This is a genomic window from Rouxiella sp. S1S-2, from assembly GCF_009208105.1.
Taxonomy (GTDB): Bacteria; Pseudomonadota; Gammaproteobacteria; order Enterobacterales; family Enterobacteriaceae; genus Rouxiella.
In genome coordinates this window covers 4,948,745-5,006,415 of record NZ_WFKL01000001.1, presented here as the reverse complement: position 1 = coordinate 5,006,415, position 57,671 = coordinate 4,948,745, and the positions used below count along the sequence as shown (strand labels likewise).

The following is a 57,671-nucleotide window of genomic DNA, read 5'->3' as shown; positions in this document are numbered from 1 at the left end:
ACTCGGGTAGCCTACATTGACGGCGGGATCCTGCAAGAGATCCACATCGAGCGGGAGGCTAAGCGCGGGATTGCAGGCAATATTTACAAAGGTCGCGTGAGCCGTGTTCTGCCCGGTATGCAGGCGGCTTTTGTTGATATTGGTCTCGAAAAAGCGGCCTTTCTTCATGCTTCCGACATCATGCCTCACACTGAGTGTGTGGCGCGCGATGAGCAAAAAAAATTCAACGTCCGCGATATCGTCGAGTTGGTTCATCAGGGGCAAGATTTGATGGTTCAGGTGGTGAAAGATCCGCTGGGCACCAAAGGCGCGCGCCTGACTACCGACATCACTTTGCCTTCTCGCTATCTGGTTTTCATGCCGGGTGCTGCCCATGTTGGCGTGTCGCAGCGTATTGAAAGCGAAGCCGAGCGTGACCGTCTTAAGCGTATCGTTTCTGCCTATTGCGATGAGCAGGGGGGCTACATTATCCGCACCGCCGCTGAGGGCGTGGGTGAAGAAGAGTTGTCTCAGGACGCCGCCTACCTCAAGCGCCTGTGGACCAAGGTAATGGAGCGCAAGCGCCGTAATATCACCAAGTGCAAACTTTATGGCGAACTGGCCTTGGCACACCGAGTACTGCGCGACTTTACCGGCCAAGAGTTGAACCGTATCCGCGTCGATTCACGTCTGACCTATGAGCTGCTAACCGAGTTTACCGGTGAATACATGCCGGAGCTGACCGACAAGCTCGAGCACTACAGCGGCAAGCAGCCGATTTTTGACCTCTATGACGTTGAAAATGAAATCCAGCGCGCGCTGGAGCGTAAAGTCGAGCTTAAGTCCGGTGGGTATCTGATTATCGATCAGACCGAAGCCATGACCACTATCGACATCAACACCGGTGCGTTCGTGGGGCATCGCAATCTTGAAGAAACCATCTTCAATACCAATACCGAAGCTACTCAGGCCATTGCACGCCAGCTTCGACTGCGTAATTTGGGCGGTATCATCATCATCGACTTTATCGATATGTCGAATGACGAGCACCGTCGCCGCGTTCTGCACTCTTTGGAGCAGGCGTTGTCGAAGGATCGCGTTAAAACCGGGATCCACGGATTTTCGGCACTGGGTTTGGTCGAAATGACCCGTAAACGAACCCGTGAAAGCGTGGAGCATGTGCTGTGCAGCGATTGTCCAACCTGCCACGCGCGCGGTACGGTGAAAACCGTCGAGACAGTGTGCTATGAAATTTTGCGTGAAATCGTTCGCGTGCATCACGCCTATGACGCCGACAGATTCCTGGTTTATGCCTCCGTCGCGGTGGGAGAGGCCCTGAAAGGCGAAGAGTCTCACGCACTGGCAGAAGTCGAAATCTTCGTCGGCAAACAAGTCAAAGTTCAAATCGAGCCCCTGTACAGTCAGGAGCAGTTTGACGTGGTGATGATGTAAATTACATTTTTTTGGCCGAAAATTTGCGGCCATTTTCATTGAAATCGAAGGTATTGAAAGCCAGGGTACGCAATGCAAGACAAGGAGATAAGTGTGAGGCGACTGCCCGGGATACTGCTAACCAGCTTCGCGACGATTGTTGTTATCGTCGCGTTGGCGATCAGTGGATTACGCCTGGCACTGCCTCAGCTTAATCGTTTCCAGCAGCCAATTGTCGATAAAATTTCGTCCATGACCGGTGTGCCCGTGAGCCTTTCTCAGGTCGAGGGCAGTTGGAAAACCTTTGGCCCGACGCTGGAGGTCAAAAATCTGGCAATTACCCTGCCGGACTCTTCGTGGAAGGTTGAACGCATCACGCTGGCGCTGGACGTATGGCAGTCGCTGCTGCATCTGCGCTGGCAGTTCCGCGATCTGACTTTCTACAATCTACAGCTTGATTTGAATTCAACCTTAGGCGGTGGCGACAATCACGGTAGCTCTATTGGTGCGAATCGTATCAGCGATATTTTCCTCAAGCAGGTCGACCATTTTGACTTGCGCAATAGCCGCATCACCTTCCTTACCCCTTCGGGCCCGCGCGCCGAGTTTGATATTCAGCAAATGACCTGGCTGAACTCGACTAACCGGCACCGCGCCGAAGGGCAGCTGGGATTATCGAGCTTCAACGGCCAGCACGGCGTGGTTCAACTGCGCATGGACTTGAACGACAACGACGGCCTGCTTAATGAAGGTAAAATCTACCTGCAGGCTGACGACATTGACATGAAGCCGTGGTTTAGCCGCTGGCTGCGCAGCAATACCGGCCTTGAAAGTGCTAATTTCAGCCTGGCGGCCTGGCTTACCGTGCGCGATGGGCAGGTTTTTGCCGGCGATATTCAGGTCAAGAAAGGCGAGGCGGTTTGGCATACTGACGAGCAATCGCACCGGCTTGATGTCGATAATCTTAGCCTGTACGGCAATCGTCAGGGCAACGGTTGGCAGGTTGGCACACCTCAGCTAAATTTGAAAACTGACGGTCAGGTGTGGCCAAAAGGGGCACTCAGCGCGCTTTATCTGCCTGAAAACGGCATTACCACTAATACCCAATTCCTGGGTCCTAACCAGCTTGAAGAGCTGCGCCTGCGCGGCACGAATATTCAGCTGGAAAGAATTGGGCCGCTTATTCCCACCATCTCATTCCTGACGCCTGCGCTACTTGAGCGCTGGAAAGACCTCAAGCCGACCGGCATGATTGACCAACTGGCGCTGGATATCCCACTTAAGCAGCCGGACCAGACCCGCTTTAACATGAAGTGGCACGACGTGGGCTGGCAGCGCTGGGAGCTGCTGCCGGGCGTGAATCATTTCAGCGGCAGTCTGCAAGGCAGCGTGCCTCGCGGACAGCTCAGCGTCCACTTGCAAGACAGCCTGCTGCCCTACGGTGAAATGTTCCGTGCCCCGTTCGAAATCAGCCAGGCCAGCGGCGTCTTCGACTGGACCAACAATGACACAGGCTGGTCGCTGTGGTCTAAAAACGTCAACGTTAAAGCCAAGGGCCTGTGGGCCACCGGCGGCTTTAGCTATGTTCAACCTGCTGCAAAAAACGGTCAGCCGTGGCTGAAAATCTTGTCCGGTATTCGGGTATATGACGGGGGACAGGCCTGGCGCTACTTCCCTGAAACGCTGATGGGCAAACATTTGGTTGATTACCTCAGTTCGGCAATTCAGGCCGGTCAGGTTGATAACGCCACATTGAGCTTTAATGGTAACCCGCACGACTTCCCTTTCAAGCACAATGAAGGGCAGTTTGAGGTTTGGGTTCCGCTGCGCCATTCTACCTTCCAGTTCCAGCCTGAATGGCCTGCGTTGACCAATCTCGATATCGATCTCGATTTTCTCAATGACGGCCTGTTTATGAAAGCAGCCCATACTCAGCTTGGCAACGCCTCAGGTAACAATGTCGTGGCCAATATTCCCGATTACCTGAAAGAAAAACTGTTTATTGATGCTGACATTGTTGGGCAGGGCAGCGACATTGGCAGCTATTTCATGCAGACACCGCTGGATGATTCTCTGGGTGCGGCATTGCAGCAACTGCAAATTGGCGGGAGTGTTAGTGGGCGCTTACATCTTGATATCCCATTGAATGGACAGCTGGTTCGCGCCACCGGGGGCGTGAATTTAAAAAATAACAGCCTGTTCATCAAGCCGCTTGAAAGCAAGATTCAGAACCTTAACGGCCAGTTTAGCTTTGATAACGGCAATCTTGAAAGCAATGCGTTGACCGCCAACTGGTTTGGTCAGCCGGTTAATATTAACTTTAAAACGTTCGAACAGCCTGATAACTATGAGATTAGTGTCGGATTGAACGGTAACTGGCAGCCTGCAAAACTGCCTGGCCTACCCAAAGAGATTGCGGCAAGAATTGGCGGCAGCGCCAATTGGAAAAGTGCAGTAGATATTCTGCTACCGCATAAAGGTACGCCGACCTACAAGGCAGTCACCGAGGCGGATCTGAAGAATGTAAGCAGTCACTTACCTAATCCGTTGAATAAAACCGCAGGCCGCTCGCTGCCGTTGGTGGTCAACGTGCAGGGCGATTTACGAAGCTTTAACCTCAATGGCGTGTTGGCAGGGAAAGACCGTTTCAACAGCCGCTGGCTGCTGGGTAAACAGCTCACTCTTGACCGCGCGTCGTGGGAAGCCAATGCATCTAAAATGCCCGCACTCCCCGACAGCAGCAGCCTCACGCTGCATCTGCCTGCGCTGGATGGTGAAAGCTGGCTGGGCCTGCTTTCACCGGACAAGGCGACGCAGACTGAAAATAGCAAAATGGTTGGCTTCGGGTTCCCGCATCAAATTACCGTTACCACGCCGCGTCTTACCTTAGCGGGACAGGGGTGGAACGATTTAATGCTGACCTCGACTCAAAACGACGACGGCATGCATATTAAAGCCAAGGGCAAAGAGATTGACGGCTCGTTGGACATGAACAACCGCGGTCCGTGGCTGGCGAATCTGCGCTATCTTTACTTTAATCCGCAGTGGTCGACGGCGGGCGCAACCGCAAGCGGCGACACGGGCAGCCAAAATCCGTTCGGCAGCCACGTTTCATTTGCTAACTGGCCTGCCCTGAATGTGCGCTGTGACGCCTGCTGGTTCATGGGGCAAAGCCTGCGCAAGGTTAACGCCGACCTGGCGCCGCAGGGCAATACGTTGACCCTGCGCAATGGCCTGATTGATACCGGAGAAGGTCGCCTTGATGTGCAGGGCGACTGGAAGCAGGATGCACAAAACAATGACAGCACCGCCCTGAAAGGCACGCTCAGTGGCAAAAACATTGACCGCGCAACGTCGTTCCTTGGGGTAACTACGCCGCTGAAAGAAGCCCCTTTCAAAGTCGATTTCGATTTACACTGGAAAGATGCACCCTGGAAGCCAGACGTGAAAACCTTGAATGGCACCCTGAAAACCGACTTCGGCAAGGGTGAAATCATGGATATGGGCGGCGGTCGTGCGGGACAACTGCTGCGTCTGGTGAGCTTCGACGCACTATTGCGCAAGCTTCAACTCGATTTCAGAGATACGTTTGGGCAGGGCTTCTACTTTGATTCAATTAAGTCGACGGCCTGGATTAAAGACGGCGTAGTCCATACCAACGATTTGCTGGTGGATGGCCTGGCGGCGGACATCGCCATTAACGGTAACGTTGATCTGGTGACTCAGCGGTTGAATCTTGAGGCCGTCGTCGCCCCAGAAATTTCAGCCACCGTAGGTGTTGCTACCGCCTTCGTTATCAACCCGATCGTGGGCGCGGCGGTGTTTGCCGCCAGTAAGGCATTGGCGCCTCTGTGGAATAAAATCTCTCTGATCCGTTATCAGATTGATGGCACCATCGAACAACCCAAGATCCACGAGATTTTGCGGCAGTCCAAAGCCGCTAAAGATGCTCAGGCCGCTGCGGCTAAATAAGCGCGGCTCCGCTTCACGGTGTTGGCCGGGTCCACACTGTGGTAGGCTGTACATTGACTTTACATGACCAAAGAGAGTGAAGAAATTATGAGTCTGGCCCTAGTCAGTGAGCGGTTACTAACCGCTAATAACCTGAGTCAACAAGACCTGTTTTCGGTATTAGGCCAGTTGGCTGAGCGCCGTCTCGATTATGCCGATCTCTTTTTCCAGTCCAGTTTTCACGAAGCCTGGGTCATTGAAGACAGCATTATTAAAGACGGCTCGTACAATATCGACCAAGGCGTTGGCGTTCGCGCAGTAAGCGGTGAAAAAACCGGTTTTGCCTACGCCGACCAAATTACCCTTAATGCCTTGAATCAAAGCGCATTGGCCGCCCGCAGCATCGTGCGCGATCAGGGCAATGGCAAGGTCCATACTTTGGGCGCAATCCATCATGCTGCGCTCTATACGCTGGCTGACCCACTGCAAAGTATGCCGCGTGAAGAGAAAATTGCCCTGCTGCATCGCGTAGACAAAGTCGCTCGCTCTGCCGACAGCCGCGTGCAGGAAGTGTCTGCCAGCATCAGCGGCGTTTATGAAAGCGTGCTGGTTGCGGCAACCGACGGTACTCTGGCGGCCGATATTCGCCCGCTGGTGCGCCTGTCTGTGAGCGTACTGGTTGAGCAGGACGGTCGTCGTGAGCGCGGCGCAAGCGGTGGCGGCGGTCGTTTTGGCTATGAATACTTCCTTGAAACCGCCGACGGTGAGGTTATTGCCGATAACTATGCCCGTGAAGCGGTGCGTATGGCGTTGGTTAATCTGACAGCGGTTGCCGCACCGGCTGGCACCATGCCGGTTGTTCTGGGTGCAGGTTGGCCAGGTGTACTGTTGCATGAGGCCGTGGGTCACGGACTTGAAGGTGATTTTAACCGCCGTGGCACCTCGGTCTTTAGCGGTCAGATGGGCAAGCTGGTGGCCTCCGAGCTGTGCACTGTGGTTGACGATGGCACGATGCAGGGCCGTCGTGGTTCTATTTCGGTCGATGATGAAGGCGTGCCAGGACAGTACAACGTACTGATAGAAAACGGTATATTGAAGGGGTACATGCAGGATAAGCTCAACGCGCGCCTGATGGGCGTCGCGCCAACGGGTAACGGTCGCCGTGAGTCTTATGCACACCTGCCGATGCCGCGCATGACCAACACCTACATGCTCGGTGGCAAGTCTACGCCGGAAGATATTATCAGCAGCGTGGAATACGGCCTGTATGCGCCCAATTTTGGCGGCGGTCAGGTCGATATCACCTCGGGTAAATTTGTGTTCTCAACCTCTGAAGCCTATCTCATTGAGAAAGGCCGCATCACCAAGGCGGTGAAGGGCGCAACGCTAATAGGCTCCGGGATTGAAGCCATGCAGCAGATTTCAATGGTCGGTAACGATCTGGCACTCGACAAGGGCGTAGGGGTCTGTGGTAAAGAAGGCCAAAGCGTGCCGGTTGGCGTAGGTCAGCCAACGTTGAAGCTGGACAACCTGACTGTCGGCGGCACCGCTTAAAATAACCGGTGTCCTTAAAGCCACCGTTGCGTTGGCTGCGTTCGTTCACCCCAGTGACTTACTTGTGTAAGCTGCTGGGGATTTGCTCTCTTGCCGACGGGCGCTATTTCGCACCCGGTTCTCTTTTGCGATGCTGCCGATAAACCTTGCTCACTTCTTTGAAATAATCCGTCAGATAATTAATGCACACCTGCACCTTCAGCGGCAGTTTGTCTTTTTCAGTGTGCAATGCATACACCGGGCGCGGTTCTGATTGATAGTTGCCAAACAGAATCTCGACTTCCCCCCTGTTTATCTCATCAATAATCCACATCAGCGGGATATAGGCGATACCGACGCCGGATTTCAGCCAGCGGATCATGGTTTGTGAATCATTAGTGACAAAACGCCCCTGAGGATGAATGCGTATCGCCTGACCTTCAGGGGAAATAAGGTCGAAATCACTGTCTGGCCGCACGCTATATTCCAGCCATGAGAAGTTAACCATGTCTGCCGGTGCTTCGGGCTTACCGTGCTGAATTAGATAGCTTTTTGCCGCACAAACTACCATCGGCATCGACCCTAGATGCTTGGAGAACAGGCTCGAATCCTGCAGCTTGCCGACGCGGATCACAATATCCAGGCCATCTGAGATCAGATCCGGTGCAGGAATTCCGGTAACCAGATTCACTGTGAGCCCCGGGTACTCACTCAGCATCTCGGCCGTCATGGCAGCAAGAACATTTTGTGCCATTGTTGAGGAGCTGCCGATGCGTAATGTACCGGTTGGCGTGTTATTAAAAGCGTATAATTGCTCGTGCACTTCGCGCACGTTATGCAGCATTTTGTGGCAGCCCTGGTAGTAAATCTTACCGGCTTCCGTCAGGCCAAGGCTGCGGGTGCTTCTATTTAATAGCTTGATTTGTAATTCATTTTCAAGCTTGCTGATGCTTTGGCTGATGGCGGAAACGCTCATATGAAGGCGCAGGGCAGCCGCAGTATACGAGCCGCTTTCAACCACCTGAGCAAAAATCGACATGCGTTTTAATCGGTCCATTGTTAAGCCCAGCTTAAAAGTGATTGTGATCACAGAATGTTGATAACTTGATAATAAGCAGGCTAATATACTTGTCCAGATAAAAGCCTCAAGTTCGGATGCAGTGAAACCCATTATCTTACCTTCGCCGACTTTTCTGGCAATCCAACGCTAGTCTTCTGCACATGCTTTAAAGAGTCATCTCTTGAAGTGTGCCGGTATTGTTGAAAATTCTGAATCAGAAACGCGCGGTAATGTTAAAATTAATAAATAATATGAGGACTGCTGTGCGTTTTTACCTTTGTGGTATGAGTCTAAGGAAATATCCATGAGTTTGCTTCCGGTAATGGTGATTTTCGGATTGTCGTTTCCCCCGGTTTTCTTCGAAATACTGTTGGCGTTGCTGGTATTTTTTATACTGCGCCGGATTTTGACGCCTACGGGGATCTATGATTTTGTCTGGCATCCGGCATTATTTAATACGGCTTTGTATTGCTGTCTCTTCTATCTAATATCCTGCGCTTTCGTCTGAGGCTGTCGTGAAAAACTTATCAATAAAAATAATACGTTACGCAATAACGTTTATCATTGTGGTCCTGGCCGCCATCGCGATTTTCCGTGCCTGGGTCTTTTATACTGAATCTCCCTGGACGCGTGACGCAAAATTCACCGCCGACGTTGTGGCGATTGCTCCCGACGTCGCCGGGCTGGTGACAGACGTGCCGGTGCGCGATAACCAGTTGGTGGCTAAGGGTGATGTGCTTTTCAAGATTGACCAACCTCGCTATCAGGTGGCATTAGATCAGGCCAATGCCGACGTTGCCTATTATCAGGCGCTGGCAGACGAGAAAAAACGTGAGGCTAATCGCCGCGTCAAACTCGGCACGCAGGCGATGTCTATCGAGGCCATTGAGCAGGCGACCAGTGATTTGCAAACCACTCTTCACCAGTTGGCAAAAGCCAAGGCAACGGCAGATGCAGCAGCGCTTGACCTGCAGCGTACCGTCGTTGTGGCCCCGGCCGATGGCTGGATAACCAACCTTACCGTTCACCCTGGTGACTTTATTACCCGCGGTGAAACCACCGTGGCGCTGGTGAAAGAGCACACCTTCTACGTGCTGGCCTACATGGAAGAAACAAAACTGGCACGCGTGCGTATCGGCGATCGCGTCGAGATAACGCCGCTGGGCAGTAATCGCATCCTGCATGGCACGGTAGACAGCGTAGCCGCCGCGGTCACGAACAGCAGCAGCACCGCCGCCAGCAACGGCCTGGCGACTATCGACAGCAACCTTGAGTGGGTGCGCCTTGCGCAGCGCGTACCGGTTAAAATCACCCTCGACGACATGGATGAAAAACATCCGTATCCGGCAGGCACTACCGCTACCGTTGTGGTCGCCGGTGAGCATGACCGCGTAGAGCACGGCTCTTGGTTTACTAAATTCCTGCACCGTCTGCGCGAGTTTGGTTAAGAGAAAATAAAATGAATAGCCAGACACTCCTACGCATGCGATTCGCCTGCAAGTTGACCTTTGCCATTTTGGGTGCGCTGGTTTTCGGGTTTTATCTTCAGCTAGAAACACCACGCTGGTCGGCGATGACCGCGGCCATCGTGGCCGCCGGTCCCGCTCTGGTGGCGGGGGGGGAACCTTTTGCCGGGGCTATCCGCCATCGCGGTATTTTGCGCGTTATCGGCACATTTATCGGCTGTATTGCCGCTATTGCCATCATTATGACCTTTGCTCGTGCACCCGCTCTGATGCTGTTGGTGTGCTGCCTTTGGGCCGGCTTCTGTACCTGGTGGTCGACCGTAGTACGGGTAGAAAACTCCTACGCTTTTGGCCTGGCGGGCTACACGGCGCTTATCATTGTGGTGCTGTCATCTTCTAATGTGGTTGAAGCCCCGCAGTTTGCCGTCGAACGATGCAGTGAAATCGTGGTGGGTATTTGCGCCGCTATTTTTGCCGACCTGATTTTCTCACCGCGTTCTATTAAGAAAGACATCGATCGTGCCGTGGACCAGCTGATGCTCGACCAGTTCATGTTGATCAAGCTGAGTGTCAATCAGGCTGAAAAAGAAGAAATGGATAAAGCCTGGAACACGCTGGTTAAAAGCAGTACCGCTATCAATGCCATGCGCGGCAGTCTGATGATGGAGTCTTCCCGCTGGCAGCGCGTTAACCGCCGGCTTAAGGCTCTGCACAGCATCTCATTGGGCATGATCACACAGGCGTGCGAAACGTACATTATTATGCAGACCACGCCGGAGCTGGTGCCGGAAGGGATAAAACAGCTAGTCAACGAGCCGGTTGAAAATTTGCAGGACGTGCGTAAAAAAATGAAGCAGCTGCGCCAGATTGCCACCACGATCCCAACTGATAGCATCGCTTTGCCGCTCTATTCGTGGATAGGCTCCGGCAGCCGTGCATTGTTAATGATTAAAGGCATTCACACCAACAGCAGCATTAGCAGCACTGAAAACAATGTGCTGAGCGGTGAAGTGGTGGTGAAACCCGCCTCGGCCGAAATGCATCACGCCATGATTAACGGCCTGCGTACCTTCGTCTCAAGCGCCATTGGCTGTTTGCTATGGCTGTGGACCGGCTGGACCTCAGGGTCAGGGTGTATCGTCATTATCGCGGTGATTACCTCACTGGCGATGCGCACGCCGAATCCTCGCATGATGGCTATCGACTTTATGGTTGGCATGCTGGCAGCTATCCCGATAGGTTCTTTGTTTTACATGGTTATTCTGCCGTGGACGCAGCAAAGTTTATTCTTGCTCTGCCTGTCGCTCGGCATCTTTATCTTTGTTATCGGGATCGAGGTTCAAAAACGTCGTTTAGGCGTATTGGGCCTACTGGTGGGCTGTATCAACATTCTGGTGCTCAGTAACCCAATGACCTTTGACGTGACCAGTTTCCTCGATAACGCGACCGGCCAGGCCATTGGCTGTGTGATTGCGTTGGTCGTGCTTTCGCTTATTCGCGACAAATCACGTGATAAAACCGGACGTACGCTGCTTAACCGTTTTGTCAGTAGTGCGGTATCGGCGCTTACCACCAAGGCCTATCGTCGTCGTGAAAATCATCTGCCGGCGCTTTATCATCAGTTGAATCAGCTGCTGGTGCTGTTTCCGAATGACATCGGTAAATATCGTCTGGCGCTGCAGCTTATCATTGCCCATCAACGGCTGAAGCTGGCAGAAGTGCCGGTCAACGAAGAGCTTTCGGCGTTCCATAAGCAGATCCGCCACACGGCCGATCGGGTAGTCTCCTCCCAACGTGAAGGCAAGCGTGAGTACTACTATCAGCGTCTGTTGAAAGAGATGGGAGAGTATCAGCAAAAACTGGTGGAATACGATGCGCCACCGAAGGTCACTGAACCTGTCAGGCGCTTGTGCAACCTGTTGCACAATTACCAGCGGGCTTTCCTGCAGTAAGCGAACGCTAGCAACAAGAAAACAAAAGGCTGACGCCATGAATGCGTCAGCCTTTTTTATTGCCTATGTGTAGAAATGGTGCATGAAACCTTGGGGTTAAGCAGTCTGAAAAGCACAGTAGACGGATGTGCTACCTCAGCGGGCGGGTGATTAATGACTATACTTAAGCATCAATTATTCCTTATTTTTCGCCGAAAACCCTGGTGAATCCCGCTCAACCGAAAGGATCGTTATGTCGACTCAACAAAAGAAACTTTCAGAACATCAGCTGTTTAAAACTGGCTATTTCGTTGCCGGTTCCTGGAAGAAAACCACTGAAACTTTTGACGTTGAAAATCCTGCTACCGGGGACGTTGTTGCTAAAGTTTCACGGGCCGGAAAGGCCGAAACAGAAGCCGCAATCAAGGCTGCTAGCGAAGCCTTTCCCGCATGGCGTAAAACCACCGGCAAGGCTCGCGCCGAAATTTTACATCGCTGGTATGAGTTAATGATTGAAAACAAGCAGTTCCTTGGCGAACTGATGGTGGCTGAGCAGGGTAAGCCGTTGAAGGAAGCGCTGGGTGAGGTGGAATATGCCGCCAGCTTCCTGCAGTGGTTTGGCGAAGAAGCCAAGCGCGCCAACGGGGAAATTATCCCTCCGGTAAAATCGGGGTCACGCATTCTTGCCACCCGCGAACCCGTTGGTGTAGTGGCCGCCATTACGCCATGGAATTTTCCTCTGGCGATGCTAACCCGCAAGCTGGGGCCTGCGCTGGCTGCGGGCTGCACCGGACTCATCAAACCTGCTAATAACACGCCGTTGTCGGCCTTTGCATTGCTCGAGCTGGCGAAGCAGGCGGGCGTGCCGGATGGCGTGATCAACGGCGTGGCGGGCGATACTTCGGCTATCAGCGACGCAATTATGGCCAGCAGTGCAGTGAGAAAAATCTCGTTTACCGGTTCAACAGAAGTCGGCAAAACGCTGGTACGCAACAGTGCCGATACCATGAAAAAAGTCTCGATGGAGCTGGGGGGGAATGCACCCTACATCGTGTTTGATGATGCCGACATCGATGCCGCGATTGACGGTGTGCTGGCCTGTAAATTCCGTAACGCCGGGCAGGTTTGCGTGTCGATTAACCGCATTTACGTGCAGGACGGCATCTATGACACCTTTGTTAAACGTTTGGCCGATGAAGTGAGTCAACTCAAAGTGGGTAACGGCATGGAGGAGGGCGTCATCGTTGGTCCGTTAATAAATATTAAAGGACTTGAAAAGGTTGAAGAACATGTTAAAGATGCCTTAGAACACGGCGGCAAGCTGTTGACCGGCGGGGCGCGGCATAAGTTGGGCGGCAATTTCTTCCAGCCGACGGTCATAGCGCAGGCAAACGACCAGATGAAAGTGGCGTCCGAAGAGACGTTTGGCCCACTGGCTGCCTGTTTCCGTTTTCAAACCGAAGAAGAAGCCGTTAAGCGCGCCAATGATTCAGAATTTGGCCTGGCGGCTTATTTTTATACCCAAAATCTGCAGCGCGTTTTCCGCGTGGCGGATGCGATTGAAAGCGGCATGATTGGCATTAACGAGTGCGCGCTTTCGACCGAAGTGGCGCCGTTTGGTGGCGTGAAAGAGTCCGGGCTTGGCCGAGAAGGTTCAGTACTGGGGTTGGAAGAATATCTGCAGGTTAAAACGCTGCATCTTGGCAATCTGTAGGCTGGGATCTGTCTATTCTAAAAGTAGGTGACAATGAGAGCAGTAAAGAGATGGCGCGGGATTAATCTGCTAATGGCGGCACTGTTGTTGATGCTTAGCGGCAGTTCGGTGGCGAAGATGAGTTTTTTCCACCCTGCTCAGGGAAATATTGAGTCATTAACGGCGGAAAATAATGTCGTTAGCTACCTGCGACAAAATCACCGCCTGCCTGATTTTTATGTCACCAAAAGACAGGCGCGAGATGCCGGTTGGGATGCTCGCGCCGGGAATCTTTGCCAGGTGCTGCCGGGTAAGGCGATTGGCGGAGACCGTTTTTCCAACCGAGAGCAGAGTTTGCCGTCAGCGCCGGGTCGCGTGTGGCGTGAGGCCGATATTAACTACCACTGCGGACGACGCGGTGCCGATCGCGTGCTGTTCGCCAATGATGGCCTTATCTATGTCAGCCGTAATCACTATAAGAATGTAGTTCGGGTGGAGTAAAAAAATGAAAAAAGTGGTTTTCGATTTTAATCATATCCCGGACCTGGCGGCCTTTTATGCCGATTTTGCCCATCAATTTACGCTCAACGAACAATTTGGCGCGAATCTGGATGCGCTGTGGGATGAAGTGACAGGCGGCATCGCGCTGCCGGTAGAAATTGATTTTATCAACCTGAATGTCGGGCGCAAAAGACGCTTTGGCGCGTTGGTACTGCTGTTCGAAGAGGCGGAAGAAGAGTTGGAGGGTGCGCTGCGATTTAACGTGTTCGATAAAGCTAAGCCTAAGCCTGATTTCTAACCTAGTAACCCATAAATAGTAAAGGCCCGCGATAACGGGCCTTTACACGTAGCTACAGCGTCAAAACAAGGGTTATTGTTTAGCTTCAGCCAGTTCACGGAGGTACTGGAAGATTTGGCGATAAGCCTTTGGCGGCTTGTTGGCAGCCTTCTCTTTCTGCGCGTTACGCACCAGCGCACGCAGCTGCTGACGGTCGGCCTGCGGATAAAGATCCAATACTGCCGGCACCGCGTCATCACCTTCTTCAACCAGACGGTCGCGAAGAACCTCAAGCTTGTGGAACAGCGAAACCTGTTGGTTATGGCGATTCTTCAGTTTGTCGAGCGCGGTTTGAATAGGTTCAATGTCGCGTGAACGTAGCATTTTACCAATAAGCTGCATCTGGCGACGGCGGCCTTCTTTCTTGATCTTCTGCGCGAGATTGATCGCAGCACGCAAGTCTTCATCGAGCGGGATCTTGTCGAGGGAGTTATTTCCCAGATCAACCATCTCGGCACCGAGATCTTTCAGTGCTTCTGCATCACGTTTGATTTCACTCTTGCTGACCCAGATGATCTCTTCATCTTCTTCGTTGTTCTCTTCAGGAACATCGTCGAGCCAGTCTTCTATTTTCTTAGTCATTATGGATCCTTAAAATTCTTGGGCGCATTATCGCACGGTTGGCACCAAAAGACCCAGACGGAATGCGAAATTGTGCTAAGTCTCTGTTAGACTCTGAAGAATATGAAGGTAATTATCTGCAACTTTTTACTTAACACCTTATTCAAAAGAAGGGCGGGCTGATGAACGTAACCACTCAAGTGGCTGAGCAACGTAAAACGCTGGAACAGGCCGTGGCGCAGGCTCTGGAGTTAGCGAAAGCTGGTTCTGACGGCGCGGAAGTGGCAGTCAGTAAAACAACCGGTATTGGGATAAGCACCCGCTTTGGTGAAGTTGAAAATGTTGAGTTTAACAGCGACGGCGCACTCGGCATTACTGTGTATTATCAACAACGTAAAGGTAGCGCGTCCTCTACCGATCTCAGCCCAGACGCGATTGCTCGCACCGTGCAGGCGGCGTTGGACATTGCGCGCTATACCTCGCCAGATCCTTTCGCAGGCGTAGCCGATGAGCAGATGCTGGCCTTTGACGCACCGGATCTCGACCTATTCCACCCAACCGAACTCGACGCCGATCGTGGAATAGAGCTTGCGGCGCAAGCTGAACAGGCCGCGCTGGCCGTGGATAAACGCATTACCAATACCGAAGGCGGCAGCTTCAACAGTCATTACGGAATTCGCGTGTTCGGCAACAGCCACGGCATGTTGAAAAGCTATTGTTCGACCCGTCACTCCCTCTCCGCATCAGTCATTGCCGAAGCAGCGGGTGATATGGAGCGCGATTATGCCTATACCATTGCCCGCTCAATCGACGAACTCAAAAGCCCAGAGTGGGTAGGGGCAGAGTGCGCTCGCCGCACGCTGTCACGCCTTTCTCCGCGCAAACTGCCGACCATGAAAGCGCCGGTGATGTTTGCCGCCGAAGTCGCTACCGGGCTTTTCGGGCATTTAGTCGGCGCAATCAGCGGCGGCAGCATCTATCGCAAATCTTCTTTCCTGCTCGACAGCCTGGGTAAACAGATTCTTCCTGAGTGGGTTACCGTTGAAGAGCATCCTCATCTGCTGAAGGGCATGGCGTCAACGCCGTTTGACAGCGAGGGCGTTCGCACCCAGCGCCGCGATATTGTGAAAGAGGGCGTACTGCAAACATGGCTAATGACCTGCTACTCCGCTCGCAAACTCGGCCTGCAAACCACCGGCCATGCGGGTGGCATTCACAACTGGCGCATTGCGGGTCAAGGTGACGATTTTAACGCGATGCTGCGTAAGTTGGGCAAAGGCCTGCTGGTGACTGAGTTGATGGGTCAGGCAGTGAGCGGCATCACCGGCGATTACTCGCGCGGTGCGGCCGGTTTCTGGGTCGAAAACGGTGAAATTCAGTATCCGGTTAGCGAAATAACCATCGCCGGGAACTTAAAAGATATGCTGCGCAACATGGTCAGTATTGGCAGCGACATTGAAACGCGCAGCAATATTCAGTGTGGCTCCATTATCCTGCCAGAGATGAAAATCGCCGGCGAATAAAATGTAACATCTTCTATAACAGCGACGGGCCCGCCGTCGCTGCCTTTCTGCTGCTCAGCCCCCTGTCACTTAACATTCTTTACAAAAAAGGGGTGCCAATTGCCTGGTGTTGCACTTATGTTAATGGCAGCAATAGTCCCACAAACAATGTCGTTATTTCTAATAAATCAAAAAATAAATGGAAGGTGAGCATGCGTAAACATGTTATTGCATTAGCGACGGTTGCCCTGCTGGGCTGGAGTATCCAGTCAATGGCGGCCGATTTAGAAACAGATATGGACACGATTGCCGATAACTACGGCAAGATTTTGAAAACTGACAGCAAGGCAGACTTCCTGGCTGGCTTGGAAAAAATGAAGGCAGCGGCGCAGGATGCTAAAAAATCCAAACCGCCTAAATTTGACTCCAAGCCAGATAATAGCCCTGAGATTCAGGACTATCACAAAGGTCTAGATACGCTGATTGGTCAGATCGATAAAGCCTCTGAGTTGGCAAAAGCCGATAAACTGGCCGATGCGAAGAAAGAGGCCGAAGGTTTTAAAGAAACTCGCAACGAAAATCATAAGAAATTTAAATAGTCCCCGTTCCTAGACCCTTCTCCGCCAAAAATGAGCGGGGAAGGGGCATTGACCTCTGCGCATTTCCCAGTCATTTCCACTGCTAAATCTTAATCGACCCGCGGTATGTGCCTTCTAATTGCATTTTTGAGAAATGGATCTGCTCAGTGCTCGCCATTTCCAGTTTGAACTGGAAAAAAACCGTCTACACACTAATTCGTCATGCGAGTAGGGTAAGAACAGATGAAAGTGGTTGCCAGTAAATAATGGGATCGCATCTGTAAAAGGGGCAGAGCAGATTGTTATGAAGAATGCACTTGAATTAAAAGATGCGCCAGAAAGAACCGAACAGTTATTGGCTGATATTCAAAAGATGTTGAACGCTGAAAATATATTTACCAACGACGTTCAGCAACAGATGTTAACTTCTCACGTTAAAGCCATGGTGTTGCGCTCTATTACCGGCGAGCCATTGCCGGAAGTTGAAAAAGAACTGTTTGATGAAATATCGGCAGAGTCGATGACAATGGCGGAAAAGGTTGTCGATATGCTGGGTAATTTGCCGATTGAGGAAGCCTATTTACTCTCGGTACATTTCGAAGTGGCGAAAGATAATAACCACTAATCGTGAAGATTTTAAAATCTATTTATTCATAACGTCGTATTTTTAACGTCATAAACAACTTATCTGGAGAGTTTAAATATGGGACAAGTCATCGTAGTTATCGGCGACCGCTTAGGTAAAGGCCAGAAAGTTGCAGCAGGCGTAGAAGCAGCGGGTGGTAAAGCCATTGTTATTCCTGGCGTTGCGGCCGACATGAAACTGGGCGACGTGATGAATGCGGAAGGTGCAACCTTTGGTATCTCCTTCTGCGGCAGCGGCGGTGCAGGTGCAATCACTGCCCAGAATAAATACAAATACAAAGCTAAACACGGTATGCGTTCTGTTGATGAAGGCGTAACGGCAATTAATGAAGGTTGTAAAGTACTGGGTTTTGGTTTTATGGACAAAGAAGAATTGGGTCAAAAATTGGTTGAAACTTATATCAAGAAAAATGGCCAGCCGTAATGAAGCAAAATTTAACTACCACGGTCAAGGTTGAGGGAAAAGGCGAGACAAAAGCTGCGGCTTTTTCCTCGGCGCTTAGCCAGGTCCAAAGAACCGTTCTTAAATCTACTGATAATATTTTGCTGCGCATTGAACCGCAGGACGTCAAGGTCATTACAGCAGAAGAGAAGGTTACCAGAGAGAAATTTTTGTTCTTCTTTCTGGCCAGGGAAAGGAAGAGTTATTACGTCGCGTTAGACATCACCGTCAATATGACCGTGATTAATACCGAACAGGTCATATTCACCAAGAAATAAATATTCGCCACAGGGAGAGCTGTCGCCGCAGGGTGCGCAGCTTTTCTTGCCGAGTATATAAAATCACAAGGATAACCTGATGTTTTTAATTATCTTATTCAAGTCGCTTATTATCGGCGGATTGGTGGGCGTTGGCGTAGGTGCAGGTGCTGCACGTATGTTCCACGCACCCACCGTACAGGGGATGGGGGCTTTTCGTACGCTGGGCGAGCTGAATTCTTGCGAAGGGGATCCGGCTTCACACTTCTCTTTCGGACTGGGCTTTTTCTTCAACGCCTGGGCGTCATCCGTGGCGGCAGGCTCCTTCACTCAGGACGTCGACCACCGCATTATTCCTAACTGGGCCGCTGCCGTGTTGATGATGAAAAATCGCAACGTGGCTGAAACCCTGCATGACCCGCGTAAGATGGCGATTGCTGGCGGCATCATCGGCATGATTGTCGTTGCCTTCCTGAACACGACGGCTTCTGCGGTTCCGCCTGCTCTACAGGTCACGGCAATCAAAGTGCTGGTACCTGCTGCCAACATGCTGGTCAACACGGTGATGCCGGTCATCTTCTGGCTGGCGGCGATTGATGCAGGCCGTCGTTCAGGCTTCTGGGGTACCATTTTTGGTGGTCTGGCGCAGATGATTATGGGCAACGCCGTACCGGGTCTGGTGCTGGGTATTCTGATCGGCAAAGGCGTTGAAGAGGGCGGCTGGAACCACGTCACTAAAGTGATGATGGGCGCGATTATTGCTCTGTTCGTGCTGAGCGGCTTCTTCCGTGGGTTCGACGTGAAACTGTTGCAGTCTTTCATGCTTGACGTCCCAACGTGGCTGAACGGCATCCATAACTCACTCAGTGGCAAATAAGGGGACATGAAAATGGAAGAACAAGCCAAAAGTGGTTTCTGGTACGCCGAATGGTCGTTCCCGATCTTTGTCGGATTACTCTCTGCCGGTGTGTTTGCCGGTACGCACATGTACTACTTGTACGGCATTGGTGCATTCAACGAAGTGGCATTTGTTTCGATGCTGCGTTCGGGGATGGACACTGGCGTTTATGGCGCAGTAGCTGCCTTCGGTGCCAGCTTCCTGTTTGCGCGCATCATTGAAGGTTCACTGGTCGGTATTCTTGATATCGGTGGCGCCATTCAGACCGGTATTGGCCTCGGCGTACCTGCGCTGCTGCTTGGTGCGGGCATCGTTTTCCCGGTCGCTAACTTCGCGGCCTCCCTGGTGACGGGCTTGGTCTTAGGGTTGGCGGTAGGTTACATCATTGTTCTGGCTCGTAAATTTACCATCAATCAGGGTAACTCTACCTACGGTGCCGACGTCATGATGGGCGCGGGTAACGCGACAGGCCGCTTCCTTGGACCTTTGATTATTCTTTCTGCCATGGCGGCATCTATTCCGATTGGTCTGGGTTCGTTGCTTGGCGCGCTGGTGTTTTACATCTGGAAAAAACCGCTGACCGGTGGCGCTATTCTTGGCGCGATGATCCTCGGTGCTATCTTCCCGATTTCGCTATAACAGATTGTTATTGATAGAGAGTTTAAGGAGACATGTCGTATGTATGATTTGATCCTCAGACAGGCAAAAAATGCAGACGGCAGCCTGACTGATATCGCCATTCTGGACGGCAAGCTGGCCGCAGTAGGTCAGCTTGCCGCAGAGGCGACCGCCACCCGAACGCTTGATCTCAAGGGCCAATATTGGGTCAGCGCAGGCTGGATCGACTCTCACGTTCACTGCTATGCAAAATCACCAATCTATTACGACGAGCCTGACCTGGTGGGCGTTGGCAGCGGGGTGACGACGGTCATTGACGCTGGCAGCACCGGCGCCAATGACGTCGATGATTTCTATCAAATCACCCGTGATGCCAAAACCAACGTCTTCGCTTTTTTGAACATTGCCCGCACCGGTATCGTGACGCAAAACGAACTGGCGGACATGAGTCAGATAGATAAAGTCGGCGTGCGTCAGGCGATGGCGAATAATCCTGACTTTATCATCGGTCTTAAAGCGCGCATGAGCAGCAGCGTGGTCGGTAAAAACGGCATCACACCGCTGTTTATTGCCAAAGAGATGCAGCAGGAAAACGGCGGTCTGCCGCTGATGGTGCACATTGGTAATAATCCACCCAATCTCGATGAAATTGCCGACGTGCTCGAGTCCGGCGACATTATCACCCACTGCTATAACGGCAAACCTAACCGCATCCTAACCCCTGAAGGGCAGCTGCGTGAGGCAATAAAACGCGCGCTCGAGCGCGGTGTGCTGCTTGACGTTGGGCACGGCTCGGCCAGCTTTAGCTTCGCCGTGGCTGAAATCGCGATTAAACAGGGCATCATTCCGCACACCATCAGCTCCGATATTTATTGCCGCAATCGGCTGGCTGGACCGGTGCACAGCCTGGCGACGGTGATGTCCAAATTCTTTAGCGTGGGCCTTTCGCTGCCTCAGGTAATCGACTGCGTCACGCGTCACGCCGCCGATGCGCTGCGCTTGCCGGCCAAAGGTCGTCTTGACGTGGGCTGTGATGCCGATTTAACCCTGTTTGATATTGAGCATGTGCCGCAGGTATTTATCGATTCGGAAGGTCTGACGGTCGAGGGTGACCGCATTCTGGTGCCGCTGGCGGCAATCGTTGCCGGTGAGCTGCTATTAACAGATGAAGGGAAGTCAAAAAATGTCTTCAATCTATGAAAAGTACGATTTAAAACAAGTCATTAACGCTTCAGGCCGCATGACTATTTTGGGTGTGTCTACCCCGCGCGCCGACGTGGCTGAGGTGGTCAATACGGGTTTAAACCATTTCTTCGAGATGAAGGATTTGGTGAATAAAACCGGTGCCTATATCGCCAAACTGCTCAACGTTGAAAGTTCGGTTGTAGTTTCCTGCGCCTCGGCCGGTATCGCCCAGTCAGTCGCCGCTGTGATCGTTAAAGACGATGCCTGGCTGCTTGAAAATCTGCACGCCGAACCCTTGACTGTGCCAAACGAAATTGTTCTGCCGAAAGGCCACAACGTTAACTTTGGTGCGCCGGTCGCCACCATGGTGACGATGGGCGGCGGCAAAGTGAGAGAGGCGGGCTATGCCAACGAATGTTCGGCCGCACAGCTGGCCGCAGCCATCACTCCGCGTACCGCAGCCATTATGTATATCAAGTCACACCATTCGGTGCAGAAAAGTATTTTATCGGTTGCCGAAGCCGCCGACGTGGCGCGCGAGCACAATATCCCGCTGATCGTGGATGCCGCAGCGGAAGAGGACTTGACCTGTTATTACGAAATGGGCGCTGACCTGGTGATTTACAGCGGTGCCAAGGCGATTGAAGGCCCGACCAGCGGACTGGTGCTGGGCAAAAAACAGTACGTTGAGTGGGTGAAATTGCAGTCTGGCGGCATCGGTCGTGCCATGAAAGTGGGCAAAGAGGGCATCCTCGGTCTGACTCAGGCGATTGAAAGCTATATTACCCAGCCCAAAACAACCGGTCAGGAAATGGTCGACAAGATGACACCGTTTATCAGCAGCCTTAACGCATTGAACGGCGTATCGGCGCAGGTGGTTTGGGACAGCGCAGGTCGCGACATCGCCCGTACTGAAATCACCTTTGACGAGGCGGTGCTTGGTTGGAAAACCAAAGCTATCGTCGATGCGATGAAAACCGGTGAAATTGCGATCTACTTCCGTGGCTATCGGGCCAACGAAGGAAAAATTGACGTCGACGTGCGCAGCGTAACCCCCTCACAGCTGGTCACTGTTGCCCAGTGTTTCAAGGTTCTGTTTAGCGGAGAGAAAGCATGAAGCTGACCCCGAATTTTTATCGCGACCGTGTCTGCCTTAACGTATTGGCCGGTTCTAAAGACAATGCCCGCGACATTTACGAGGCCGCAGAAGGCCACGTGCTGGTCGGCGTGTTGTCAAAAAATTATGCCGATGTGGCAAGCGCCGTCGCCGACATGAAAGAGTACGCCGCGCTAATTGAAAATGCGCTTTCCGTGGGCTTGGGGGCGGGCGATCCGCGCCAGTCGTTGATGGTGAGTCAGATTTCTCAGCAGGTTCAGCCGCAACATGTAAACCAGGTTTTCACCGGCGTAGGCACCAGTCGTGCACTGCTGGGTCAGAACGAGAGCGTGGTCAATGGCCTGATTTCTCCGACCGGTAAAGTCGGCTTCGTCAAAATATCTACCGGTCCGCTCAGCTCGAACGCTAACGACGGCATAGTGCCGGTCGACACGGCAATCGCCCTGCTGAAAGACATGGGTGGCAGCTCAGTGAAATATTTCCCAATGGGCGGTCTGAAAACGCGTGAGGAGTTTGCCTTCGTGGCCCGCGCCTGTGCCGAACAGGACTTCTGGCTCGAACCCACCGGCGGCATCGATTTAGAAAACTTCGACGCGATAATGGAAATTGCCCTTGAAGCTGGCGTCAGCAAAATCATTCCGCACATCTATAGCTCTATTATCGACAGCGCCAGCGGCAATACGCGTCCTGAGGATGTGAGAACGCTGCTGGCCAGCGTTAAGCGCCTGATCGGTTAATCTGCACTTTCAGGTTGTAAGTAGTTGTTATTTCCATTAAAAGCATAAGAGGAACTATGAGAAACTGGCTACGTATTTCAGGTTTAACCTCAGCGCTGATGGCAGTTTCTGCCATGCCGCTGTATGCAGCAGAGAAGGCAATGACAACCGAGACAGCACATTACGCTTACGTAGGTACTTACAACCCGAACGGTGAAGGAGTTTATCGCTTTAAGGTAGACGCCAAATCCGGAGCCCTCAGTGACAAAGTTCTGGTCAGCAAATTGCCAAACCAGGCGCAGATGGTGGTGGGCCATGGGGGTAAAACGCTGTACATCGGCAGTGAGGTAGATAATTACAACGGCGGCAAGCACGGCTCTGTGGCCGCTTACCATATCAATCCCGAAGACGGCAGCCTGAGTCTGATTAATCAGGTGGACTCTCAGGGGGCGGGGCCGGTGTATCTATCGTTAACGCCGAGTGGCGATCGCCTGCTGGTGGCCAACTATATCAGCGGTATTGTGGCAGCGTTTCCGATAGACGGCAGTGGCAAGCTGGGAGACGCCAGCTCGGTGCATCAGGACGAAGGTCCTGCGGGTGCGGGTAAGCCTGCCGCCGCAGCTGAGGGTAGCTTTGCCATCAGTGACCACAATGGCCCGCATGCGCACATGATTGCCACCGATCCCAGCGGTAAGTATGTATTCTCGACTGACCTCGGGCTGGACCGTATTTATCAGTGGAAGCTGAACCCGTCCAATGGCCAGCTTGAGGCCAACGCTCCGGCGTTTATCAATGCCTCATCCGCCGGTGCTGGGCCGCGTCATTTTGTGTTTCATCCCAACGGTGACGTGGTATTCCTGGTCAATGAGGAAGCTTCAGTGCTGACCAGCTATCATTTTGACAAGGCAACGGGCACCTTAACGCAGTTGCACAGCCTTTCAACGCTTCCACCGAATTTCAAAGGCACTAATTTTGCCGCCGGTATTGTGTTGAGTAAAGATGGCAAGCACTTGTACGTTGCCAACCGTTTACACAACAGCATTGCGCAGATTACTGTCACCGGCAGCGGCGAAATGCGCTGGGCAGATGAGTTCTGGACGCGTGGCGATTATCCACGCACGCTGACCTTGTCAGCTGACGGCAAATTTGTTTATGCCCTGAATCAGCGCAGTGACAATATTACTCGCTTCAAGGTTGAGAGTGGCAGCGGAAAATTAATTTTTGTAGACGACTATACTGCGGTTGGCAGCCCGTCGCAGATGGTGATGGTGCCCTGAAAACAGAAGGTTTACGTGAGATTTCCTTACCAACGATTGGCAGTACTGTTTGATGCATTACAGACGGAAACGTTGCCGCAGGATGAGCTGGCAAAGCGTCTGGAAGTCTCCACGCGCACGGTGCGTGCCGATATTACTGCGCTCAATGAAATTATGCAGCAGTACGGCGCGTGCTTTGTACACAACCGCGGCAGCGGTTATCAGCTGAAAGTTGAAGATGCTGCCCTGTTTTCTATTCTGCAACAGCCCGGTAAATCGACCAACCCCACGCCGCGCAGTGCGGCAGAGCGGGTTAATCGACTGCTGATCCGTTTTTTGACCTCATCATTTTCATTAAAGCTGGAAGACCTGGCCGACGAATGGTTCGTCAGCCGGGGTACACTGCAAAATGATATGCCGGAGGTGCGTGAGCATCTGGCCCGCTATCATTTAAATATTGAGACTAAGCCGCGCTATGGTATGAAGCTATTCGGCTCTGAGCTGGCGATCCGCGCCTGCCTTACCGACCTGCTGTTTCAGCTAAACAATGACGATCAAATCAGCTCCTTTCTTAAAGCCGAGAGCCTCGAGTCCGAGGCTCTACTGCCGTTGACCGATTTTATGCACCAGCTGTTGACGCAGTCGTCGATTCAACTGACCGATGAAGGTGAGCAGTATCTGATCCTTTACTGCGCGGTGGCCGTGAAGCGCATCGCCGGCGGTTATCCGTTGACCGACTTTGACGCCGAAGAGGAAGAACCGGCGGTTAAGCAAATTTCGGTAAAACTGGCCGCCGAACTTAAAAGAATGGTCGGCAAAGAGATCCCTGCCGCCGAAGAGGCCTATCTGCGGGTAAATATTGCCGTGCGGCGGGTGCAGAGCATTTTACCTACCGACATTAATGCCGATGACGAGGAATCGCTGGTCGATTACATTCTGTCGTACATCAATGCCCACTATAATTATGATTTGCAAGGCGATAAACAGCTTCGCTCGGACCTGCTGACGCATATCAAGGCCATGATCACTCGGGTTAAATATCAGATTAATATTCCTAACCCGCTGCTTAATAATATTAAGCAGCACTATCCGATGGCCTATGATGTGACGCTGGCGGCGGTATCAAGCTGGGGGAAATACACTCCATATAGTCTGAGTGAAAATGAAATCGGCTTCTTGGTGTTGCACATTGGCGTTGGGCTAGAGCGGCACTACAACATTGGCTACCAACGCCATCCGCAGGCGATGCTGGTGTGCGACACCGGTAATTCCACCATTCGTATGATCCAGGCACAGATTAGCCGGAAGTTTCCACAAATTGTTATTACTCAAATAATCTCACTGCGCGATTATGAAAAGCTTCAGCACATTGATGAAGATTTTATTATCGCCAATGCCCGCGTAACCGAGCGCAATAAGCCGGTGGTGGTGCTTTCGCCTTTTCCTACCGAATATCAGATGGAACAGCTCGGTAAGCTGGTGCTAGTGGATCGCACGCGCCCGTATATGCTCGAGAAATTCTTCGATCAACGCCATTTTATGCGCCTTGATGAGCCGATGACGCAGGCGCAGCTTTTCCGCAAGATTTGCTCTCAGCTTGAGGAAGAGGGCTATGTCGATGAAGAGTTTTATCCGTCGGTGGTCGAGCGTGAAGAAATTGTGTCGACCATGCTCGGCGAAGGTATCGCGCTGCCGCACTCATTGGGCCTGCTGGCGAAAAAAACCGTGGTGATCACCGTGCTTTCCCCACAGGGCATTAAATGGGGTGAGGGCGAAACGGCACACGTTATTTTCCTGCTGGCGATCAGCAAGGCGGACTACGAGGAGGCGATGGCCATCTATGACCTGTTTGTCACCTTCGTGCGTGAGAGGTCAATGAGCCGACTGTTAAGCAGTCAAGACTTTGACAGTTTCAAGGCAATTGCCATTGACTGTTTGAGCAGAATTTAAAACGGTGAAAGGAACGGCAGGGCAGTAATGGCTGCCCTGTGAGACGAATCAGAGAAAATCAGTCTTCGTCAAAACCTGAATTAATCAGGTTAAGTACGGCAGCCAGCGCTTCGGCCTCGTCGGGACCGGTGGCTTCGATTTCTATTTCCTGACCTTTAGGAGAATCGAGCATCAGCAGGGCGATAACGCTGCTGGCTTCAGCTTCAATTCCCGCGTCGTTACGCAGCATCACTTCCGACTCAAAACTTTGCACCAGCTCAAACAGTTTCATTGCCGGACGAGCGTGCATGCCGAGCCTGTTTTTTATCTCAACTTTTTGTTTTATCGACATAGCTTTTTACCGTCATCAAGAGTAACCGTCATGATTTGCGTTTTTCTAACGTACGGTGGCGTGACTGTACGTTTTTTCCACGAGAGCGGAAGTAATCGGCGAGCTCTTCGGCGACGTAAACCGAGCGGTGCTTCCCGCCAGTACACCCGATAGCTACAGTCAGATAACTGCGATTGTTGGTTTCCAGCATCGGTAACCACTGTTCGAGATAGCTGCGTGTCTGGTAAATAAAGTTATGAACTTCTGTATGGCGGTCAAGGAAGGCGGCAACGGGTTTATCCAGGCCGGTCATCGGGCGAAGCTTCGGATCCCAGTGTGGGTTAGGCAAGAAACGCACGTCAAACACGTAGTCGGCGTCAATAGGAATGCCGTGTTTGAATCCGAAAGACTCAAACACCATGGTCAGTTCACGCTCGCGTTTGCCCAGCAGGCGGGTACGCAGCATTTCAGCCAGTTCGTGCACCGACATCTCTGAGGTGTCGATAATCAGGTCTGCGCTGGAGCGCAAAGGCTCAAGCAGCTCGGCCTCTTGATCGATGGCGCTTTCGAGAGACAGATTTTTGCTGGAAAGAGGGTGTAAACGCCGCGTGTCGCTATAGCGACGGATAAGCGTGTTGCGATCGGCATCCAGAAACAGCAACTGGGGTGAGAAGCTGTCTGGCAGCTGAGTCATGGCATGTTCGTAAACTTCAGGCGTTTCTGGCATGTTGCGCACGTCAATACTTACTGCCGCTGAGGTATTACGCTGTGCCAGCTCCTGTGCGAGCTGGGGGAGCAGTACCACCGGCAGGTTATCAACGCAGTAAAAGCCCATATCCTCAAGCGCACGCAGGGCTACGGACTTTCCAGAACCAGAACGGCCGCTGACAATCATCAGCACCATCATTTATCTCCCTAAAATACCCCATGTTTTCCTAACTGCAGGTGCGTTACCTTCCTCGGTCACTTACGTAGGTAAGCGCCCAGCTATTCACCTGGTCGTTGCCTTGCTGCAGCTAGATGTTTATAGGGTATTGACTTAAAAGAGTAATTTTCGCGATTTACTCGTCTTCGGTAATAATCTGGAACAGTTCCTCGTCACTTTGCGCACTGCGCAGGCGACGGCATACCGCTTTATCGGCGAGCTTTTTGGCCACCAATGAGAGGGTATGTAAATGGGTTTTACATTGATCGGCTGGAACCAGCAAGGCAAAAAGCAGGTCAACCGGCTGATTGTCAACCGCATCGAAAGCAATCGGCTGTTCAAGCTGAATGAACACCCCTACGGCTCGCAGCGTGTCTTCTTCAAGTTTTCCATGAGGGATAGCAATCCCAGCACCAATCCCGGTACTGCCCATGCGTTCGCGGGTAAGAATGGCATCAAAAATCACCTGCGGTGCGAGGTTCAGCTGTTTAGCCGCCAGTTCGCTGATGATTTCAAGTGCGCGTTTTTTACTGGCGCAGTGAACGTTGCTTTTCGTGCATTCGGCATTTAATACCGAGGTCAGCTGCAGTGCTGTATCGTTGATCATCTCATTTTCGCTTAGTCTCATCCCCTAAATACCAATCGGCTCGCAACCCTGAGAGTAACGAGCCGATAGTTGCCTATGGGATCAGTGCTGTTTCAGTTTGTCTTTATGCTTATTAAGCTGCCGGGCCAGTTTATCAACCAGGCCATCGATAGCGGCATACATATCCTGATGTTCCGAGGTGGCATGCAACTCGCCCCCGTTCACGTGCAGCGTAGCTTCCGCCACTTTCTGCACTCTCTCGACACTCAATATTACGTAAACCTGGTTAATTCGGTCAAAGTATTGCTCAAGTTTGGCAAACTTTGTATTCACAAATTCGCGCAAAGGCTCGGTGATATCTACGTGATGTCCGGTAATATTGAGTTGCATAATGTCTTCCTTCTCGGTTGAGGTCAAACCAACTGTTTGCGCTGGTTTGAGGGCGGGATTGACAAAGACTCTCGGTATTTCGCTACAGTGCGTCGTGCCACCATAATGCCTTGATCCGATAGCATAGTGGCTAACTTGCTGTCGCTCAGAGGTTTGACGGGGTTTTCCGCCGCTATTAATTTCCTGACCAGTGCGCGGATAGCCGTGGATGAAGCTTCACCGCCGGTATCCGTACTCACGTGACTGGAGAAGAAATATTTAAGCTCGAAAATCCCTCGTGGACTGTGCAAAAATTTCTGCGTGGTCACGCGGGAGATGGTCGATTCGTGCATGTCCACGGCGCTGGCAATATCTGCCAACACCATAGGTTTCATAAATTCTTCACCAAAGTCAAAGAATGCCTGCTGCTGCTCAACAATACAACGTGTGACCTTCAATAACGTGTCATTGCGGCTCTCAAGGCTTTTTATCAGCCATTTGGCCTCTTGAAGATTACTGCGAATAAATTGCCCGTCGCTGTCGTTACGCACCGAATTACCCATCGCAGCATACTGCTGATTGATCTTCAGGCGCGGAATGCTGTCGGAATTTAGCTCTACGGTCCAGATTTTACCCACTTTACGTACCAGCACATCAGGAATGACGTACTCGGACTCACCGGTGTTGATCGACTGCCCGGGTCTAGGGTCCAGAGACTGGATAAACATCATCGCACACTTGAGTGTATCCTCTTTTAGACGCGTTGAACGCATCAGCGCACGAAAATCGTGATTCGCGAGCAAGTCCAGATGCTCGCTGACGATCAGCCGTGCTTCCGTTAAGTGCGGCGTATCAGAGGCATATTGAGAGAGCTGTATCAGCAGACAGTCGCGCAGGTCTTTCGCCGCCACGCCGACGGGGTCGAAACGTTGAACGCGTTTGAGCACGGCTTCAACTTCGTCCATGCTGACTTCTTCATCGCCAATGCTTTCAAGAATATCGTCGAGCGAGATGGTCAGATAACCGGTGTCATCTACGGCGTCGACAATGGAGGTGGCAATCGCGCGGTCAGTGTCGGTGAACGGGGTAAGTTCAACCTGCCACATCAGGTAATCCTGCAGGGTCTGAGTCGTTTCACCCTGATACACCGGCAGCTCATCGTCACTGTAGTCGTTACCGGTGCCTGACGGCGTGCCTGCGGTATAGATTTCATCCCAGGTTGCGTCGAGCGGCAGCTCCTCGGGCATGTCTTTTTGCTCGAGGGCTTCGCGGGTATCCAGGGCTTCACTTTCGGTTGTTTCTTTCGCGTCTATTTCATCGTGCAGGTCGGATTGTTCCAACAGCGGGTTGCTTTCCAGCGCCAATTGTATTTCTTGCTGGAGTTCAAGCGTGGACAGCTGCAACAGGCGGATTGCCTGCTGTAGCTGGGGTGTCATTGCCAATTGTTGGCTGAGCCTGAGTTGCAAACCTTGCTTCATATCTTGGTTCTATTTCCGTAACAACAAATAAAATAAAGCGTGCCAATTACAGACGGAAAGCTTCGCCCAGATAAACGCGTTTGACCTGTTCATCCTGCAGTATTTCTGCTGGCGTACCGTGGGCAATCAAGCGCCCCTGGCTGACGATGTAAGCGCGTTCACATACGTCCAGCGTTTCACGCACGTTGTGGTCGGTTATCAGCACGCCGAGTCCGCTGTCGCGCAGGTGTTCGATGATTTTCTTGATGTCGATGACTGAAATGGGGTCAACGCCGGCAAACGGCTCATCGAGCAGAATGAATTTCGGATTGGCGGCCAGCGCACGGGCAATTTCCACGCGACGACGTTCACCGCCGGAGAGTGACTGTCCGAGGTTATCGCGCAGGTGCGAAATATGGAACTCTTCCATCAACTCGTTGGCGCGGGCAATACGCTGATCTTTATTAAGATCGTCGCGAATTTCGAGCACGGCCATCAGATTATTGAAAACGCTCAGGCGGCGGAAGATAGACGCTTCCTGAGGCAGATAGCCTATCCCACGGCGCGCGCGGGTGTGTAACGGCAGTAGGCTGATATCTTCATCATCAACCACAATTCGTCCTGCATCGCGCTGAACTATGCCGACCACCATGTAAAAGGTGGTGGTTTTACCCGCGCCGTTTGGCCCCAATAAGCCGACGATTTCACCTGACTTGACTGACAGACTCACGTCTTCAACGACTTTACGGCCTTTGTAGGCTTTAGCCAGGTTTTCTGCGATTAATGTAGCCATAAGTTATCAGTTACTCTTTTTCTGACCTGCTGCAGCAGGGGTCTTTTGCTGTAGCTGAGAAGGAACCAGCACGGTGGTCACACGTTTGCCCTTGTCGCTGAAGGCCTGCATCTGCTGCTGTTGCACCAGATAGGTAATGCGATCGCCCTGCACGTTGCTGTCGAGCTGCTCAAGGTAGGCATCGCCGGTCAGCGTAATTAAGTCTTTGTCGACTTCATAGCGTACTTTCAATGCGTGGCCTTTAATAGGCTTGCCGTTATCCTGCATCTGGAAAAAGGTTACAGGATTACCGAAACCTTCCACCACTTCTTTACCCGATTGCCCGTTGGGGCGAACGATGGTCGCGCGGTCGGCATGAACAAGAATACTGCCCTGTTTCACCACAACGTTTCCGGTCAGGGTTACGGTGTTGCTATTGATATCAACCGCTTGATTGTCAGAGGTGATCGTCATTGGTTGAGAGGTGTCAGTTTTCAATGCCAGCGCCGGAATACTTACCGCTAACAGCGAGGTCGTGATCAATAGGTTACGGATTTTGTTTTTGGTTTTGAATTTCATAATTTGTATTTACCTTTTCGATCAGCTGTGCGGTTTTATTTCTCAAGTTACCACGCATTTTCATGCCGTTAGAGGTAAAACCGGTACCATAAATAAAGACTTCGTCGTCTGACGCTACGTCCTGTGTGACCAGGTTAACCTGGGCATTGTCTGTTTTTATTCTTTGCAACTGTGACGTTGCCGGCGTCAGGCTATCAACCTGCACATGACCATAAAGATACAGCATTTTATCATTGGTCAGCTTGGCGCGATCGGCTCGAAGGGTCCAGGTCGCGACGGCATTCTGGTCATACATGGTCACCACTGGATTTGTGAACCAAGTTAACAAGTCAGTGGTGTAATATTTGACCTCGTCAGAGACCAACCGGTAGTTTAGCTTGCCTGTGGGGTCATAAACTACGGTTACCGTATGCTGGCTCTGATACGTAGGATCCTGATTATTAACGGCAACCTCAGGCGTCTTGTCGGTGCTATCCGACAACGTCCAGCCCACAAGCACCAGTACCAGTAGGCCCAGTGCCAGGGTTATCCAACGCTTTATTTTGCTCATATCGACAGCCCTTTGGCGTCCTCCAGCTTGCCCTGCGCCAGTAAAATCAGGTCGCATAATTCGCGTACTGCGCCACGTCCACCTGCTATGCGCGTCACATAATGCGCCTTGGGTAGCAAAATAGGGTGTGCATCGTTTACCGCGACCGAGAGTCCTACTTTCTCCATGACTGGCCAGTCTATCAAGTCATCACCGATATAGGCGACCTGCTCGGGTTGCAGTGACAGTGTATCTAACAGTTCGCGGAAGGCCAAAAGCTTATCTGACTGGCCCTGATAAAGATGGCGAATGCCCAGAGTTTTGGCACGATCTTCCAATAATTTGGCCTTGCGCCCGGTAATAATCGCGACGTCGATATCGGAGGTAATCAGGCAGCGGATGCCATAACCGTCCCGAACGTTAAAGCTTTTCAACTCTTCGCCGTTATTTCCCATGAAAATCAAGCCATCAGACATGACGCCGTCAACGTCGCAAATCAGCAGGCGGACAGCTTTGGCTCGTTCAAGCACTTCTGCGCTAACGGGACCATAACAGGTATCCACATTGGCTGCGCTATTACTCATTCGGGCAATTCCTTAATGTTTTATCGCCATTTAAACTTTTACTCACGCAGCGCGTTTACCCGTTAAACAAGGTTCAAACCACGCCGGCTCTCAACATGTCATGCATATGTACCACACCCAGCAACTGGTCGCCATCGGCAACCATCACGCAGGTAATGTGTTTGTCCTGCATCAAATTGAGGGCATCAACTGCCAACAGCGTGGGACGCACCCGAATGCCGCCGGTGGTCATGACATCGGTAATTTTGGCCTCGTTGACGTTAACGCCCATATCGAAGATTCGACGTAAATCACCGTCGGTAAAGATCCCTTCGATTTTCATTAGATCATCGGTAATCACCGTCATGCCGAGGTTTTTTCGGGTAATTTCCAGCAACGCATCGCGCAGAGAAGCATCTCGGCTAACCTGCGGGATTTCGGTGCCAGTGTGCATGATATCGCTCACGCGCAGGAGAAGCTTGCGACCCAGTGCGCCGCCAGGGTGAGACAAGGCAAAATCTTCTGCCGTAAATCCGCGCGCTTCGAGCAGGGCAACGGCCAAGGCATCGCCCATGACCATGACCGCCGTGGTGCTGGTGGTAGGCGCCAGTCCTAACGGACAGGCTTCCTGCGGAACTTTGACACAGATATGCACGTTTGCCGCTTTGCCCATCGAGCTTTCCGGATTGGCAGTCAGGCAGATCAGGCGGATATCCAGGCGCTTCAATACCGGGATAAGCGCCAGTATCTCATGAGATTCGCCAGAATTTGAAATCAGGATCACGATGTCCTGCTTTGATACCATGCCCAGATCGCCGTGGCTGGCTTCGCCGGGGTGCACAAAAAAGGCCGGCGTGCCGGTGCTGGCAAACGTTGCCGCCATTTTACGCCCAACGTGCCCTGATTTGCCCATACCCATAACAACAATCTTGCCGCTACAGTGGAACATCATTTCACAGGCGCGACTAAAGTCGTCATTAATGTATTGATCCAGCTGTTCCAGGCCTTCTCTTTCGGTTAACAGAACCTGTTTGCCGACGTCGATAAAGTTAAATGTCTTGTAATCAAATGGTGTCATCGTCAATTCCTGTGACTTGCTCTGAATTGCGCAATATTTAAACGGACCTTACCTATTGAAGAAGGTAATGCTGTCCGGAACGAAGAAAAGCACGCCCAGATAAGCGATAAATCCGCACAATAAAAGCGCGCCTGCCAGGTGGCCAATCCGGTGTTTACGCATCAGGCAAAGGCCTGTCAGTATTACGCTGACCACCAGCATGACCCAGTAGTCCCGGTGAAACGCATCGGGATTGAAATGGCCCGGAGCCACTAGCGCGGGCAGGCCGAGAACCAGGCACATATTAAAAATGTTTGCGCCAATGATATTGCCTAGGGCAATGTCGTCTTCACCTTTAAGTGCACCGGCAATAAAAGTCGCCAGCTCAGGTAAACTGGTGCCGATAGCGACCACAGTCAGCCCAATCACCAGCTCGCTCACGCCGAAAAAACGGGCCATAACTGAAGCATTGTCGACAATCATGTTTGAAGCCAGCGGCATGATAATAAACCCCAGCGCCAGCCACAAAAATGCTACTGTGTTGCTTCCGTCCTGAGGTAATTCAGCCATTTGCTCGCGGGTCAGCGTATCTTGCCCGACGTGCTGCGACATCTTGGCGATTTTTACCATCAGCATTAAAAATATCGCCGCGGCGGCTATCAATATGACACCGTCCAACCGACTTAACTCACTGTCGCTCAGTAAAAAACCGCAAAGCACTGTCACTATTAACATTAACGGCAGTTCACGGCGTAAGATATCAGAACGTACGGAAAGTGGATGAATCAGCGCAGCGCCGCCTAGAATCAGAAGAATATTCGTGATATTCGAACCAATTACGTTGCCGACGGCCAAATCCATCTGACCGTTCAGTGCTGCGGTTGTTGATACCACCAGCTCGGGCAGGGAGATTCCTACACCTACGACGGTCATACCAATGATAAGAGGGGGAATGCCTATTGAGCTTGCCAGGACCGAAGCTCCGTACACCAAACGATCGGCGGCATAAACTAACAGAAACAGGCCGACAATCATTAGTACGATAGCGAGAAGCATGAAAAATCCTTTAATGGGTATAATGCAATGTTCGTAAGTCTGGCAAGGAACCAAAATGAGTTCGATCAATCTGACATCAGGCAAAGGGCCTGAGCAGCGTTGAATAGGGTTCCATAATAGCGTTTACCTTGGCTTCTGACTTGGTGTTTTGACACTTTTACTGCTCAGGAACAACAAACCTTAAGCCGTTGTCTGATTTTGACCGTACGTGAACTAAAAGTAAATCAAAGGCAACTTTGGTAAAGCAATCGCGGTAAGTTTTTGTAAAATGTCGGGTGTTAGCGTCGCCGTTTAGGCCAAAGTTATAAAGCGGGTTCTACCATAAGAGGTGTCTTGTGTTGCGTTCGCCTAGGGGAAGAGACAAATGAGTCAGAGCGAAGCGAATCTGGTCGAGATCAAAGGCATGAGTTTCATGCGTGGCGATCGTCCCATTTTCGAAGAGATAAACATGACCGTACCGAAAGGCAAAGTGACCGCTATCATGGGGCCTTCGGGTATCGGTAAAACAACCTTGCTTCGACTGATCGGCGGACAACTTGCGCCGGACAGTGGCGAAATCTGGTTTGATGGTGACAACATACCTACGCTGTCTCGCCGCAAACTGTACGAAGCACGCAAAAAAATGAGCATGTTGTTCCAGTCCGGGGCACTGTTTACCGACCTCACTGTCTTTGAAAACGTGGCGTTTCCGCTGCGCGAGCACAGTAAGCTGCCGGAAGAACTACTGCGTACGACGGTGATGATGAAACTCGAGGCAGTGGGCCTGCGCGGCGCGGCTGAGCTGATGCCTGCTGAACTGTCTGGCGGCATGGCGCGTCGCGTTGCGTTGGCGCGTTCTATTGCGCTTGACCCAGAACTCATCATGTTCGATGAACCTTTCGTCGGTCAGGACCCTATTACGATGGGGGTACTGGTCAAGCTCATTGACGAGCTAAACCATGCTCTCGGCGTCACCTGCATTGTCGTTTCTCACGATGTGCCTGAGGTTCTGAGCATTGCTGACTATGCTTATATTGTTGCCGCTCAGCACGTTATTGCTGAAGGAACCACTGAGGAATTGCATAATAATCCAGACCCGCGCGTTCGCCAGTTTCTCGACGGTATCGCCGATGGACCGGTGCCTTTCCGTTTCCCAGCCGGTGATTATAAAACCGAGCTGCTTGGATGATGGAGTAGTAAATCAATGTTAATTAGGGCGTTAGCGTCATTGGGCCGCAGCGGAATACAGACCTGTACGTCATTCGGACGGGCAGGGCAACTGCTTTTCCGCGCACTGGTAGGAAAGCCGCAGTTTGCCAAGCAATGGCCGTTATTAATCAAACAGCTTTACAGCGTTGGGGTATTGTCGCTGCTGATTATCGTGGTCTCCGGCCTGTTTATCGGCATGGTGCTCGGCTTGCAGGGCTACTTGATATTAACCACCTACAGTGCCGAGGCCAGTCTGGGCATGATGGTGGCGTTGTCCCTGCTGCGCGAACTTGGGCCTGTGGTAACCGCGCTGCTGTTTGCCGGTCGTGCTGGTTCTGCTTTAACCGCAGAAATTGGGCTGATGAAGGCCACCGAGCAAATTTCAAGTCTTGAAATGATGGCCATTGATCCCCTGCGTCGCGTCGTTGCGCCGCGTTTCTGGGCCGGGCTTATCAGCATGCCTCTGCTGACGATAATTTTCGTCGCCGTGGGCATCTGGGGTGGCTCGCTGGTGGGTGTTGACTGGAAAGGCATCGACAGCGGCTTTTTCTGGTCGGCAATGCAAGGTGCTGTAGATTGGCGTCAAGACTTGCTCAACTGCCTGATTAAAAGCGTTGTTTTTGCCATAACTGTAACCTGGATAGCGCTATTCAATGGTTACGATGCAATCCCAACCTCTGAAGGGATTAGCCGGGCTACGACCCGTACCGTGGTGCACTCGTCACTGGCGGTGCTGGGATTGGATTTTGTGCTGACAGCACTGATGTTTGGGAATTGAGCCATGCAAAACAAAAAGAGTGAAGTCTGGGTTGGGGCATTCATGCTCATCGCACTGTGCGCCGCGTTATTTATTTGCCTGAAAGTGGCGGATATTCGTTCATTCGGTTCCGATCCGACTTACCGTATTTATGCCGATTTCGACAATATTGGCGGGTTGAAAACGGGTTCGCCGGTTAAAGTGGGGGGAGTGGTGATTGGCCGCGTCAACAATATCACGCTAGATAAAAACCTTTCGCCGCGCGTGGCGATGGATATCGACCAAAAATACAACCAGATCCCGGACACCAGTTCGCTGGCTATCCGCACTTCGGGTTTGCTGGGGGAGCAGTTCCTGGCGCTGAATATCGGTTTCCAAGACCCTGATATGGGGACGACCATTTTGAAAAATGACGGCACCATTCAGGACACGAAATCGGCTATGGTTCTGGAAGATTTGATAGGCCAGTTCCTTTATAAAAGCGGCGGTAAAGACGACGCTGCAAAATCGGATGATGCCACAGCAACGCCGGATGGCTCGAGCGCACCTGCTCCAGCTTCTCCAACTGCACCCGCGCCTGCGGCACAAGGTAATTAAGAGGAATAGTTATGTTTAAACGTTTAATGGTGGTTGCTTTACTGATGGTTGCACCACTGGCGGCCAACGCCGCCGCTGCGGTTGATAAAACCAATCCTTACAGCGTGATGAATGCTGCGGCCGACGCAACCTTCTCGCGTCTGAAAGCCGAACAACCTAAAATCAAGCAGGATCCGAACTATCTGCGCACCGTGGTTCGTGAAGAACTGTTGCCTTTCGTGCAGGTTAAATACGCGGGTGCACTGGTACTGGGTCGCTACTACAACTCGGCCACACCAGCGCAGCGCGAAGCCTATTTCAGCGCGTTCAGTGATTACCTGCAGCAGGCCTATGGTCAGGCGCTGGCGATGTACACCAATCAGTCTTACCAGGTTCAACCGGCCCAGCCTGTTCCTGCAGGTACCGATATTATCGCTATCCGTGTGACCATTACCGATCCGGGCGGTCGTCCTCCTATTCGCCTTGATTTCCAATGGCGTAAAAATAGCCGTACGGGTGAATGGCAGGCGTATGACATGATTGCCGAAGGCGTGAGCATGATCACCACCAAGCAAAATGAGTGGGCAGATATTCTGCGTCAGAAAGGCATTGATGGCCTGACTGCGCGTCTGAAATCTGCAGCGGCTCAGCCGATTACCCTTCAGCAGAACAATAAATGAGTAGCGGACTGCACTTTGAATCATTGCAGCAATGCCTGATCCTCAGTGGCTGCCTTGACCGTGAAACGCTGCTCCCGCTTTGGGAGCAGCGCGCAAGCCTGCTTAAGGGCGTAACCTGCGTAGACGTCGCACAGTTGGAGCGCGTTGACTCATCCGGGTTGGCGCTGCTGGTGCATTTACGCGATTATGCCGGCAAGCACGGTGTTGATTTAAAGATTTCAGGCATCACCGATCGTTTGAGTACTTTGGTCACGCTGTACAATCTGCAGGGGATCATTCCTCTCGATTAGGGTGGATAGCACAGGCCTAAGAAGAAAAATCCTGCGATAAATCAATATTCAATACAGGGCCCCTGTCTGAAACTCTCATGCAGGGGCTTTTTGATGGTTTAAGAGTTGGCCGGATCTCTATAATATGTTCGGCTATTACTCCCCATACGATTAAACGGGTTATATGGAAACTAACGAAATTAAAGACGTGCTGATGGGCGCATTGGCACTTGATGAAGCACACGTTACCGGCGATGGCAGTCACTTTCAGGCCGTGGTGGTTGGTGCAATGTTTGACGGCATGAGCCGCGTAAAGAAACAGCAAACCGTTTATGCACCACTGATGGAATACATTGCTGACAACCGCATCCACGCGCTCTCTATCAAGGCTTATACCCCGGAAGAATGGCAGCGCGATCGCAAGCTCAACGGTTTTTAAGGGTGACGGGCAAGCGCGTAGCTGCCGGCCATTTTGTTATACCTAAAGTAATTTGATAACAGATAAGAGAGCAACAATGGATAAGTTTCGTGTACAGGGCGGCACCCGCCTCAGTGGAGAAGTCACGATTTCAGGTGCGAAGAATGCCGCACTGCCTATTTTGTTCGCCGCACTGCTCGCCGAAGAACCGGTAGAACTGCAAAACGTTCCGCATTTGAAAGACATTGATACCACCATCAAACTCCTGAGCCAGCTGGGTACTAAAATCGAGCGCAATGGTTCAGTGTGGGTTGATGCGAGCGGCGTAAATGAGTTCCGTGCGCCTTACGACCTGGTGAAAACTATGCGTGCTTCTATCTGGGCGCTGGGTCCATTGGTTGCTCGCTTTGGCCGTGGTGAAGTTTCTTTGCCTGGCGGCTGTGCTATCGGCGCACGTCCGGTCGACTTGCACATTACCGGCCTTGAGCAGCTCGGCGCGAAAATCGTGCTGGAAGAAGGTTACGTTAAAGCCACCGTTGATGGACGCCTGAAAGGTGCACACATCGTCATGGACAAAGTGAGCGTTGGCGCGACGGTGACCATCATGAGTGCCGCAACGTTGGCCGAAGGCACTACTGTTATCGAAAATGCCGCGCGTGAGCCAGAAATTGCTGACACCGCTGTTTTCCTTAACGCGATTGGCGCCAAAATTACCGGTGCTGGCACCGATAGAATCACCATAGAAGGCGTTAAACGGCTCGGCGGCGGGGTACACCGTGTGGTGCCAGACCGCATCGAGACCGGCACCTTCCTGGTAGCCGCAGCGATTTCAGGCGGCAAAGTCGTATGCCGTGAAACGCGTCCCGACACGCTGGATGCCGTATTGGCAAAACTGCGTGAAGCGGGTGCGGATATCGAGACCGGTGAAGACTGGATTAGCCTGGATATGCACGGTAAACGCGCGAAAGCCGTTACGCTGCGCACCGCTCCGCATCCTGGGTTCCCGACCGATATGCAAGCTCAGTTCAGCCTGTTGAACCTGGTGGCCGAAGGTACGGGTGTTATCACCGAAACCATTTTCGAAAACCGTTTCATGCACGTGCCAGAACTGATCCGCATGGGCGCACACGCTGAAATCGAAAGTCATACCCTTATCTGCCACGGCGTTGAAAAACTGTCGGGTGCACAGGTCATGGCCACCGATCTGCGCGCATCAGCAAGCCTGGTACTGGCCGGTTGTATCGCAGAAGGCGTAACCATCGTTGACCGCATTTATCACATCGATCGCGGCTATGAGCGCATCGAAGATAAGCTGCGTCTGTTGGGCGCTAAAATCGAAAGAGTGAGTGGCGCAGAGTAACGTGCATGTTTCATCGCTGAACTGATTGTTGAAGTTCGACGAAAAATAAAAAAAGCCGGAAGGGGTAGCCTTTCCGGCTTTTTTATTCACGATTTTTATCGATGTAAAATTCACTATCCAATAAATTATTATCTAATGGCCGATGTTTAATGAATATTTTAATATTAATTTAATTCATTAAAAAAAATGGCATGCGATTCATGCCATTGCCAAAAGCTCAAGGCTAAAGTTACTACTTTGCACCTGTTAGTCGGTACTATTTATCCCTGGTGGAGGGAGGTGTGTGTCATTTTTTAACGTTATTATATGCTGAACCCTTGAAGCGATAAATATTATAGCGTAATAATTACGGTGTAGGTGATTATTTTCATGAGGGTGAAATAAAAGATGTGTTTATAGTGTGTTGAATGGCTTTTTGATGCGCGATTATTAAAATAAATTAAATTTAGCATGCTGTAATTGATAATAAAGATGTATTAATCACTTGGTATTATCTAAGTGATTATATTTTTCTTTTGATATTTGGAGTGTATGTATTTGAGTGGCATTTTAAGCATCGTTGATAGTCAAGATGTGATTGAAAATACAATCACGATGATAAAATTTCTTGATGAGCCTTGGGGCATAAAAGATATTTCATCATTGCATGTTTATATGAATGGAGCAGCTCGTCACTATACAAATACTCCTTTGGATTTTACAATTGAAGGAAAAATGGACTGTGAGTTTCCAGCGCTATGGAGTGAGTTATGCGAAGAGTTACAAGAGCATGACAGACTCACTGCAAGTGCGTTTCGTCGTGTGTCTGTCATCGAAACACATTATTGGAACGGTAGTTCGTCATTATCATCTTATATTAGTGATAAAATACCCCTTTTTAATAAACGTGGGCAATGTATAGGGACGTTATGGAGCGCAAGAAAAGTTAAACCTTATTCATCTTTAATTTATATTAATCAAGCTAAACCCTCGGTATTAACAAGTGAGCCTCCCATTACGCTATTCGGAGATAAAGAACTCCAGGTGATTTTCTTGTTGATGCAAAACCTTACCTGTAAGGATATGGCCAAGATACTTAATGTATCGCCTAGAACAATTGAAAGCAGATTGAATATTATTTATCAAAAAGTAGATGTGCATTCTATGCATCAACTAAAAGATTTTTGTAAAAGCATTGGACTTGATAGTTATATTCCAGAGTCTTTATTAACTAAAGGCGTTCAGTATTTATAAATCTCGGCATTGAAATGAGCATAATAGAAAATTATCCAATAAGCCGTGTACCCGATATGGCAAGGCTCTCTTTTCTAAGCGTTACACTGGTTCATGCCGGTATGTTGACCGCATTGGACCAATTCATGCTGGGCGCAGTGTTGGGGCACTCTATGACTCTGACCAATGCCTTTATCGCTATTTTCGCGGGTAGCGTCATTTTTGGTATTGTTACTTTTGCGCTGGGTTATGCCGGTATGAAAGAGGGGTTATCGAGTAGCCTGCTCTCCAGATGGTGTGGCTTCGGCCGAGTGGGCTCGCTGTTTGTCAGTTTGGTCATCGTCGTCAGTCTATTGGGGTGGTTTGGCGTACAAAATGCCGTTTTTGCGAAAGGGCTGAACTATGCGCTGAATGACAGGTTTGGCTTTGCGTGGTCAGCCACTTTCTCGGGCCTGTTCCTGACCGTGCTGGTTGCCTTTGGATTTAAAGCCCTGAGATTCACCGCACGCATAGCCGTTCCGCTGTTTATTGCTGTCATTGTTACGGTTTCAATCCTGATACTTACCGGACACAACAGCACTGAACTCGTCAATGCATTGCCGGTAGGCCCTCCGATGTCTGTCGCTGCGGGCATCACGATAGTTGTGGGAGGCTGTATTGTTGCCAGCCTGATCACACCCGATATGAGTCGTTATTCTAAAAGCGGACGGCACGTTTTTTGGATGACGATCATTTCGATTATTATCGGTGAGTTTGTTATCAACGGTCTGGCGATATTATTGGCGAGAGCGGTAAACAGTGCAGACGTGGTGAATATCATGGCCGAGACGGCGGGAGGAATAGGCCTTTTAGTGGTGGTTTTCTCCACCCTTCGCGTCAACGATATTAATCTCTATTCATCATCACTTGGTATCGCCAACTTAGTCTCGGCGTTGACGGGGAGAAAAGTAAATTTTTCGGCTATCACTTTAACCCTAGGTTGTCTGGGAACTGCGCTCTCCGTTGCAGGAATTTTAGACCGCTTCGTAGATTTTCTGACTTTACTTGGCGTGGTATTTCCACCGCTGCTGGGCGTGATGTTAGTGGATTATTTTGTTCTCAAGACCAGCAGACAAACGCTGTACACCAGCCGTCTATTGGGTGAACTTCCGCAATGCACCAGTACGCCGCAAGTTGGATGGACCGCGATCCTCAGCTGCATTTCCGGCAGTATTGTCGGTTTTACAATCGATTGGGGCGTGCCTGCACTCAATTCCATCTTGGCCGCGAGTTTCTTTTACGGGCTCATCGCCTCTTTGTTCAAAAATTAAAAAAGCCGGAAGGAGTAACCTTTCCGGCTTTTTTAATGACTTCAGGTCGGTATATCCGCCGCCTTAGTGTTCTGGATATTCCTGAACGGTGACTTCAAGGCTGATTTTCTTGCCGTTGCGGTTTATCACCACTGGGATCACTGAGCCGGGTCGAACTTCGGCGACCTGGTCCATGGTTTCGATTGCCGAAATGGCCGGTTTGTTATTGACGCTGATGATCACATCTTTCACCTGCATGCCCGCATTGGCGGCCGGACCGTTAGGGGTGACTTCATTCACCACAATGCCCTGCAGATGATCGACATTGGCCGTTGGGCCATGCAGCGGGGAGACTTCACGTCCGGCGATGCCAATGTAACCACGAATGACACGTCCGTCGCGAATAAGTTTGCCCATCACTTTAGTTGCCAGTGCTGTTGGAATGGCGAAGCCAATGCCTTCTGGCGTGGCGCCGTCGTTGCTTTGGTCAAAGGACAGGGTGTTGATACCCACCAGTTCGCCCAGTGAGTTCACCAGTGCGCCGCCCGAGTTGCCTTGATTGATGGAGGCGTCGGTCTGCAAGAAGTTCTGGCGCCCTGATGGACTCAACCCTATGCGGCCGGTGGCGCTAATAATGCCCTGTGTAACGGTTTGCCCGATATTAAACGGATTGCCAATTGCCATCACCACGTCGCCCACGCGCGGAACGCGTTTGGCGTTAAGCGGTATGACCGGCAGGTTGGTGGCGTCAATTTTGAGTACTGCGAGGTCGGTCAGACTATCAGAGCCGACGAGCAGCGCATCGAAAACGCGTCCGTCCTGCAGGGCAACAATAATTTGATCGGCGTTATTAATGACGTGCTTATTGGTAAGAATATAGCCTTTGTCATTCATGATAACGCCAGACCCCAGCGTGCGGATCTGCAATTCGTTTTGCGAAGAGTCGCCCATATTGCGGTTGTAGACGTTCACAACGGCAGGCGCAGCGAGGCGCACCCCTTCGTTATAGCTGGCGGGTTGCTCGCTATGAGAGGTGAAGTCCTGTTCGAATATAGGTTCGACTATCGTTTTGCGCAGCTTCGGTACTGTCGCAAGTAAAATAGCGGCGACGATAAGACCGATGAGGGCAGATCTCAATAACTTAACAAACATGGGGTTTATGGGATGCGAATGAAAATGTGCAAGCAGAATAGCATGAGTTGTTTGGGCGTAGTCTATAACTACGCCCAAATTGTGTTATGGCATCAACAAATAGAGACTCTGACCCTTACGGACCACGCTAATGGCAATCAGGTCGGGTTTGGACTCGAGCACTTTACGTAATGCTGCCAGATTATCGATAGGCTCGCGGTTTACGCCAACGATAACGTCACCCTGCTGGAAGCCAACCTGATCGGCGGGTGATCCCTTCTGCACTTCATCGACCTGCACGCCTTTGCCGGTTTTGGCATCAACGTCGCTCAGAATGGCCCCGGTGAGTGCCGGATTGATTTTCTCAAGCGCCACGGCAACGTCGGGGCTTTTATCCAGCGTCACGTTCACGTCCATCGCTTTGCCACCGCGCAGCACGCCCAGTTTCATGGTTACGCCCGGACCGGCAGTGCCCACTTTGGCCCGCAGTTCGGCGAAGCTGCTTAACGGTTGCCCGTCGAGGGTGATAATCACGTCACCCGATTTGATACCGGCCTTGGCGGCGGCAGAGTCGGGCAGCACTTCATTAACGAATGCGCCGCGCTGGCTGTCGAGCTTAAAGGCGGTCGCCAGGTCAGCGGTCATTTCGCTGCCGCGTATCCCCAACAGTCCGCGTTTAACCTGACCAAACTCAATCAGCTGCTTGCTAAGGTTTTTGGCCATGTTGATAGGAATGGCAAAGCCGATCCCCATGCTGCCGCCCTGCGAGGAGAGAATTGCGGTATTGATGCCGACAAGTTCACCGTTGAGATTAAGCAGTGCACCGCCGGAGTTGCCGCGGTTAATCGAGGCATCGGTCTGAATAAAGTTTTCGAGGCCTTCAAGGTTTAACCCGCTGCGGCCCAGTGCTGAAATAATGCCGGAGGTCACTGTTTGACCCAGGCCAAACGGGTTGCCCACGGCGACCGCAAAATCGCCTACGCGCAGTTTGTCGGAGTCGGCCATCGGGATTTGTGTCAGGTTTTTGGCATCTTTAAGCTGGATAATAGCGATGTCTGACTGGTCGTCTTTGCCAATCAGCTTGGCGTCGTATTCACGGCCGTCATTAATTTCTACGGTAATTTTATCGGCATTGCTAACCACGTGGTTGTTGGTCAGTACATAGCCTTTGGTGGCATCGATAATTACGCCCGAACCGAGGCCTTCAAACTTCTGACCGTCCTGTTTCTGAGTCGGGGCATCGGGGCCAAAGAAGAATTTAAATTGCGGAGGTACCTGGTCTGTTGGGGGTTGAGTGCCCGATACCTGAACGCTGACCACGCCTGGCAACACTTTTTGCAGCATCGGCGCCAGGCTCGGTAACTGCTGACCTTCAACGGCAACCGGCAGTGCTGCACTGGCCACTTGAAAAGACGAGAAGCTTAATCCAAGGCTTAAAGCCAGTGCGCTGAATAAAAATGATTTTTTCTTCATTTGGACCACTCCCCGAGAATGACTGCAGATGACGTGCCAAAAAGGAGCCAGTGACGGATGCCACTGGCTTGACGCTGTTATTAGCGGCGCGGACGCTCTGCACCGCGTAACAGGCCTGAAGCGCCGTCGGAATAATCGCGAGGCATTTCAACCGGCGCCTGGTCATTGTCGGCTTCAGAGCCGGTCAGACGGTAGTTGAACGGGTTGTCCTGTAGCGGCAAGTCCGGCAACAGGTTGTTAGAGCCTTTCGCCATGTGCTGATACAGCTGACGGTAATCCGTTGCCATATTGTCGAGCAGTTCGGCGCTGCGGGCAAAGTGACCGACCAGCTCTTGGCGATACTCTTCCAGCTCGGCTTTACTCTTGTCTATCTCGTTTTGCATCACTTGCTGATCGCGTAATTTACGATTGCCAAAGCGCATCGCTACCGCACCGATGGCGATACCGACCACTAATCCAATGAGCGCATACTCCCAGGTCATAATAACTCCTATTATTGACAACATTGTCCTGTAGGGCTTTTTGGCGTAACTTTCTCACCAATCTTTTTAAACAAAACTTTTACATGGCAAGCTTTACGTCAAACAGAACACCACTATAACCGTTAACCAAGAGTTAGTGGAATCCTGTGGCAACTTTCGCAACCTCGGTTGGGGTCTAATCCTGCTGCAAGTGCGTTAAAAGCCGCGAAATAGTGGAAAAATCTGCGTTAAAGGCCATGAAAACAGCGCCATCAATCACTGAAAATATTTTTGCAGGGACCGTTCATTATCATGCAACCAAAAACACCGCTTACCTCTTATCAGACTGCACTTGATGCCGGAGAGTTCCAACCGGATGCCGTTCAAAAACAGGCTGTGACGCGTCTTGATGCTATTTATCAGGAATTGGTAGCGAAAAAACCAGCGGAATTAGCTGAAAACGGCGGCTGGTTGGGCCGTCTGTTCAAAAAGGGGCCGAGCAAAAGCACGATTCGCCCGGTGCAGGGGCTTTATATGTGGGGCGGCGTGGGGCGAGGTAAAACCTGGCTGATGGACATGTTTTTCCACAGTTTGCCGGGTGAGCGGAAAATGCGCCTGCACTTCCACCGCTTTATGCTGCGCGTTCATGAAGACCTCACGGCGCTGCAGGGGCAGTCGGATCCGCTTGAGGTGATCGCCGATCGTTTTAAGCAAGAGACCGACGTGCTGTGCTTTGATGAGTTTTTTGTCTCGGATATTACTGACGCCATGCTTCTCGCGACCCTGCTACAGGCGCTGTTTGCCCGTGGCATCACGCTGGTGGCTACCTCGAACATTCCGCCTGACAATCTTTATCGTAACGGCCTGCAGCGCGCGCGTTTCCTGCCGGCGATTGCGCTTATCAATCAATTTTGTGACGTGATGAATGTGGATGCGGGTATCGACTATCGCCTGCGCACGCTGACGCAGGCCAATCTGTGGCTTACGCCGGAGACGGGGCAGACGCTCTCTGACCTCGACGCGCCGATGCAGCAGATGTTCGGCAAGCTGGCGGGCAAAGCGGGTGAGCAAGCGGTGCTGCAGGTCAATCATCGACCGCTGAAGGCGCTCGCGTCGGCAGACGGCGTATTGGCCGTTGAGTTCCACACCCTGTGTGAAGAGGCGCGCAGCCAGCTCGACTATATTGCGCTGTCGAAGCTCTACCACAGCGTGCTGCTGCACAATGTACCGGTGATGAACGCCGACCAGGAAAATGCTGCACGACGTTTCCTTGCGCTGGTGGACGAGTTCTATGAGCGTCACGTTAAGCTGGTTGTCTCGGCTGAAGTGCCAATGTACGAGATTTATCGCGGTGAACGCCTGAAGTTCGAATATCAGCGCTGCCTGTCCCGACTACAGGAAATGCAGAGTGAAGAATACCTGGCTCGCGAACACCTTCCTTGAGGGTGTCTAACAAGTGAGCAATCATTGCGTATCTTCGCTACGATGACGAATCCAAAAAACTTAAGCTTTTTCCAAAAAAGGGTTCGATTTTTGTTGGGGAGTTCTCTATAATCTTGCGACCCCACGTTACAACAAAGTTTTTTTCCCGAAACTTTATAGTGCCGGCAATGGCTATTCGAAGGGGTAGGTTTGCTGGACTGATGGTCGTGTGAACCTCCAATACTTATTTTGTAAACTGTGTTTGAAAAAATGTAGTTTATAAAACATATAGGCGTTTGGGTGTTCGCCAACGTGTAACTTAAATTGGGTAAGCTTTTAATGAAAACTTTTACAGCTAAACCGGAAACAGTACAGCGTGACTGGTTCGTAGTTGACGCAAGCGGCAAGACCTTAGGTCGCCTGGCCACTGAACTGGCTCGCCGTCTGCGTGGCAAGCATAAAGCGGAATACACTCCGCACGTTGATACGGGTGATTACATCATCGTTCTGAACGCAGAAAAAGTTGCTGTAACCGGCAACAAGCGTAACGACAAGATTTATTACCATCACACCGGCCACATCGGTGGTATCAAACAAGCGACCTTTGAAGAGATGATTGCTCGCCGTCCTGAGCGTGTGATTGAGCTCGCGGTTAAAGGCATGCTGCCGAAGGGTCCGTTGGGTCGTGCAATGTACCGTAAACTTAAAGTTTACGCGGGCAATGAGCACACTCATGCGGCACAGCAACCGCAAGTTCTTGACATTTAATCGGGATTATAGGCAATGGCTGAAAATCAATACTACGGCACTGGTCGCCGCAAAAGCTCCGCAGCTCGCGTTTTCATCAAACCGGGTAGCGGTAACATCGTAATTAACCAGCGCAGCCTGGAACAGTACTTTGGTCGTGAAACTGCCCGCATGGTAGTTCGTCAACCTCTGGAACTGGTCGGCATGGTTGAGAAATTTGACCTGTACATCACTGTTAAAGGTGGTGGTATCTCTGGTCAAGCTGGTGCTATCCGTCACGGTATCACCCGTGCACTGATGGTATATGACGAAAATCTGCGTGGCGAACTGCGTAAAGCAGGCTTCGTTACTCGCGATGCTCGTCAGGTTGAACGTAAGAAAGTCGGTCTGCGTAAAGCACGTCGTCGTCCTCAGTTCTCCAAGCGTTAATCTGCCTCCTGCTTCGGCAGTGGATTGCAACTTCGGTTTCAATCAGGCACAACGCGACAAAAACCCGGTCTTGTACCGGGTTTTTTTTCGTGCGTATCGGGGAAATAACGCCGAAACTATGGCCAAAGTGCCTTGTTTTTCGCGGCTAATTGCTCCCTGAAACACATTTCCCCACTAAATCCTTGCCTACATCCCCACAGAACGACCAAAATCTGGTAAACTATCACACACTTTTGCGCCTGTTCGCCAAGCTGTGAACCTTGCTGAATTTGCTGGCTGTGTTCCCCCGCTTTGGCTTATCTACGAAACTGTGGGTTACAGGTGAGATGTGCCCGAACTTCGATGGGCACGATTATTCAGGATAGCAGCCTGATAGTGGCTATTCGCAGTATAATTCTAGATAAACTTGGAGGTTTTCATGGCTGTCGCTGCCAACAAACGTTCGGTAATGACGCTGTTTTCTGGCCCGACCGACATTTTTAGCCATCAAGTACGTATCGTACTGGCGGAAAAAGGTGTGAGTGTCGAGATAGAGCAGGTAGAAATGGGTAACCTGCCACAGGATCTTATTGACCTCAACCCGTACCGCACTGTGCCTACGTTGGTCGATCGTGAGCTGACCCTTTTCGAATCTCGCATCATCATGGAATACCTCGATGAGCGCTTCCCGCATCCACCGCTGATGCCGGTTTATCCGGTTGCGCGCGGTGAGAGCCGTCTGATGATGCACCGTATCGAAAACGACTGGTACTCGCTGCTGCGCCAAATTGAGCAGGGTTCTGCCGCTGAAGCAGACGCAGCACGCAAACAGCTGCGTGAAGAGCTGCTGGCTATCGCGCCAATCTTCTCTTACATGCCTTACTTCAAGAGCGAAGAGTTCAGCCTGGTGGATTGCTACCTGGCTCCGCTGTTGTGGCGCTTAACCGAGTTGGGTATTGAGCTGTCTGGTGCGGGTTCTAAAGAGCTGAAAGGCTATATGACGCGCGTATTTGAGCGTGATGCATTCCTGGCGTCTTTGACTGAGCCAGAGCGCGAAATGCGTTTGAACGGTGCTCGGGGTTAAGTTATGGAGATGACAGACATGTCTCCTCGCCGTCCGTTCCTGCTGCGCGCCTTCTATGACTGGTTGCTTGATAACCAGCTGACGCCGCACCTGGTGGTTGATGTTAACCAACCGGGTGTGAGCGTGCCGATGGAATTCGCTCGCGATGGCCAAATCGTTCTGAACATTGCACCGCGTGCAGTGGGCGGTCTTGAACTGGGCAATGCCGATGTGCGTTTCAACGCGCGTTTTGGCGGCGTACCGCGCGAAGTCTTCGTGCCGATCGCCGCTGTGCTGGCTATCTACGCACGTGAAAACGGCGCAGGTACTATGTTCGAGCCAGAACCTGCTTTAGACGGTGAAGGCGCTTTCGAGGCGCTCGAAGACCAAACTACCGAACCGACGATGTCAGTAATTGACGGCGATCTGCCTGATAACGCTGAAGACGGTGACGATGAGCCACCGACGCCGCCTCGCGGCGGACGTCCTGCCCTGCGGGTTGTGAAATAAACTTCACCTAAAGCAAGATGACTCACCGCACCCTAAAAAAAGAGACCGCATTGCGGTCTCTTTTCACATCTGGCGTCGGCTAAATCTTAGACTTGCCAAAACCTATTTTATGCGGCAGATTCTCCACCCGAAGACGATTATGTCTCTGGGGTAGTCCAGAGCAACTGTTGGAGTTTCATCATTCCCTCGCGATCATAACTTTTTACGCCTGGTTCCTTAAAATTTATATACCCATTTTTGGTAGCAAAGGTATCAACGTCTACGCCCAGTTGTTTCGTAAGGAGAAGTATTTTTGGTGGTAAAACATACTTATATGAATCATTCATCGTACTAATAACGTTCCTGATATATTCGCGGATCTTGTGCTTATCATCAACACCCTCAGCTTGAATTACTAAACTAAGCCGTGTCAACTTACTTTTGGAAAATTTAATCTCATGGGAGACTGGACTGGAAATTATGCAGTGGTCATTTATATAATCCCGCGTGTCCGGGAGATTTTCAGTTAATTTAAGAAACTTTTCCGACAAGATTAGGCTATTACCCAGCGGTGTATTCGCTAGGTCGATATGTAATTGGAGTGCTGTCGCACTCTTGATAATTCTTAATATATTAGGAGGGAGCCATTCTGGGCTTCCATTCGTGACGGGTGCTCTATTTTTAGCCATCCAGTCATTTGCCTGCTTAATATCAGTAAAGTCTTTGGTGGCCTCTGTTTCTTTAACTTTATCGATTATTCCTGCTACAGTTACTGGGACTCTACGGCCTATTAATTTCTCCATAACATTTTCGACGTCAGCAGGGTCAACGTTATTGTCCTGGATATAGATACCAACAATAGCGTCGTTTGGTATGATAATTGGCAGTGGTTGGCCCGCTGTATATCCCGGTATTTTCGACGGGTCAACTAATAAAACAATTGGTATGATGAGTTTTGACCTATCTACGTCAGTTCCTAATTGAGAGGAAGTTGTGGATGTTTCACTCTTCTGGGAGGCTTCCTGCGCCCCATTGATGGCTTCCTGAACGTTAGTATTTGAGTAATGTTGAACGGTAGTAGGACGATTTGGGTTACTATTACTCCCAACCATCCTCACATTATTGCTTTTGCCATCTTGCTCTACGCTATCTATGATTGTACTGACAAGCAACACATTAGGGGGGGCATTCTTTAATGTAGGTGCAGAAGGTGCGAAAGGTGCAGAAGGTGCAGAAGGTGCAGATTCATTTAGAGGTTCATCTTTCAAACTGTTCACAAGTTCACCCGCGAGTGTGACGCTCTGATAATTGATAGTCATACTTGCAGCGATTAAAGGTATTTGTTCTTTGAAATTAATCTGAGGGATCAGTTGTTTATTTTCTTTGGCATTGATATTTTGCGTTGAATCGTTGGGCAGGCTATTTATTCCTGAATCCGTACTGCTGCTGTTTCTAGTGAGAGTTTCTATTGATGAGTCAAGTTGTTTGTTTTTAAACCACCCAGGGATATTAATCGCGTTATCGCCCTGATCAAGCGGGAAAGTTTTGTCCATAATCCTGAAATTATCAGCCCAATGTACTTGGGTATGACTATTACTAAGATTTTGGTCCCAAATATAACTTTTCTTAAACTCAGTAGAATTATAGATTGTTAGACTATTAGGTTTGCGAGGTGTAGATTTATTAAAGGAAACGTAGGCATCTTCGTATCCCGCTTTAGATGCTTTTAAAATGACATTACGCTTAGCTATTCCGTCCAGCCCTGTGTAGGTTACATTACCCACCTCAACGGAATATCCCTTAATTCTTAATTCATTGGCCAAAGTTCGAGTGGCTAATTGATTCTCATACTTAATGTTCTGAAGAGTATAACGGGCCTCAAAGTTGTTCATTCTTTGAGCGAAATCATTTTGGACTGTAGAGTTTATATCATCAAGGTCATAGGGTTTTTTAGGAACCCGGCCAGAGTTAGGTATATCCATACGTTCTATGGAGTTATTCTGTACTGAATCAGTCGTGCTTTTAGAATTTGAACCCAGCCCTGAGTCTTCAGATGACGATTTGGAGGTTCTATTAGAAGCTAAGCTGTTATCCGAATTATTTCTCTGGATATCAATATCTTTAGGCGTTGTTTGACCGTTTGAACCAGTCTCTCTCGTGGAGGGGGTCGACGAGGTAGAGTCAAGTGAATTCGAAGAAGATTCCTGATCGATTGGAGTCGTGCTTCCACCACGGTTGGCGTTATAAAAATCCTTTAATTTTAAAAGCTTATCATCCGACAAGTCATTAACGGCTATGCCCTTCCTCCTTGCGTAGCCGTCCAGAAAGTTTCCAAACTCTGAATTTTGTAAAGTTCGAATCGCATCGTCTGCATTTAATCCGCGAAGTGTCTTAACAAATTTACCAAAATATTTGCCGCCAATATATCCGCCGGCCTCACCGGCCATGGATGAAAAAGCATCTAGCATCGCGCTTTCACTGTCCACGCGGTTGTCGGCATAGTATGACTGTACAAACTTAGGAAGCACCCCAGTTGCAAACGTTAATGCAGCACTCCCGGCTGAAGAACTTGCTATGGCAACGCCTGCCGTGGCGGACCCTAATGCGCTAAGGCCACCTGTTATCGGCAGTAAGAAAACGCCAATCATAGTGCCGGCCGTACCAATAATTTTGACGGCTTTGTCGAGCAAAATTTCTCCATCGGACTTGATCAAAAAATCTACATCTGCACGTGCATAGTCCAAATCTGTAACTGCTAGTTCAGAAATAATATCTTTTTCGGGTCTGTATTGTTCAATTATTTCCGTGCCTAGACGATAGGTTTTCCCAACAGACTTACTGAACGGTAATGGGTATGGAGCTCTTAGTGATTCTTCGTTTGGTTCTGTAATGACCAAACCTTTATGATCACTCTCAAAAAAATTATAGGGAGTAGTACGAGGAAAGTTAATACGGGTGCTCTCAAAATTTCTAACATTTATCTGGTGCTCAATTTTTAGGCCGCGTTTGATAAGATTGACGAAAGCTTGACCTTCCTTCTCATTTCTGAATTTTATCCCACGAGGAAGGAGGCTGTTTTTTGCTTCAAATACCTCACCCGTTGCTAATGAAATATACAAAACGTTGCCGTTTTCTCCTGTTATGCGGACCATATCTTTGACATTTTCGCCATAAAATCTCAAATTATCGACATTGCCTGATTTTATTTTCTCAAGTACTTCCTCTTTGGTGAATGTAGTCGGTTCAGCGCTATTAGAGAAATAGTTCTCCACCGTTAGGTGAAGCAGTGAACTTTTATATTTTCGATAATTCGCTCTAAATTCTGGATCTTGGCTGATTCTATCAAACTCTTGCATATAAGCCGGCTGGGCATCTATTTGAGTTATTTCTGTGAGTAGGTTTATACCGTCAGTATCCGGATGTCTTAACGGTTCTTCAAACTCGAACTCGTAGCTGGTATCAGTCCATTTACGCTCATGTAACTTAAGAGCAACTTCATAAAGAGAGGTATTTCCTAATAGAACCCTTGGGACTGGCTTTCCACGTAGATCCTGCTGTGCTGGTCGATAAACGTTTACCTTTGCATCCCAGTGGATAGGTCCCGTAAAGCCCTTTTCTGAGAGCTGTGTCTTTATATGTTTTTTTAACCATCCATCGACATTATTAAGTACTGCAAACTCTCCTAGCCGATTCTTTCTAAGAGTCTCTGCTAGCGCCTCTCTCATAGCTTCGTAGGTCGGTGAGCTATTTCTTACATTCGAAACTTCATCTGGCTTAGAAGAGGGGGCTAGTTGTGGTTCTGGCTCTAGTCCTGGTGCATTTTGTTTGCTCACCGGAGCGGATTCATCAACCGGCGCATCACCTTGGTAACCCTCATCGTCAAAAAAGTAGGGAGCCGCTGTTTCCTTTGGCGGAGTTTTTACAGCTGGTTTTGACTGGGTTTTTTCTGTTGGTGATGAAACTGGCTTGTCAGTCAAGGGTGCCTTATTGCCAGCAGCGTTGGCACCAGCCACTGTAGAGTCCTGTTTTTGAGGCGGAGTTTTGACTGCTGGATTTGACTGAGTTTCTTCTGTTGGTGACGAAACTGGCTTGTCAGTCAAAAGGTCCGCAATAGTAGAAAGACAGGCGTATAAATTCTTTGCACTAAGTGTAGATAGGTGCGAGTCAGGTAAACTTTCCATTATCTTGTCTAAAACCGAGCGTGGCGTAATGGCACTGAGCTTGGCAACCGAATTGGCCCCGTAGGAAAGACTCTCGGATACACCAGCGAACAGGAGATCTTCTGGCAAACTTTTAGCATTTTTGCTCAACACCGCTTTCAGACCGTCGCGGTTGACCTCGACCCCTGTTAACGTGGCATCTACCGCGAGTTTTAACAGAACTGGGGTAAATGCGCGCACAAATTTAAAAGCTGCTATTTTAATCTTCTCCTTAGCCATCTCAGTTTTTGCTCCCGCCGGGAGGGCATACCCGGGCATCACGGAATGATTCATATCTCCGATTGCCATTGCGATGGTTAATGGTGTTAACAACGTCTTGACTAAGTTTCTAACTCCCCTCGCGGTCGAGAAAGGAGGAATTACTTCAAGCAGTACCTCGTTTATTGCATTGCTTGCAATCATGTATATGGCGGAGGATTGCAAGTTTTTAGAGCCTGATTTCACCAAATATTCTTCGAAAGACTGATGAGCTTTCATAACCTCATTGAGGGACTTGGGCATGGTCAGAGTCCCGTTCAGGGCTTGCTCGTACTCTTTTGCAAGTCTTAATGAGAAAGCTTCTCCATTTGCATCACCGGGCTTGCGGAAGTATTCCGAACATTCCTTTATCGACATCCCTATATGCTGATCATGAATTTCCCGCTGTTCCGGCGAGCATTCACCGGCAATAGCCGTAGTTTGCGCGGCAAAAGTACTGGCAATGTGTTTGATTATTCGTGAGTTAACGGAAAAAATGTCCTGTCGTCGGTTAGTGGTGCGCGCGACGCTGAGTTCGAGGTCTCTTTGGGTGTTCTGCGCATTGCGCAGCTGGTCATTCATGGCCGTTGTTACTGCACCTATTTCCGAAGATGATAACGCATGAGTCGGGTTAGCCAATGGGGCTGCGTCGAGTGCAGATATCCAGGTGGGAATGAGAGATTTTATATCTTTTAATTCATTGCGGGTTTTATCGAGGGCCTCTGTCATTTCTTTAAAACCTGCCACCCCGTTTAAAGCAGGGCTAAGTCTATCGGACGTTTTGAGGCTTTCTATCACCTCTTCGAGAGCACTTTGAACATCATGAGGGCTCGGATTGTCATTTTTAAGTATATTAGCAGCCTGAGTGATAAGGGGGCCCGTTGAGTGATCCAACGCCTTTCCTGCTGCATGTAAGGATTCCTGCGCGGCTTCCGGCATTTCTCGCCAGCATTTAACGGCAGATGTGGTAAAAGTTTCTGCCCTCACCATGGCCGATCGCATTCTCTCAAACGTTCCCCTGAAACTAGGGGGAATGAATGAGTTTTGTTCAGCCTTAAGGGGTTTCACATTTACATTAAACTTATCTTCAATTTTCTGGAAGGTGGCTTCCGCCTTTTCAAGACGTGTTTTGAATGCTTGTATTTTATCAAAACGCTTTGGAAACCTTTTTTCCATTAATGCCAGATCTTCTTTGGCATGTTTAACTGCGTTTTTTAAGTTAAGTAGCGCAGCACTCAGCTCCTTTTGCGGCTGTTTCAGGTCTGCCCGCTTTTTTGACAGTCGTTCTGTAGCCGTTGTATTGGTGATATCTTGTTTTTTAGCGCGTGAAAGTGCCCCTTCTTTCGGGTCTCGCGCGATTTTCCCATTGGTTTTTGCAACATCGGCGGCGGATGACATCATACCCTCTGCCTGATTACAGAATTTTTGCATGGCATTAAGCGGTTCGAGGGTAGAAGCTCTCAATAGGGCGTTGAACATCTGTGTTTCACGAGTGTTCTGATGCGGCAGTTTTGCCTTGATTTGATCTAAAAGATGCCTGCTACCGGCTTCAATTGCTCTAACGCCTTGGCGCGAAGGATGTACTATTGCTTTAAATGCGGATTTTGCGGTACCGACAGTGAATTTTGAAACTGCAGAGAGTTTCTTACCGGCTATTTCCACCTGGGTTTTTTGCGTCCGGTAATTACGTTTTATGTCAATCAGCCGGTCGTGAACCGTACCCAGTTTATCCAACGCCTTATTGGTGGCTTGATGAAGGTCACTGAGAACTCGGACATCAGCGCTGAGGACTTCCTTGGGTTTGGGATCACTGTATATATTCATAGGTTGAACTGCGCCCTTTAATTGGGACGCAGTTTTGTAAAGTTTATCACTTAACCTCTGTAATTGATCCGCCTTGACGTTAGCGTCTTGCCCTGACTCACCACTGTGTCTTAGTTGATAGGCCACATCAACCTCTGATAGTTTATTACAAAGCTCATTCAGCGCTGAAATAGTTGCCTTGAGACACGCTATCTGTTCGGGATTGGAGAATAGGGTTGCCACCGCTTGTTGTGCAAGTTTCACGACGTTAGCCAAGGCAGTCGCTGCGCTTTTAATCTGTGGGCTTTTTGTATTGTTTTCCAATGTGGAGAGTGCTAGGGCATGCTTACCCAGTCTTGCTTTCTCCCCGGAAAGGTCTGTCGCAAGGCGTTTTATTTTCTCCTCAAGGACTTCTTTAACGGGCTTAAGTCTGTATTCAAGATTATAATTATTTCCGCAAGTTTTAAATTGGAAGTCTTGCTTCCATTTATGGTCAGAAACGTTGTTTAATGCTTTTGGTGTATCTTTTATTTTTGTAAGGGCACTTTTAAGCCCCTCTTCTGCAGTCCTTAAATTGTCGGATAAACTGCTATTTTCGCTATCTTGCCCTTTGTTGAAAAAATCATCTGATTCCGCTAATACGCTATCTACATACACTAGGGCGTCAGCTAACCCTGATAACCTGTCAATGGCCTCATTTATCGCCATTTTATAATAACTGCCTTTTGGCAACTCCATTTCCACCACGTTTTCACATAGGGTCATTACTAAAAAGGCAGCTTTTTGAGTCACCCCTTCTTTTTCGGCTAATCCAAACAATTCTTCTTTACATACCTTCAATATTTCTCTGTCTACTACCAGATGCTCATCGTTCCTGCCTTTTAACTTACGGAATTCCTCAAGCATTTCGATATCGTCAATGCTGACTTCAAGATCTGATTGAGTTTTAACCGCAGCATTATTAATATCGGCTCTGCACCCAGTGATCGTTTCGTTAAACTTTTTTTCTAGCGTGTTAATTGTGTCTTCTTCACCCACGGCGAAAGGTTCGTCAACGCCTATTTTATCAAGCCCATCCATTAAACATGCAGTAAGTTCCTTTAATAGAGTGGTACTTTCAAACTCTGTAAAATCTGCTTTTCCCGTCATGGCGACAAGGCTGGTTAGCGTATTATTTCGGGATGCTGTTAGCTGCAAACCGGTCTTGTCGTTAATATATTCCCCGAGCTGCGGGCTTAGGTTGAAACAGCGTTCAGCCTGAGCACCGATGAAAGCATCATTTGTCCAGTCATGACCGACATCATGTGAAGCATTAACGGCATTAGCCAGTTTATTCAGCGCTTGGGCTGGAATGGTGGGATATTCTCTGTCTTTAGCGCCCACAGCCTTGACGGTGTTTGTGGATGAAGTCTGGTCTATTGTCAGAGACTCGGTCGGTGCGGTGTGAAAAGTCGTTTTCGATTCAATGCTCACAATTAATTCCTGATATAAGTTTATTGGATAATTAATCGGCAATGTATCTGTAAAGCGAAAGTTGTATTGTCGAAAACGAAATAAAACTAGCGGTTTTTCACGTAAGCTTGTGTAAATAAATGGTTGTTTTTTGTGCAATAACGGGCTTGTAATTTTATGCGGCTGAATTCTATGAGGTTTTATTAAGCGGATAATCTGCTGGTTTTTTACTACGTGAATAATGTAAGAGGCCAGCCACTGGATTACCCAAGGAGTCTATGAAAGGAATTTTAATAGCGGAAGTGAGTAAACGGCGGTGTTTGATCACAAAAACCGCCGTAAATAAGTTACCCGTGAAATCTTAGACTTCCAGGAAGCACATAATGCCATCAGCGGCTTTACGGCCTTCTGCAATTGCGGTAACAACCAGGTCAGATCCGCGAACCGCATCGCCACCGGCGAAGATTTTCGGGTTGCTGGTCTGGAACGCGTTGTCACTGCCTTCTGGCGCCACAATGCGGCCCTGACTGTCTAGCTCAACGTCGTGAGCAGCCAACCATTCCATCTTGTGCGGACGGAAACCAAATGCCATAACCACGGCGTCAGCGTCCATCACGTGCTCGGAACCGGCAACGATTTCGGCGCGACGACGGCCGTGTGCATCAGGTGCACCCAACTCGGTACGTGCCATTCTGACGCCGGATACGCGGCCAGAATCGTTAAGCTCAATGCTCAGCGGCTGCAGGTTGAATTTAAACTCAACGCCTTCCTCGCGGGCATTCTTCACTTCACGGCGTGAGCCAGGCATATTTTCTTCGTCACGACGATAGGCACAGGTTACTTCCGTCGCACCTTGGCGAATTGAAGTGCGCACACAGTCCATCGCCGTATCACCGCCGCCCAGAACCACGACGCGCTTGTGCTCCATGCTGACGTAAGGCTCGTGCGGCTGTGCTTCAAATTTCATCAGCTGCTTGGTGTTGGCAATCAGGAACGGCAGAGCGTCGTAAACACCCGGCGCATCTTCATTTTCTAGCCCACCACGCATCGACTGATAAGTGCCCACGCCGAGGAATACCGCGTCGTATTCGGCCAGCAGCGCGTCCATGGTCACGTCTTTACCGACTTCGATATTGAGTTTGAACTCGATACCCATTTCGGTGAAGATTTCGCGACGCTTAGTCATCACTGATTTTTCCAGCTTGA

General features: G+C 50.4%; 53 protein-coding genes (2 of these 53 running past the window's edge). 35 read left to right on the top strand and 18 right to left on the bottom strand.

Annotated features, from left to right (window positions below; translation table 11 throughout):
- The 3 genes from rng to tldD form a co-directional block, all read left to right on the top strand.
- Positions 1 to 1,431 carry the 3' portion of a ribonuclease G gene (gene rng / locus GA565_RS22885; RefSeq protein ID WP_055774308.1) on the top strand. 39 nt of this gene lie to the left of the window's left edge, so 1,431 of the gene's 1,470 nt are visible here — the last part of the coding sequence; the start codon falls outside the window, past its left edge; its stop codon occupies positions 1,429 to 1,431.
- Positions 1,432 to 1,524: 93 nt separating this feature from the next.
- On the top strand, positions 1,525 to 5,382 hold the full coding sequence (yhdP, locus tag GA565_RS22880) for an AsmA2 domain-containing protein YhdP (protein ID WP_152201059.1): 3,858 nt from the start codon (positions 1,525 to 1,527) through the stop codon (positions 5,380 to 5,382).
- An 87-nt stretch (positions 5,383 to 5,469) separates the two neighbouring features.
- Complete coding sequence (gene tldD, locus GA565_RS22875; RefSeq protein ID WP_152201057.1) at positions 5,470 to 6,915, top strand: metalloprotease TldD; 1,446 nt, start codon at positions 5,470 to 5,472, stop codon at positions 6,913 to 6,915.
- A gap of 103 nt (positions 6,916 to 7,018) precedes the next feature.
- Here the strand turns inward: tldD and aaeR are convergent, their stop codons facing one another.
- Positions 7,019 to 7,951 carry an HTH-type transcriptional activator AaeR gene (gene aaeR, locus GA565_RS22870; protein WP_152201055.1) on the bottom strand — a complete coding sequence of 311 codons (933 nt, stop codon included), beginning with the start codon at positions 7,949 to 7,951 and terminating at the stop codon, positions 7,019 to 7,021.
- 307 nt (positions 7,952 to 8,258) lie between these two features.
- Here aaeR and aaeX point away from each other — a divergent pair, with 307 nt between their 5' ends.
- The 6 genes from aaeX to GA565_RS22840 all read left to right on the top strand — a co-directional run bounded on the left by aaeX (position 8,259) and on the right by GA565_RS22840 (position 13,843).
- On the top strand, positions 8,259 to 8,462 hold the full coding sequence (gene aaeX / locus GA565_RS22865) for a p-hydroxybenzoic acid efflux pump operon protein AaeX (RefSeq protein WP_055774314.1): 204 nt from the start codon (positions 8,259 to 8,261) through the stop codon (positions 8,460 to 8,462).
- Positions 8,463 to 8,469: 7 nt separating this feature from the next.
- A complete protein-coding gene (gene aaeA / locus GA565_RS22860) occupies positions 8,470 to 9,402 on the top strand; it encodes a p-hydroxybenzoic acid efflux pump subunit AaeA (RefSeq protein WP_152201053.1) in 933 nt (310 codons plus the stop codon).
- A gap of 11 nt (positions 9,403 to 9,413) precedes the next feature.
- Entirely contained in the window at positions 9,414 to 11,372 is a 1,959-nt protein-coding gene (gene aaeB, locus GA565_RS22855; RefSeq protein WP_152201051.1) for a p-hydroxybenzoic acid efflux pump subunit AaeB, read from the top strand.
- A gap of 232 nt (positions 11,373 to 11,604) precedes the next feature.
- Positions 11,605 to 13,065, top strand: a complete 1,461-nt coding sequence (locus tag GA565_RS22850) for an NAD-dependent succinate-semialdehyde dehydrogenase (RefSeq protein ID WP_152201050.1) — start codon at positions 11,605 to 11,607, stop codon at positions 13,063 to 13,065.
- 90 nt (positions 13,066 to 13,155) lie between these two features.
- The gene (locus GA565_RS22845; RefSeq protein WP_226951056.1) at positions 13,156 to 13,545 is read left to right on the top strand and encodes a ribonuclease domain-containing protein; all 390 of its coding nucleotides are present in this window, start codon (positions 13,156 to 13,158) and stop codon (positions 13,543 to 13,545) included.
- 4 nt (positions 13,546 to 13,549) lie between these two features.
- Positions 13,550 to 13,843, top strand: a complete 294-nt coding sequence (locus GA565_RS22840) for a barstar family protein (RefSeq protein WP_152201047.1) — start codon at positions 13,550 to 13,552, stop codon at positions 13,841 to 13,843.
- Between the two features lie 72 nt (positions 13,844 to 13,915).
- On the opposite strand, the gene yjgA is transcribed toward GA565_RS22840, so the two are convergent.
- Complete coding sequence (yjgA, locus tag GA565_RS22835; RefSeq protein WP_152201046.1) at positions 13,916 to 14,464, bottom strand: ribosome biogenesis factor YjgA; 549 nt, start codon at positions 14,462 to 14,464, stop codon at positions 13,916 to 13,918.
- Positions 14,465 to 14,625: 161 nt separating this feature from the next.
- Here yjgA and pmbA point away from each other — a divergent pair, with 161 nt between their 5' ends.
- The 12 genes from pmbA (at position 14,626) to GA565_RS22775 (ending at position 25,607) form a co-directional block, all read left to right on the top strand.
- Entirely contained in the window at positions 14,626 to 15,966 is a 1,341-nt protein-coding gene (gene pmbA, locus GA565_RS22830) for a metalloprotease PmbA (RefSeq protein ID WP_152201044.1), read from the top strand.
- 191 nt (positions 15,967 to 16,157) lie between these two features.
- Positions 16,158 to 16,544: a cytochrome b562 gene (gene cybC / locus GA565_RS22825; RefSeq protein WP_152201042.1), complete on the top strand. Its 387-nt coding sequence runs from the start codon at positions 16,158 to 16,160 to the stop codon at positions 16,542 to 16,544.
- A 283-nt stretch (positions 16,545 to 16,827) separates the two neighbouring features.
- On the top strand, positions 16,828 to 17,148 hold the full coding sequence (locus GA565_RS22820; protein WP_152201041.1) for a PRD domain-containing protein: 321 nt from the start codon (positions 16,828 to 16,830) through the stop codon (positions 17,146 to 17,148).
- A gap of 78 nt (positions 17,149 to 17,226) precedes the next feature.
- Positions 17,227 to 17,592 carry an SFCGS family glycine-rich protein gene (locus GA565_RS22815; protein WP_152201039.1) on the top strand — a complete coding sequence of 122 codons (366 nt, stop codon included), beginning with the start codon at positions 17,227 to 17,229 and terminating at the stop codon, positions 17,590 to 17,592.
- Complete coding sequence (locus GA565_RS22810) at positions 17,592 to 17,888, top strand: DUF4312 family protein (RefSeq protein WP_055774351.1); 297 nt, start codon at positions 17,592 to 17,594, stop codon at positions 17,886 to 17,888. Before GA565_RS22815 ends, GA565_RS22810 begins: the two co-directional genes overlap by 1 nt.
- Before the next feature lie 79 nt (positions 17,889 to 17,967).
- Complete coding sequence (locus tag GA565_RS22805; RefSeq protein WP_055774354.1) at positions 17,968 to 18,744, top strand: DUF4311 domain-containing protein; 777 nt, start codon at positions 17,968 to 17,970, stop codon at positions 18,742 to 18,744.
- Positions 18,745 to 18,756: 12 nt separating this feature from the next.
- Positions 18,757 to 19,404 (top strand): DUF4310 family protein, encoded by a 648-nt coding sequence (locus tag GA565_RS22800; protein WP_055774358.1) that lies wholly within the window; start codon positions 18,757 to 18,759, stop codon positions 19,402 to 19,404.
- A gap of 39 nt (positions 19,405 to 19,443) precedes the next feature.
- Positions 19,444 to 20,583 (top strand): amidohydrolase/deacetylase family metallohydrolase, encoded by a 1,140-nt coding sequence (locus GA565_RS22795; protein ID WP_152201037.1) that lies wholly within the window; start codon positions 19,444 to 19,446, stop codon positions 20,581 to 20,583.
- Positions 20,567 to 21,685 (top strand): DgaE family pyridoxal phosphate-dependent ammonia lyase, encoded by a 1,119-nt coding sequence (locus GA565_RS22790; protein ID WP_152201036.1) that lies wholly within the window; start codon positions 20,567 to 20,569, stop codon positions 21,683 to 21,685. The genes GA565_RS22795 and GA565_RS22790 overlap by 17 nt, the downstream gene beginning before the upstream one ends.
- The gene (locus GA565_RS22785; protein ID WP_152201034.1) at positions 21,682 to 22,422 is read left to right on the top strand and encodes a KDGP aldolase family protein; all 741 of its coding nucleotides are present in this window, start codon (positions 21,682 to 21,684) and stop codon (positions 22,420 to 22,422) included. Before GA565_RS22790 ends, GA565_RS22785 begins: the two co-directional genes overlap by 4 nt.
- Positions 22,423 to 22,478: 56 nt before the next feature.
- A complete protein-coding gene (locus tag GA565_RS22780) occupies positions 22,479 to 23,678 on the top strand; it encodes a lactonase family protein (RefSeq protein WP_152201032.1) in 1,200 nt (399 codons plus the stop codon).
- Between the two features lie 15 nt (positions 23,679 to 23,693).
- Positions 23,694 to 25,607, top strand: coding sequence for a transcription antiterminator (locus tag GA565_RS22775; RefSeq protein ID WP_152201031.1), 1,914 nt, complete (start codon positions 23,694 to 23,696; stop codon positions 25,605 to 25,607).
- Positions 25,608 to 25,665: 58 nt separating this feature from the next.
- Here GA565_RS22775 and npr read toward each other — a convergent pair whose 3' ends face one another.
- From npr to GA565_RS22720, 11 genes are all read right to left on the bottom strand, one after another.
- Complete coding sequence (gene npr, locus GA565_RS22770; RefSeq protein WP_055774383.1) at positions 25,666 to 25,938, bottom strand: PTS phosphocarrier protein NPr; 273 nt, start codon at positions 25,936 to 25,938, stop codon at positions 25,666 to 25,668.
- A gap of 28 nt (positions 25,939 to 25,966) precedes the next feature.
- Positions 25,967 to 26,821 (bottom strand): RNase adapter RapZ, encoded by an 855-nt coding sequence (rapZ, locus tag GA565_RS22765; RefSeq protein ID WP_152201708.1) that lies wholly within the window; start codon positions 26,819 to 26,821, stop codon positions 25,967 to 25,969.
- Between the two features lie 157 nt (positions 26,822 to 26,978).
- Positions 26,979 to 27,449, bottom strand: a complete 471-nt coding sequence (ptsN, locus tag GA565_RS22760) for a PTS IIA-like nitrogen regulatory protein PtsN (protein WP_055774390.1) — start codon at positions 27,447 to 27,449, stop codon at positions 26,979 to 26,981.
- 81 nt (positions 27,450 to 27,530) lie between these two features.
- On the bottom strand, positions 27,531 to 27,818 hold the full coding sequence (hpf, locus tag GA565_RS22755) for a ribosome hibernation promoting factor (RefSeq protein WP_055774394.1): 288 nt from the start codon (positions 27,816 to 27,818) through the stop codon (positions 27,531 to 27,533).
- A gap of 23 nt (positions 27,819 to 27,841) precedes the next feature.
- Positions 27,842 to 29,275, bottom strand: a complete 1,434-nt coding sequence (rpoN, locus tag GA565_RS22750; RefSeq protein ID WP_152201029.1) for an RNA polymerase factor sigma-54 — start codon at positions 29,273 to 29,275, stop codon at positions 27,842 to 27,844.
- 46 nt (positions 29,276 to 29,321) lie between these two features.
- Positions 29,322 to 30,047 (bottom strand): LPS export ABC transporter ATP-binding protein, encoded by a 726-nt coding sequence (gene lptB / locus GA565_RS22745; RefSeq protein ID WP_055774400.1) that lies wholly within the window; start codon positions 30,045 to 30,047, stop codon positions 29,322 to 29,324.
- A gap of 6 nt (positions 30,048 to 30,053) precedes the next feature.
- On the bottom strand, positions 30,054 to 30,605 hold the full coding sequence (gene lptA, locus GA565_RS22740) for a lipopolysaccharide ABC transporter substrate-binding protein LptA (RefSeq protein ID WP_055774402.1): 552 nt from the start codon (positions 30,603 to 30,605) through the stop codon (positions 30,054 to 30,056).
- Positions 30,574 to 31,155 carry an LPS export ABC transporter periplasmic protein LptC gene (gene lptC / locus GA565_RS22735; RefSeq protein WP_152201028.1) on the bottom strand — a complete coding sequence of 194 codons (582 nt, stop codon included), beginning with the start codon at positions 31,153 to 31,155 and terminating at the stop codon, positions 30,574 to 30,576. Before lptC ends, lptA begins: the two co-directional genes overlap by 32 nt.
- Positions 31,152 to 31,718 carry a 3-deoxy-manno-octulosonate-8-phosphatase KdsC gene (gene kdsC / locus GA565_RS22730; RefSeq protein ID WP_055774408.1) on the bottom strand — a complete coding sequence of 189 codons (567 nt, stop codon included), beginning with the start codon at positions 31,716 to 31,718 and terminating at the stop codon, positions 31,152 to 31,154. Before kdsC ends, lptC begins: the two co-directional genes overlap by 4 nt.
- A 73-nt stretch (positions 31,719 to 31,791) precedes the next feature.
- Positions 31,792 to 32,775, bottom strand: coding sequence for an arabinose-5-phosphate isomerase KdsD (gene kdsD / locus GA565_RS22725; protein ID WP_152201026.1), 984 nt, complete (start codon positions 32,773 to 32,775; stop codon positions 31,792 to 31,794).
- Between the two features lie 48 nt (positions 32,776 to 32,823).
- Entirely contained in the window at positions 32,824 to 33,810 is a 987-nt protein-coding gene (locus GA565_RS22720; RefSeq protein ID WP_055774413.1) for a calcium/sodium antiporter, read from the bottom strand.
- 364 nt (positions 33,811 to 34,174) lie between these two features.
- On the opposite strand from GA565_RS22720, the gene mlaF reads away from it, so the two are divergent.
- The 9 genes from mlaF (at position 34,175) to GA565_RS22675 (ending at position 41,580) form a co-directional block, all read left to right on the top strand.
- Positions 34,175 to 34,978 carry a phospholipid ABC transporter ATP-binding protein MlaF gene (gene mlaF / locus GA565_RS22715; protein WP_055774415.1) on the top strand — a complete coding sequence of 268 codons (804 nt, stop codon included), beginning with the start codon at positions 34,175 to 34,177 and terminating at the stop codon, positions 34,976 to 34,978.
- A gap of 15 nt (positions 34,979 to 34,993) precedes the next feature.
- Positions 34,994 to 35,776 (top strand): lipid asymmetry maintenance ABC transporter permease subunit MlaE, encoded by a 783-nt coding sequence (mlaE, locus tag GA565_RS22710; protein ID WP_152201024.1) that lies wholly within the window; start codon positions 34,994 to 34,996, stop codon positions 35,774 to 35,776.
- 3 nt (positions 35,777 to 35,779) lie between these two features.
- Positions 35,780 to 36,352 (top strand): outer membrane lipid asymmetry maintenance protein MlaD, encoded by a 573-nt coding sequence (gene mlaD, locus GA565_RS22705; protein ID WP_152201023.1) that lies wholly within the window; start codon positions 35,780 to 35,782, stop codon positions 36,350 to 36,352.
- An 11-nt stretch (positions 36,353 to 36,363) separates the two neighbouring features.
- Positions 36,364 to 37,011 carry a phospholipid-binding protein MlaC gene (gene mlaC, locus GA565_RS22700; protein ID WP_152201021.1) on the top strand — a complete coding sequence of 216 codons (648 nt, stop codon included), beginning with the start codon at positions 36,364 to 36,366 and terminating at the stop codon, positions 37,009 to 37,011.
- The gene (gene mlaB / locus GA565_RS22695; RefSeq protein ID WP_055774429.1) at positions 37,008 to 37,301 is read left to right on the top strand and encodes a lipid asymmetry maintenance protein MlaB; all 294 of its coding nucleotides are present in this window, start codon (positions 37,008 to 37,010) and stop codon (positions 37,299 to 37,301) included. Before mlaC ends, mlaB begins: the two co-directional genes overlap by 4 nt.
- A 163-nt stretch (positions 37,302 to 37,464) precedes the next feature.
- Positions 37,465 to 37,719, top strand: coding sequence for a BolA family iron metabolism protein IbaG (gene ibaG, locus GA565_RS22690; protein WP_055774434.1), 255 nt, complete (start codon positions 37,465 to 37,467; stop codon positions 37,717 to 37,719).
- Between the two features lie 76 nt (positions 37,720 to 37,795).
- Positions 37,796 to 39,058, top strand: a complete 1,263-nt coding sequence (gene murA / locus GA565_RS22685; RefSeq protein ID WP_055774437.1) for a UDP-N-acetylglucosamine 1-carboxyvinyltransferase — start codon at positions 37,796 to 37,798, stop codon at positions 39,056 to 39,058.
- A 594-nt stretch (positions 39,059 to 39,652) separates the two neighbouring features.
- Positions 39,653 to 40,291 carry a helix-turn-helix transcriptional regulator gene (locus GA565_RS22680; RefSeq protein WP_226951055.1) on the top strand — a complete coding sequence of 213 codons (639 nt, stop codon included), beginning with the start codon at positions 39,653 to 39,655 and terminating at the stop codon, positions 40,289 to 40,291.
- Between the two features lie 14 nt (positions 40,292 to 40,305).
- Positions 40,306 to 41,580: a cytosine permease gene (locus tag GA565_RS22675; RefSeq protein ID WP_152201019.1), complete on the top strand. Its 1,275-nt coding sequence runs from the start codon at positions 40,306 to 40,308 to the stop codon at positions 41,578 to 41,580.
- Between the two features lie 63 nt (positions 41,581 to 41,643).
- Here GA565_RS22675 and degS read toward each other — a convergent pair whose 3' ends face one another.
- From degS to zapG, 3 genes are all read right to left on the bottom strand, one after another.
- Positions 41,644 to 42,711: an outer membrane-stress sensor serine endopeptidase DegS gene (degS, locus tag GA565_RS22670; RefSeq protein ID WP_152201018.1), complete on the bottom strand. Its 1,068-nt coding sequence runs from the start codon at positions 42,709 to 42,711 to the stop codon at positions 41,644 to 41,646.
- 84 nt (positions 42,712 to 42,795) lie between these two features.
- Entirely contained in the window at positions 42,796 to 44,163 is a 1,368-nt protein-coding gene (gene degQ / locus GA565_RS22665; protein WP_152201017.1) for a serine endoprotease DegQ, read from the bottom strand.
- A gap of 80 nt (positions 44,164 to 44,243) precedes the next feature.
- Positions 44,244 to 44,645, bottom strand: coding sequence for a Z-ring associated protein ZapG (gene zapG / locus GA565_RS22660; protein WP_152201015.1), 402 nt, complete (start codon positions 44,643 to 44,645; stop codon positions 44,244 to 44,246).
- Positions 44,646 to 44,936: 291 nt separating this feature from the next.
- Between zapG and zapE the strand changes: the two genes are divergently transcribed.
- The 5 genes from zapE (at position 44,937) to sspB (ending at position 48,774) form a co-directional block, all read left to right on the top strand.
- Entirely contained in the window at positions 44,937 to 46,067 is a 1,131-nt protein-coding gene (gene zapE, locus GA565_RS22655) for a cell division protein ZapE (protein ID WP_152201014.1), read from the top strand.
- Between the two features lie 318 nt (positions 46,068 to 46,385).
- Positions 46,386 to 46,814, top strand: coding sequence for a 50S ribosomal protein L13 (gene rplM, locus GA565_RS22645; RefSeq protein WP_009634857.1), 429 nt, complete (start codon positions 46,386 to 46,388; stop codon positions 46,812 to 46,814).
- A 15-nt stretch (positions 46,815 to 46,829) separates the two neighbouring features.
- Positions 46,830 to 47,222, top strand: a complete 393-nt coding sequence (rpsI, locus tag GA565_RS22640) for a 30S ribosomal protein S9 (RefSeq protein WP_055774459.1) — start codon at positions 46,830 to 46,832, stop codon at positions 47,220 to 47,222.
- 418 nt (positions 47,223 to 47,640) lie between these two features.
- The gene (gene sspA / locus GA565_RS22635) at positions 47,641 to 48,285 is read left to right on the top strand and encodes a stringent starvation protein SspA (RefSeq protein ID WP_055774462.1); all 645 of its coding nucleotides are present in this window, start codon (positions 47,641 to 47,643) and stop codon (positions 48,283 to 48,285) included.
- A gap of 3 nt (positions 48,286 to 48,288) precedes the next feature.
- A complete protein-coding gene (gene sspB, locus GA565_RS22630) occupies positions 48,289 to 48,774 on the top strand; it encodes a ClpXP protease specificity-enhancing factor (protein WP_152201012.1) in 486 nt (161 codons plus the stop codon).
- 137 nt (positions 48,775 to 48,911) lie between these two features.
- Here the strand turns inward: sspB and GA565_RS22625 are convergent, their stop codons facing one another.
- Entirely contained in the window at positions 48,912 to 56,486 is a 7,575-nt protein-coding gene (locus GA565_RS22625) for a hypothetical protein (protein WP_152201010.1), read from the bottom strand.
- A 340-nt stretch (positions 56,487 to 56,826) separates the two neighbouring features.
- Positions 56,827 to 57,671: the 3' portion of a glutamate synthase small subunit gene (locus GA565_RS22620; protein WP_055774468.1), read on the bottom strand. The gene runs 574 nt beyond the window's last position; the window shows 845 of its 1,419 coding nt (coding positions 575–1,419); its start codon lies off the right edge, out of view; its stop codon occupies positions 56,827 to 56,829.

Coding starts and splice junctions, on each gene's coding strand:
- tldD (WP_152201057.1), top strand. CDS start 5,470: ATGAGTCTGGCCCTAGTCAGTGAGCGGTTACTAACCGCTAATAACCTG.
- aaeR (WP_152201055.1), bottom strand. CDS start 7,951: ATGGACCGATTAAAACGCATGTCGATTTTTGCTCAGGTGGTTGAAAGC.
- aaeX (WP_055774314.1), top strand. CDS start 8,259: ATGAGTTTGCTTCCGGTAATGGTGATTTTCGGATTGTCGTTTCCCCCG.
- aaeB (WP_152201051.1), top strand. CDS start 9,414: ATGAATAGCCAGACACTCCTACGCATGCGATTCGCCTGCAAGTTGACC.
- GA565_RS22850 (WP_152201050.1), top strand. CDS start 11,605: ATGTCGACTCAACAAAAGAAACTTTCAGAACATCAGCTGTTTAAAACT.
- GA565_RS22845 (WP_226951056.1), top strand. CDS start 13,156: ATGCTTAGCGGCAGTTCGGTGGCGAAGATGAGTTTTTTCCACCCTGCT.
- GA565_RS22840 (WP_152201047.1), top strand. CDS start 13,550: ATGAAAAAAGTGGTTTTCGATTTTAATCATATCCCGGACCTGGCGGCC.
- yjgA (WP_152201046.1), bottom strand. CDS start 14,464: ATGACTAAGAAAATAGAAGACTGGCTCGACGATGTTCCTGAAGAGAAC.
- pmbA (WP_152201044.1), top strand. CDS start 14,626: ATGAACGTAACCACTCAAGTGGCTGAGCAACGTAAAACGCTGGAACAG.
- cybC (WP_152201042.1), top strand. CDS start 16,158: ATGCGTAAACATGTTATTGCATTAGCGACGGTTGCCCTGCTGGGCTGG.
- GA565_RS22820 (WP_152201041.1), top strand. CDS start 16,828: ATGAAGAATGCACTTGAATTAAAAGATGCGCCAGAAAGAACCGAACAG.
- GA565_RS22815 (WP_152201039.1), top strand. CDS start 17,227: ATGGGACAAGTCATCGTAGTTATCGGCGACCGCTTAGGTAAAGGCCAG.
- GA565_RS22810 (WP_055774351.1), top strand. CDS start 17,592: ATGAAGCAAAATTTAACTACCACGGTCAAGGTTGAGGGAAAAGGCGAG.
- GA565_RS22805 (WP_055774354.1), top strand. CDS start 17,968: ATGTTTTTAATTATCTTATTCAAGTCGCTTATTATCGGCGGATTGGTG.
- GA565_RS22800 (WP_055774358.1), top strand. CDS start 18,757: ATGGAAGAACAAGCCAAAAGTGGTTTCTGGTACGCCGAATGGTCGTTC.
- GA565_RS22795 (WP_152201037.1), top strand. CDS start 19,444: ATGTATGATTTGATCCTCAGACAGGCAAAAAATGCAGACGGCAGCCTG.
- GA565_RS22790 (WP_152201036.1), top strand. CDS start 20,567: ATGTCTTCAATCTATGAAAAGTACGATTTAAAACAAGTCATTAACGCT.
- GA565_RS22785 (WP_152201034.1), top strand. CDS start 21,682: ATGAAGCTGACCCCGAATTTTTATCGCGACCGTGTCTGCCTTAACGTA.
- GA565_RS22780 (WP_152201032.1), top strand. CDS start 22,479: ATGAGAAACTGGCTACGTATTTCAGGTTTAACCTCAGCGCTGATGGCA.
- npr (WP_055774383.1), bottom strand. CDS start 25,938: ATGTCGATAAAACAAAAAGTTGAGATAAAAAACAGGCTCGGCATGCAC.
- rapZ (WP_152201708.1), bottom strand. CDS start 26,821: ATGGTGCTGATGATTGTCAGCGGCCGTTCTGGTTCTGGAAAGTCCGTA.
- ptsN (WP_055774390.1), bottom strand. CDS start 27,449: ATGATCAACGATACAGCACTGCAGCTGACCTCGGTATTAAATGCCGAA.
- hpf (WP_055774394.1), bottom strand. CDS start 27,818: ATGCAACTCAATATTACCGGACATCACGTAGATATCACCGAGCCTTTG.
- rpoN (WP_152201029.1), bottom strand. CDS start 29,275: ATGAAGCAAGGTTTGCAACTCAGGCTCAGCCAACAATTGGCAATGACA.
- lptB (WP_055774400.1), bottom strand. CDS start 30,047: ATGGCTACATTAATCGCAGAAAACCTGGCTAAAGCCTACAAAGGCCGT.
- lptA (WP_055774402.1), bottom strand. CDS start 30,605: ATGAAATTCAAAACCAAAAACAAAATCCGTAACCTATTGATCACGACC.
- lptC (WP_152201028.1), bottom strand. CDS start 31,155: ATGAGCAAAATAAAGCGTTGGATAACCCTGGCACTGGGCCTACTGGTA.
- kdsC (WP_055774408.1), bottom strand. CDS start 31,718: ATGAGTAATAGCGCAGCCAATGTGGATACCTGTTATGGTCCCGTTAGC.
- kdsD (WP_152201026.1), bottom strand. CDS start 32,775: ATGACACCATTTGATTACAAGACATTTAACTTTATCGACGTCGGCAAA.
- GA565_RS22720 (WP_055774413.1), bottom strand. CDS start 33,810: ATGCTTCTCGCTATCGTACTAATGATTGTCGGCCTGTTTCTGTTAGTT.
- mlaF (WP_055774415.1), top strand. CDS start 34,175: ATGAGTCAGAGCGAAGCGAATCTGGTCGAGATCAAAGGCATGAGTTTC.
- mlaE (WP_152201024.1), top strand. CDS start 34,994: ATGTTAATTAGGGCGTTAGCGTCATTGGGCCGCAGCGGAATACAGACC.
- mlaD (WP_152201023.1), top strand. CDS start 35,780: ATGCAAAACAAAAAGAGTGAAGTCTGGGTTGGGGCATTCATGCTCATC.
- mlaC (WP_152201021.1), top strand. CDS start 36,364: ATGTTTAAACGTTTAATGGTGGTTGCTTTACTGATGGTTGCACCACTG.
- mlaB (WP_055774429.1), top strand. CDS start 37,008: ATGAGTAGCGGACTGCACTTTGAATCATTGCAGCAATGCCTGATCCTC.
- ibaG (WP_055774434.1), top strand. CDS start 37,465: ATGGAAACTAACGAAATTAAAGACGTGCTGATGGGCGCATTGGCACTT.
- murA (WP_055774437.1), top strand. CDS start 37,796: ATGGATAAGTTTCGTGTACAGGGCGGCACCCGCCTCAGTGGAGAAGTC.
- GA565_RS22680 (WP_226951055.1), top strand. CDS start 39,653: ATGATAAAATTTCTTGATGAGCCTTGGGGCATAAAAGATATTTCATCA.
- GA565_RS22675 (WP_152201019.1), top strand. CDS start 40,306: ATGAGCATAATAGAAAATTATCCAATAAGCCGTGTACCCGATATGGCA.
- degS (WP_152201018.1), bottom strand. CDS start 42,711: ATGTTTGTTAAGTTATTGAGATCTGCCCTCATCGGTCTTATCGTCGCC.
- degQ (WP_152201017.1), bottom strand. CDS start 44,163: ATGAAGAAAAAATCATTTTTATTCAGCGCACTGGCTTTAAGCCTTGGA.
- zapG (WP_152201015.1), bottom strand. CDS start 44,645: ATGACCTGGGAGTATGCGCTCATTGGATTAGTGGTCGGTATCGCCATC.
- zapE (WP_152201014.1), top strand. CDS start 44,937: ATGCAACCAAAAACACCGCTTACCTCTTATCAGACTGCACTTGATGCC.
- rplM (WP_009634857.1), top strand. CDS start 46,386: ATGAAAACTTTTACAGCTAAACCGGAAACAGTACAGCGTGACTGGTTC.
- rpsI (WP_055774459.1), top strand. CDS start 46,830: ATGGCTGAAAATCAATACTACGGCACTGGTCGCCGCAAAAGCTCCGCA.
- sspA (WP_055774462.1), top strand. CDS start 47,641: ATGGCTGTCGCTGCCAACAAACGTTCGGTAATGACGCTGTTTTCTGGC.
- sspB (WP_152201012.1), top strand. CDS start 48,289: ATGGAGATGACAGACATGTCTCCTCGCCGTCCGTTCCTGCTGCGCGCC.